Source organism: Elusimicrobiota bacterium (genome assembly GCA_016180815.1).
In the GTDB taxonomy this organism is placed as follows: Bacteria; Elusimicrobiota; Elusimicrobia; order JACQPE01; family JACQPE01; genus JACPAN01.
Genome location: JACPAN010000024.1, coordinates 1 through 40,915, shown reverse-complemented (window position 1 = coordinate 40,915; position 40,915 = coordinate 1). Strand labels below are relative to the sequence as shown.

The 40,915-nt window shown below is 54.2% G+C and carries 36 protein-coding genes, 2 tRNA genes and 1 pseudogene; 8 read left to right on the top strand and 31 right to left on the bottom strand.

What is annotated here, in order from left to right; translation table 11 throughout:
• The 7 genes from HYT79_11510 to HYT79_11480 form a co-directional block, all read right to left on the bottom strand.
• Nucleotides 1-787: aminotransferase class I/II-fold pyridoxal phosphate-dependent enzyme (locus tag HYT79_11510; GenBank protein MBI2071213.1), on the bottom strand; the 787-nt coding region annotated here is incomplete at its 3' end.
• Nucleotides 784-1,128, bottom strand: a complete 345-nt coding sequence (locus HYT79_11505; GenBank protein MBI2071212.1) for a cupin domain-containing protein — start codon at nt 1,126-1,128, stop codon at nt 784-786. The genes HYT79_11510 and HYT79_11505, both read right to left, overlap by 4 nt.
• A gap of 1 nt (nt 1,129) precedes the next feature.
• Nucleotides 1,130-2,593 carry an ABC transporter substrate-binding protein gene (locus HYT79_11500; GenBank protein MBI2071211.1) on the bottom strand — a complete coding sequence of 488 codons (1,464 nt, stop codon included), beginning with the start codon at nt 2,591-2,593 and terminating at the stop codon, nt 1,130-1,132.
• A 31-nt stretch (nt 2,594-2,624) separates the two neighbouring features.
• The gene (locus tag HYT79_11495) at nt 2,625-3,650 is read right to left on the bottom strand and encodes a methyltransferase domain-containing protein (protein MBI2071210.1); all 1,026 of its coding nucleotides are present in this window, start codon (nt 3,648-3,650) and stop codon (nt 2,625-2,627) included.
• Nucleotides 3,647-5,389 carry a thiamine pyrophosphate-binding protein gene (locus HYT79_11490; GenBank protein MBI2071209.1) on the bottom strand — a complete coding sequence of 581 codons (1,743 nt, stop codon included), beginning with the start codon at nt 5,387-5,389 and terminating at the stop codon, nt 3,647-3,649. Before HYT79_11490 ends, HYT79_11495 begins: the two co-directional genes overlap by 4 nt.
• Nucleotides 5,390-5,733: 344 nt before the next feature.
• Complete coding sequence (locus HYT79_11485) at nt 5,734-6,753, bottom strand: Fic family protein (GenBank protein MBI2071208.1); 1,020 nt, start codon at nt 6,751-6,753, stop codon at nt 5,734-5,736.
• A 96-nt stretch (nt 6,754-6,849) separates the two neighbouring features.
• A tRNA-Asp gene (locus HYT79_11480) sits at nt 6,850-6,928 on the bottom strand.
• 96 nt (nt 6,929-7,024) lie between these two features.
• Here HYT79_11480 and HYT79_11475 point away from each other — a divergent pair.
• Nucleotides 7,025-7,819, top strand: a complete 795-nt coding sequence (locus HYT79_11475) for a hypothetical protein (protein MBI2071207.1) — start codon at nt 7,025-7,027, stop codon at nt 7,817-7,819.
• 122 nt (nt 7,820-7,941) lie between these two features.
• On the top strand, nt 7,942-8,271 hold the full coding sequence (locus HYT79_11470) for a hypothetical protein (GenBank protein MBI2071206.1): 330 nt from the start codon (nt 7,942-7,944) through the stop codon (nt 8,269-8,271).
• A 5-nt stretch (nt 8,272-8,276) separates the two neighbouring features.
• On the opposite strand, the gene HYT79_11465 is transcribed toward HYT79_11470, so the two are convergent.
• Nucleotides 8,277-9,059 carry a hypothetical protein gene (locus HYT79_11465; protein MBI2071205.1) on the bottom strand — a complete coding sequence of 261 codons (783 nt, stop codon included), beginning with the start codon at nt 9,057-9,059 and terminating at the stop codon, nt 8,277-8,279.
• A gap of 185 nt (nt 9,060-9,244) precedes the next feature.
• Between HYT79_11465 and HYT79_11460 the strand changes: the two genes are divergently transcribed.
• From HYT79_11460 to HYT79_11440, 5 genes are read left to right on the top strand one after another with little or no spacing between them, the layout of a single operon-like run.
• Nucleotides 9,245-11,197, top strand: coding sequence for an FAD-binding protein (locus HYT79_11460; GenBank protein MBI2071204.1), 1,953 nt, complete (start codon nt 9,245-9,247; stop codon nt 11,195-11,197).
• 5 nt (nt 11,198-11,202) lie between these two features.
• Nucleotides 11,203-12,651 (top strand): 4Fe-4S dicluster domain-containing protein, encoded by a 1,449-nt coding sequence (locus HYT79_11455; protein ID MBI2071203.1) that lies wholly within the window; start codon nt 11,203-11,205, stop codon nt 12,649-12,651.
• Entirely contained in the window at nt 12,644-14,176 is a 1,533-nt protein-coding gene (locus HYT79_11450) for a 4Fe-4S binding protein (GenBank protein ID MBI2071202.1), read from the top strand. The genes HYT79_11455 and HYT79_11450 overlap by 8 nt, the downstream gene beginning before the upstream one ends.
• The gene (locus tag HYT79_11445; GenBank protein ID MBI2071201.1) at nt 14,169-16,724 is read left to right on the top strand and encodes a glutamate synthase; all 2,556 of its coding nucleotides are present in this window, start codon (nt 14,169-14,171) and stop codon (nt 16,722-16,724) included. The genes HYT79_11450 and HYT79_11445 overlap by 8 nt, the downstream gene beginning before the upstream one ends.
• Nucleotides 16,724-18,172 carry an MFS transporter gene (locus tag HYT79_11440; GenBank protein MBI2071200.1) on the top strand — a complete coding sequence of 483 codons (1,449 nt, stop codon included), beginning with the start codon at nt 16,724-16,726 and terminating at the stop codon, nt 18,170-18,172. The genes HYT79_11445 and HYT79_11440 overlap by 1 nt, the downstream gene beginning before the upstream one ends.
• On the opposite strand, the gene HYT79_11435 is transcribed toward HYT79_11440, so the two are convergent.
• The 14 genes from HYT79_11435 to HYT79_11370 form a co-directional block, all read right to left on the bottom strand.
• Complete coding sequence (locus HYT79_11435; GenBank protein ID MBI2071199.1) at nt 18,150-18,743, bottom strand: GNAT family N-acetyltransferase; 594 nt, start codon at nt 18,741-18,743, stop codon at nt 18,150-18,152. The genes HYT79_11440 and HYT79_11435 overlap by 23 nt on opposite strands.
• A complete protein-coding gene (locus HYT79_11430) occupies nt 18,743-20,029 on the bottom strand; it encodes a DUF3943 domain-containing protein (protein ID MBI2071198.1) in 1,287 nt (428 codons plus the stop codon). Before HYT79_11430 ends, HYT79_11435 begins: the two co-directional genes overlap by 1 nt.
• 65 nt (nt 20,030-20,094) lie before the next feature.
• Nucleotides 20,095-20,166 (bottom strand) — tRNA-Lys (locus tag HYT79_11425).
• Nucleotides 20,146-21,213, bottom strand: a complete 1,068-nt coding sequence (locus HYT79_11420; GenBank protein MBI2071197.1) for a tyrosine-type recombinase/integrase — start codon at nt 21,211-21,213, stop codon at nt 20,146-20,148. The genes HYT79_11425 and HYT79_11420 overlap by 21 nt, the downstream gene beginning before the upstream one ends.
• Nucleotides 21,214-21,219: 6 nt before the next feature.
• A complete protein-coding gene (locus tag HYT79_11415) occupies nt 21,220-21,468 on the bottom strand; it encodes a helix-turn-helix domain-containing protein (GenBank protein MBI2071196.1) in 249 nt (82 codons plus the stop codon).
• Nucleotides 21,469-21,578: 110 nt separating this feature from the next.
• Nucleotides 21,579-22,307, bottom strand: coding sequence for a hypothetical protein (locus tag HYT79_11410; protein ID MBI2071195.1), 729 nt, complete (start codon nt 22,305-22,307; stop codon nt 21,579-21,581).
• A complete protein-coding gene (locus HYT79_11405; protein ID MBI2071194.1) occupies nt 22,297-22,641 on the bottom strand; it encodes a hypothetical protein in 345 nt (114 codons plus the stop codon). Before HYT79_11405 ends, HYT79_11410 begins: the two co-directional genes overlap by 11 nt.
• A 163-nt stretch (nt 22,642-22,804) precedes the next feature.
• Nucleotides 22,805-23,218, bottom strand: coding sequence for a helix-turn-helix transcriptional regulator (locus HYT79_11400; protein MBI2071193.1), 414 nt, complete (start codon nt 23,216-23,218; stop codon nt 22,805-22,807).
• Complete coding sequence (locus HYT79_11395) at nt 23,215-25,056, bottom strand: type IV secretory system conjugative DNA transfer family protein (protein MBI2071192.1); 1,842 nt, start codon at nt 25,054-25,056, stop codon at nt 23,215-23,217. Before HYT79_11395 ends, HYT79_11400 begins: the two co-directional genes overlap by 4 nt.
• The gene (locus HYT79_11390; GenBank protein ID MBI2071191.1) at nt 25,016-25,696 is read right to left on the bottom strand and encodes a hypothetical protein; all 681 of its coding nucleotides are present in this window, start codon (nt 25,694-25,696) and stop codon (nt 25,016-25,018) included. The genes HYT79_11395 and HYT79_11390 overlap by 41 nt, the downstream gene beginning before the upstream one ends.
• Before the next feature lie 20 nt (nt 25,697-25,716).
• Complete coding sequence (locus HYT79_11385; protein MBI2071190.1) at nt 25,717-26,367, bottom strand: hypothetical protein; 651 nt, start codon at nt 26,365-26,367, stop codon at nt 25,717-25,719.
• Complete coding sequence (locus HYT79_11380; protein MBI2071189.1) at nt 26,355-27,062, bottom strand: hypothetical protein; 708 nt, start codon at nt 27,060-27,062, stop codon at nt 26,355-26,357. Before HYT79_11380 ends, HYT79_11385 begins: the two co-directional genes overlap by 13 nt.
• Nucleotides 27,034-27,624, bottom strand: a complete 591-nt coding sequence (locus HYT79_11375) for a hypothetical protein (GenBank protein MBI2071188.1) — start codon at nt 27,622-27,624, stop codon at nt 27,034-27,036. The genes HYT79_11380 and HYT79_11375 overlap by 29 nt, the downstream gene beginning before the upstream one ends.
• Nucleotides 27,621-29,225 (bottom strand): hypothetical protein, encoded by a 1,605-nt coding sequence (locus tag HYT79_11370; GenBank protein ID MBI2071187.1) that lies wholly within the window; start codon nt 29,223-29,225, stop codon nt 27,621-27,623. The genes HYT79_11375 and HYT79_11370 overlap by 4 nt, the downstream gene beginning before the upstream one ends.
• A 43-nt stretch (nt 29,226-29,268) precedes the next feature.
• Between HYT79_11370 and HYT79_11365 the strand changes: the two genes are divergently transcribed.
• Nucleotides 29,269-29,586 (top strand): hypothetical protein, encoded by a 318-nt coding sequence (locus HYT79_11365; GenBank protein MBI2071186.1) that lies wholly within the window; start codon nt 29,269-29,271, stop codon nt 29,584-29,586.
• Here the strand turns inward: HYT79_11365 and HYT79_11360 are convergent.
• The 9 genes and pseudogenes from HYT79_11360 to HYT79_11320 all read right to left on the bottom strand — a co-directional run.
• A complete protein-coding gene (locus HYT79_11360; protein ID MBI2071185.1) occupies nt 29,583-32,030 on the bottom strand; it encodes a DUF87 domain-containing protein in 2,448 nt (815 codons plus the stop codon). The genes HYT79_11365 and HYT79_11360 overlap by 4 nt on opposite strands.
• Nucleotides 32,023-32,322 carry a hypothetical protein gene (locus HYT79_11355; GenBank protein ID MBI2071184.1) on the bottom strand — a complete coding sequence of 100 codons (300 nt, stop codon included), beginning with the start codon at nt 32,320-32,322 and terminating at the stop codon, nt 32,023-32,025. The genes HYT79_11360 and HYT79_11355 overlap by 8 nt, the downstream gene beginning before the upstream one ends.
• Complete coding sequence (locus HYT79_11350) at nt 32,297-32,635, bottom strand: hypothetical protein (GenBank protein MBI2071183.1); 339 nt, start codon at nt 32,633-32,635, stop codon at nt 32,297-32,299. The genes HYT79_11355 and HYT79_11350 overlap by 26 nt, the downstream gene beginning before the upstream one ends.
• Entirely contained in the window at nt 32,622-32,996 is a 375-nt protein-coding gene (locus HYT79_11345; protein MBI2071182.1) for a septation protein SpoVG family protein, read from the bottom strand. The genes HYT79_11350 and HYT79_11345 overlap by 14 nt, the downstream gene beginning before the upstream one ends.
• Nucleotides 32,997-33,015: 19 nt before the next feature.
• A complete protein-coding gene (locus HYT79_11340; GenBank protein MBI2071181.1) occupies nt 33,016-34,314 on the bottom strand; it encodes a hypothetical protein in 1,299 nt (432 codons plus the stop codon).
• Nucleotides 34,311-38,327, bottom strand: coding sequence for a hypothetical protein (locus HYT79_11335; protein ID MBI2071180.1), 4,017 nt, complete (start codon nt 38,325-38,327; stop codon nt 34,311-34,313). The genes HYT79_11340 and HYT79_11335 overlap by 4 nt, the downstream gene beginning before the upstream one ends.
• A 719-nt stretch (nt 38,328-39,046) precedes the next feature.
• A complete protein-coding gene (locus HYT79_11330) occupies nt 39,047-39,508 on the bottom strand; it encodes a hypothetical protein (GenBank protein MBI2071179.1) in 462 nt (153 codons plus the stop codon).
• 12 nt (nt 39,509-39,520) lie between these two features.
• Nucleotides 39,521-39,601: pseudogene (locus tag HYT79_11325) on the bottom strand (SEC-C domain-containing protein).
• A gap of 44 nt (nt 39,602-39,645) precedes the next feature.
• Nucleotides 39,646-40,915, bottom strand: a 1,270-nt coding sequence (locus HYT79_11320) for a DUF1186 domain-containing protein (protein MBI2071178.1), incomplete at its 5' end; no start/stop codon positions are given.

Sequence of the window (40,915 nt, the reverse complement as noted above, 5' to 3'; positions counted from 1 at the left end):
GTATCGTGACGTTAAAAACCAACTTGATCTTGTTCATGCGGGCGATCAATTCTTTGTCCGCCGCGCAGTAACCGATGCGCATCCCGGCAAGCCCCATGATCTTGGATAAAGTTCTCAACACGATGAGCCTGGGGTAGAGCTTAAAATAAAAAAGCATGCTGCGAGGGTAAAGCTCCGGATACAAATCCCGGGCAAACTCTCCGTAAGCCTCATCCAGAACAACCGCGGGCCCATCGGGACCCAATCGTTCGAATAAAACCCTTAACTCTTGATCCGTATTGAACGTGCTGGTGGGGTTGTTGGGATTGGCGATAAAAAGAACCTTGGCCCGCCGATCCAAAGCCTCCTGCGCCATCTGTTTTAAATCAACGTGAAAATCTTGAACGGGAACCTCGATCACGTTGGCTCCCATGAGCTGCGCGTGCTGGCGATATCGAGAAAAGGCGTATTGGCTGAGCACGCAGCAATCATCGGGCCCCAACAGGGTCTCCGCAATCAAACGCAAGGCTTCATCGATGCCGGAGGTGACTAAAATTTCATCCGCCGAACTTCCCGAATGCGAGGCAAGAGCCTCCCTCAGCGACGGGCTGGTTGCCTCGGGATAACGGTGAATTTCTCGCGCTCCCCGGCGAATAGCCGCGACCGCCTTAGGGGAAGGCCCTAGGGGATTTTCATTGGAGGCGAGCTTGATGATCCTGCGCCCCGCAAGATCGCGGCGTTCGCTTTTTAATTGAGCGATCGATGTTCCCGGAGCATAGCTTTCCACGTTGCCGATGGCGAGTTTCATTGTTCGACCGTGCGGATGTCCGGGTTATCTAAATCTAATCGCGGGATGAAAATATCGAGCACTTCCACCCCGGCCGGCCCAGCCTCGAATTGATGACGTGTTTTGGCGGGCAGGAAGGCAAAATCCCCTTTCTTAAAGCGCACCGACCGGCCGTTAATCCTGGCTTTTGCGCTGCCTCGCAGAATGAAAAAAAATTCATTGGTTTTTCTGTGGTAAATGGAAGGCGTTTGAGCTCCGGGCTTCATGGTCAGGCGCAGCGCTGAAAAAGTTCGGACGGCGGCGGGGATCAACGGAAACACCGTCAACGCTCCAAAACGCCTTGGCGCCGGTTTTTTTTTCAAGCTACTCCTCGCGCGTTTCCCTAGGATGACTGAAGACGTAATAGGGTACGCCTGTAACCGGAGGAATAAAATGGATATCCCTCCTGATGCCGTAAATTTTGATCCTCTGGTAGGTAAACAGGCTTAAGGCCTGCTCATGGACATATTGATCCAGTTCCATCCCTATTTTGTGCTGCTCGTTTTCATCGAGAGCTCCCACCATCTTGGTTAAAAGCTCGTCATACTTGGCGTCCTTGTTGACGCTGAAAGGAGACAAAGAAGACAAAAAGATAAAGTGAATGAAGAACGAATGGCTCATCGGATCGGGGCAGCCGGCATACACCCAATCCCAAGATTCCTTTTGCATATCAGACACGGCCACGGCATCCGTGGTGGGATGGATATCAACATGAATATTGACTCGAGCCAGTTGCTTGGCGATGATTTGCATGGTTCTCATCGCATTGACCTTGACAAGGGCCTTGACGCGGAAACCGTCGGGATAACCCGCATCCGTCAACAACCGGCGAGCTTTTTTGGGATTGTAAGGATAGGGTTTTAAGCCGGGGTTGTGCCCGATCTCGCCGGGCATGGTCATGGTGGCGAGCGATTTGCCGTTTCCCAGTAAATCGTAGCGTATCAGGTCCTTCTTATCGACGGCATAGTTGAGCGCTTGGCGCACCCTGCGATCGGACAAAGGACCGGTTTTGGAGTTTAAACTTGAGGCAACCGTATAAAAACCCTCCTTCTTAACGATCCTGACGATGGGGCTTTTCATCACTTCAAGCGTTGCCGTGCCCGGCACTTCCGTAACCAAATCAATTTCGCCTTTTAATAATTGATTGATTTGTTCATCGCCGGGAATGAACTTAAAAACAAGCCCCGTAAATTTTGGATAACCTTTAAGCCAATAATCCGTATTGGCCGCCAGGACAATTTCTTTGTTTTTTTCCCACTGAACGAACTTAAAGGGGCCGGTTCCGACGGGATGCCCGGCAAAATATTGATCTCCGTGCTCTGCGATATATCGAGGAGGCATGATCGTAATTAAAGCGGCGAGACGGTGCGGAAGAATGCCGTCCACGAATTTCGTTTTCAGGACGACATGGCGGGCATCAAGAACGACGACTTTCTCGACGGAACCGAGGAAGCCGGCCCCCGGGTAACCGACCTTGGGATCAACAAACTGTTCGATGCTGAATTTGACGGCCTGCGCGTCGAAAATTTCCCCGTTGTGGAAACGCACGCCCTCCCGCAGCGTGAATTCCAGGCTTCGTTCATCGACCCAACGCCAACTTGTGGCCAACGCCGGTTCGATTTTTCCATCGGTATCCAGCCGCACCAAACCCTCGAACATCTGCTGGATGATGGTATGGTTCTTCTCGGAGAATTCTTTTCGCGGATCAAGCGTTATGGCGTCGTCGACGACGTCTTCGCAGACGCGCAATACTCTTGCCCAAAGCGGCAGGCCGGCCGACTGCGCCAATAATAAAAAGAAAATAAGGGCTCTGAGGGATCTATGATTTCTGTCCAACAATGGCAACCGATGGATGCAGACTGTTTTTGGCAATGGAAATATCGCTGATCCTATTAAATCCGGCGTTGTTCATCCAGGATCGGTACTCATCCAAGGTGTAAACCGAACCTTTGCCCGTAAAAAGAAGCAAATGAAGAGCAAGCAGCGCCGAAAACCTCGGCACTGTCCGGTCCGGGCCGATCACAAAGTCATGAATGACGAGCCTGCCTTGAGGCTTAAGCGCGCGGTAAGCCTTTTGAACCAACCGTCTATTATTAGCCTCGTTTTCCACGTGCGTGACGTTGGAGATCAGGATCAAATCAAACTCCTCGCAGCCGAAGCTGTCGGCGAGGAAATCGGCCTCCCGAAAGCTCAGGCGACCCAACTGCGGGTGTTCCTTAAGCAGCTCTTTGGTGACGCGCAAAGTCACGGGCAAATCAAGCAAAACGCCCCGCACGCGGGGATTCCGCTCGACAAAGGCCGCGGAAAATGTGCCGGCTCCGCAACCGACATCCAGCGTGCGGCCGACGCCGGCCCAATCAAGCCGCGCGGCCAATTCGCGCGCAGGCACGCGGGCGACGTCTCCCATGGCTCGAATATAGTCTTTGGTGAACGATCTCTTGCGAATCCAATCAAGAAGCATGCGCCGGGGCTGCCCTTTCTTTAAAACAAACCGCAGATCAGACCATGCGTCCCAAGTCAGCTCCTGATATTTGAGGATGTTGCCCATATAATTCGGACTGCCGGCGACAAGAAATTTTTTGGCTGATGTTGCGTTGACGTAGCGCCCGTTGCGCTTATGGAGGAATCCGAGCGTCGCCAGCGCATTGAGCAAAATCTCAAGCGCTCTTAAATCAAGGCCGAGCTTGCGGCTTAATCGCCGCGAGGAATCCAACCCTCCTGCGATCCGGGAAAAAAGATCGTAATGCAGCGCCACCAAGAGCGGCTTGGAGCTTCGATAGCCGATGGCAATCGCCTGAAGGCTGTTGAGGTCTGAAAAAAACTGAAGATCCGCCGGCATATTCAAGTAGCGGTTAATTCTTGGTTGATGGTTTTCGCCCGCCCGCCGAGCGCAGGGGGTTCCCAAAAATCCGTCAGCACATCAACAACGGCGGGTTTCCCTTGCCGTATGGCTTCATCGACGGCTTGAGCGAGTTCGCCCGGTTGCCGGACGCGCCAACCCACGGCGCCCATGGCCTCAGCCATGGCCGCCGCATCGATGGGACGGCTGAAAACCGGATTGCTGCAGCTCTCGCCGTAAAGCGTCTTCTCTCCGTGATAAATCATGGCGTGCCCGCCGTTATTGATCACCACCCAGATGACCGCAACGCCGTATTCCACCGCCGTGTGAACCTCCATGCCGTTCATGGCGAAAGCCGCATCCCCCACGATAGCGACAACGGCCCGGCCGGGATGCGCCAGCTTGCCTGCGATGCTGCCGGCCACGGCAAAACCCATGGACGCCATCCCCATATTCACGAAAAACGACTGATCCTGATACACGGGAAAATGCTGGGCGACCCATGTTCTGATGCTGCCGTTATCGACGAAAACAAGGCAATCCCTGGGGATCGCGCAACGCAATTCCCGCAATACCGCCTGAGGCTTCAACGGACCGCCGGGATCGAAAACGGGTTCCGCGGCCGGACGCGACGGCGTGTAAGCCGGCCGTCCTAATGAAGGGGGATTGAACTTGAGCTCGCGCTCGATCGCATAAAGAAGCTCGATGAGCACCGCGCCCGCATCGCCGATCATCGCGACGTCCACGGGGTAATTTCTCCCCACCTCGGCGTGGTCGATGTCGATCTGCAAAAAATTCAGCTTTTGAGAAAAACGACGATCCCAACCGCACGTTGAAACCTCCCCCAAGGACGTGCCGATGATTAAAACCGTGTCCGTTCCCTGGCTCAAGACATACTCCTGAGCCGATGGGTTGCCCGAGTACCCGAAAACCCCCAACGACAACGGGTGATCTTCCGGAAAAACGCCCTTGGCTTTAAACGTGGTGGCCACGGGGATTTGAAGCCGTTCGGCCAACCGTCTTAACGGCGCCGCGGCCTTGGCTAAATTGACCCCATGGCCCGCCACGATGACGGGACGCCGGGCGCCCAAGAGCAAACGCGCTCCTTGATTAACCGATTGACGGTCGAATAATTGCGGCTGAAACTTAAACTCATTCGCCGGGATCAACTCGCGCGCAACCGGCTGAGTCATGAAATTCAGCGGGATATTGAGATGAACCGGACCCGGACGGCCGCTTTGCATCACCCGAAGGGCGGTTCGGATCGCGGCCCCTATTCGTTCCGGATGATAAACCATGGAACTCCATTTCGTGACGGATTTGTAGAGCCCGACGATGTCGATGGTTTCCTGGCTGCTTTCCTGAAAAGCGCCTTTCCCGAATTGATGGGTGGGAACCTGGGCCGTCAATAAAAGCAGCGGGATATGATCGGCGTAAGCCACGGCAACGCCGGTCAGCGCGTTGGTGGCTCCCGGTCCTGTCGTTGTGCAGCAAACCCCGATCTTGCCGGAGGCGCGGGCATAGGCGTCGGCCATAAAGGCGGCGCCCTCTTCATGCTTGGTCAGGATCGGCTTGATGTTGCCGCGCTCGCTGAGCGCCTTATAAAGGGGCGCATTTGGGCCGCCCGGAATGCCGAAGATATACCGCACACCCTCTTGCTCCAAATATTCCAAAAGAAGATGGGCCCCGGTCGTCTTAACGGCTTCAGGCGCCGAGATCATTTCCAACAATGATGTTGTCCCCACTTTTAGTTATTGTAGGATTTCATTCTTTTAATGTTATCACTTTTTACTAAGTAATCATATCATAATAAGTCATTTATTATTTAATTGACAAGTGTTAATGGCCTCTGAACATTAGGGAAAAATTTCTTTCCCCGTCACGCCCGCGCAGGCGGAGGCCCAGGCCTGGTCCCGCCTATAAAAAATCAGCCCTCCCCAAGTCCTAAAATTCTTTGCCAAATTAAAGACCAGGGAGGGTTATGAAACTCAATCAAGCGCGATTGAGCAGGGAAATGGTAGCAGAGCTGGCGGCCCAGTCTACATGAAAGATAGAACTTTCCGGGCCGCCTTCGTTTGGGCGGGATAAGCTACTTTCGCTTTCCCGCGGCGAACTGATACTTGCCGGTCTTGTGCCCGCCTACCCGCTTCAGGAGGCCGGCCGCCAATAGAGGTTTGATAATGTGATGGGCGCCCGGCTTTGTCACACCGAGAGCTTTCTGGATTTCATGAATTCCCAAAGGGCTCTCCCTCAGCAGAGACAGCAGCTTTTCCTGCTTCGGGGTCAACGTGAGCTGTAGGCCGAGGGTCGAGATGTTGACCGACTCGATGCGCTTCCAAGCCCGCTCCAGGGCCTCATTGATGGCCTCGGCGATGTATTCCACCCAGCCTGTCAGATCATTGCCTTGTGTCTGGGCGCGGTTCAGGGCCCGGTAGTAACCCTGGCGGTCTTCCAGCAGAACCTCATCGACCGCGAAGATATGGCTGGTGTCGAGCTTCCGCCGGTAGAGCTGCCACGCGGCCAGGGCGCGGCCCACGCGTCCGTTGCCGTCCCCGAAAGGGTGAATGAACTCGAACTGATAGTGGAGGATGGCGGAACTGACGACCGCGGGCCAGGCCCGTCCGGCCCCATTGAGCCATTCCAGAAGCTGGCTCATAAGGCCGGGGACCTCGCCAGCTTTAGGAGGAAGATGATTACCGACTCGCACCTGATAAGGCCTGAACAGTCCTATAGGTTCGCGGTCCAAAACGCCCTTCTGCCCGATGATCGAATGAAGCTTCAGCACGTCTCTGACGCCGATTTCCTTGGTGTCGGCGTTCTTCTCGATGAAGCGCAGCGCGACGAAGTAGTTTAAGACCTCTTGGATTGCTTGTGGCTTGGCATTAGGAAGCGCTCCTCCTTCGGCCAGGATCTTGACCTCAGCCAGGGTCAGCGGATTGCCCTCGATAGCTGTGGACCCGTGGACCTGCCGGGCCGCCGCGTCTTTCTGGAGGGAAGGAACCCAAGTGATTCCCACGGTAGCGCTTTGAATCCGGACGTTGAGAGCGCTGATTTCCTCTAGAACCTTGAGCAGGTGGGGAGTCGTTTGGAAGGCTGGAACATAGGCCATATCGTAAGTAAAGTATAAGTAAAGTGATTCGTAAAGTCAATCGGGGCAAAGAAAAGCCCTCCAAGGGTGGAGGGCTTTTCTTGTTATCAGACAAACTGGCGGGGACGACGGGATTTGAACCCGCGGTCTCTGCCTTGACAGGGCAGCGTGTTAAACCAGGCTACACCACGTCCCCAGGAAAAACAGGTTCGAAGGCCACTATTATGATAAACCGCAGACCCAAAGAAAAGAGTAGAATGGCCGCAGCGTGAAATTCAAAAGGAGGCTTTTCATGAAGACCCCCGGAACATTCGCCGCAAAAATTTTTGCCGTGGCTTTGATCCCGGTGTTATTGCCGCTTCATCAACAGGCGGTTCTAGCCCAGGAAGACAATGAATTGGAAGAAGAGTTGATCGAGGAGGCCGAAGAAGTCCAAGAGGCGCCCAAGAAATCGGCTGAAGCGAAAGAAAAGGCTCCCGAATCCGCGCCTCAGCAGAAAGCGGCTCCGGCGCCTGAAGTCAAGGCGGAACCCGCGAAGGCTGAGGCCGCATCCGGCGAAGCCAAAGCGCCAACTCCTGCGGCATCCGAAACCGAGCCGAAACCGGCTCAAGCCGCGCCGGAACCTGTAAAGCCCGCTTCAGTGAAAGCTCCCGCCGCCGCGACCGGCCAAGGCTGCGTTGTTTATGCGGACGGCTTGGTCGCGCTTTACGCCAAAAAAACGGAAGCAATGAAAAAATACGTGGCCAAAGCCAACGGCCGCCTAAAAGCTTTGGTCGAACAGGAAACCTCCATTCAAAAAGAAATCAACGACACCAAAAAAGAAATCGATGCCGCGGAGGACGATCGCGCGAAGAAAAAAGAACTCGGCCGGCATAAAAAACAATTGGACCGCTTGAATAAACAGTTAAAAGAGGCTAAAAAGAATTCCCAGAAGCTTTGCAAAGAGCTGGCCGCTGAACTCGCCGACATCGGCAAAGAGCATCAGCAGGAAATTCGGGACGCGTTTAAAGACGCCCAGAGTAAAATGCTCTACGGAGAAAAAGCGGCCCGTTCAACGGACGCGGATTACGAAGAAGACGATTATTAAGGGTCCGCAATCCCTTGAAGGATGAAGGTAGCAGGTTGTAGCCGGAAAAAGATGGACCACTTTCTTCGGACTACATGGCACACCCTACAACCTACATCCTCGTATAAAGGGAGGAACGGACCATGGATCAAACGGGAAGGAAGAGTATCGCTTACGCGGCCGGGGCAATGGCCCTGGGCATTATCATCGGGAGCGCGCTAAAGAGCCCTGATCTTCGGGCGCAGGTGAATCAGTTGGAGCAGCGCGCCGTGCGCCTGAATCAGCAATTCGGGGACGCGGTCACATCAACTACGGGCGACACCCAGCCGGACCTGGAAACCAGAGTCGGCAGACTCGAACGCCTAACCAGAGAAATAGACCGCGATCTTTCCTGGCTGCAAATGGACGTGCGCAGCCTTCAGTCAAGAGTTTCACACCTGGAATCAAGAATCCGCAGAACGGACTCGGAATAAAGACTTCAGGGATTCGTTATTTCCGGCACCGGCAATAGCCGGGGCTGGTCTTCGCCGGGCTCTTCAACCGGGTTCGGATTCGGCTGCTCGGGCGCCGGTTCTGCCGCCGCGTTGCTTAAAGTTCTGAGCAGCTCAAGGGCCTCGATTTGTTCCGCAGGGGAAATGTATTCCGGATTTTGCGTCTCCTCCCTCATCCGGATATCGTAAAGCGTCGTCATCGCAGAACCATCGGCTTCGGTCAGGCGGGACCGGGCCTTCGTCGCCTCGACATGATGCCCGACAGCCACGCCTAAAGCGCCGGCGCCGATGCTGAAAAGAACCGGCATTAAAATCCAAGCCAATAAACCGCCGGTCAACGCCGCCGCCAAAATTCCACCTGCTAAACCCAAGCCGCCGCCGATGCCAAGGCCGGCCAACATGCCGCCCTTTGCTTTGGCGTCGATATAAGCGCCTCGATCCCGCACCGCGTAACGCCTGATTTCAAGCCACTCTTCGCGGGTGACGAGCCTGCGCCCGAAGTAAAGGCACATGCCCGCGTCCGGACAATTGGAACCCGGCCTTACCGATACGCCCGTTCGAATGCGATAAGTTCGCTCCAATTCCAAACCATTGTTGACTTGGGGCTTGACCGGGTGAACAACCTGAACCGGGAGCATGCGCCGGCCGTCGAATATCTCGGAGGTCATTTCCCAAATTTCCTGACCGTTGAGTTCACGGCGATCGACGGTGGGCTCCGCGGCCAACGGCGAGGCTGCAGCGAACAACAAGACGAATAAAATTTTCCTCATTTGAATCTCCTTTGTTGACATCCGAAATACCCGCCTTTATTATGGTATGTCGGTCCTAGACGCGCGTGGGTCCTTAGGCGCAAAAAATACGGTCCACAAGTCCTATGCCCACCTGAGCCTAAAGTTTTTTTAGGGAGGGCGAGCAATTGGATAGAATTATCCTATGCGCGCGGAGGGAGCCTAGCTTGTCTTCCATCGGAACGATTTCTTCGGATCCGGGTGATCTTTACTTGGCCGGCTTGGATCAAGGCCAAGTGCCCAAGGTATTGAAGGCGTCTTTTGTCCGGGAACCCTTGGCCAAAGCCTCGATCAAAAATATCGACGAGCTCGCCCGCGCATTATCCTGGGCCACCGAGCGCAATATCCCCGTCATTCCCAGAGGCTCCGGCTCTTCGGGCTTCGGGCAAACCCTCCCGCGAACCAAGGCTTTGGTTTTGGATCTGTCTTTTTTAAACCGCATTCTTGAAGTCAATGCCCGGGAACTCTGGGTGCGCGTGGAAACAGGGGTGCGCTGGTCGGACTTGGAGCACTATCTTAAAGAAGAGGGGCTGGCGATCGGCAGCTACCCCTCCAGTTACTACACCACGGTCGGAGGTTGGATCGCCACCGGCGGTTACGGGCTTTGCGCCTGGCGTTTCGGCCATATCAAGGACCAAATCCTGGAATTGGAAATTCTCGATGCTCAAGGTCGCAAACACACCGTTCATCCCGGGGACGACGCCTTTGAGGCCTTTATCGCCTGCGAAGGACAAATCGGCCTGCTTTACGCCGTCAAGCTCAACGTGCGGCCGAAGCCTCAAGGAGTTTTCCCGGTGCTGACGAATTTTCCCGGCACAGAAGAAGCCATGTCCTTTATCGACAAACTGGCCAAATCGGATTTCTCCATCGTCGACCTGACTTATCTCTCCAAAGAAAAAATGGAGCATTTGGAGCACGGGCTTTCCTCAAAAATGGCCGCCAAAGGAGCCCCTCTTCAAGAGCCTCATTTTGATCGCAAGGATTCCGTTTTTACGCTTTTCGAAAACGCCGATGAGGCGCGGCGTTACGAAAATTTTCTCGAGAAACTCGGGCTCAGAAGCCGGCCGGCGTCCCTCAAGGAACGCTCGGCCGCGAGTTTTATCTGGTTCGAACGTTTTTATCCGATGAAAGGCAAAGGCGCGGAAAATTTTTATCTGGGCAATGAGGTTGTCGTGGGTCTTGACGCCGCGGCCCTCTATGCTCAAGGATTAAGAGCCATCGCGTCCAGGCGAGCGTTGACGGGTTTGGCCATGGAAGCGCATATCATCAAAGGCAAGGTTCAACCGTCTTGCCTTTTTCTGGCCTACTACGGGGTGCCCCGAAACAGCGAACGTCCCTTTGGCAATATCGCCGCGGCGATCGAATTCGACCTGGAGGCGTTTCGCGCCGGCGGGCGCATGTACCCCATCGGCATTTACAAAACCCCTTTTCTGGCGAAAAAATTTTCCGCAGCCGAAATCGAACGCCTCAAAAGAGTGAAAGCCGAATTCGATCCCAAAGGGCTGTTCAATCCCGGCAAATTTTTTCATTGGGGAGCGGGCCTGCCCCTTGCCCGGCGATTATTCTGGGCCGCGTTGACCCGGCTGGCGCCTCTGGGCATGACATTGCTGGTAAAAACCGCCTCCCTTTTGGATCAAGTCGCCGGAACCCTTTTGCGCCGGCCCGAAGAAAAAACGCTTCAGGCCATTCGCCGGGACCCTGTGTTGCGCGCGGCCTTTGAATGCGTGCAATGCGGGTTCTGCCTGCCGGTTTGTCCGGCCTACTTGGCCACCAACGATGAAAAAACAACGGCCCGGGGCAAGCTCCTGCTTTATGCCGCTCAACAACTTCCGGGCTCGGCGCCGGAAGGTTTCCAATTTTCCCCCTTGGACGCGAAAAGCCTTCAAATGTGCATGCACTGCGCGGGCTGCACCAAGGTCTGCCAAAGCGAAATCGATTTGGTCCCGGCCTGGCACAAGCTGGAAGAATCCGTCGTCAAGCAATGGGGCCAGCCCAAAGAAGAGCTCAGGGATTTCGTCAAAAGCGTGGAGAAAAGCCCGCAATACCACCGCCTCTTAAGAGAAGGCGCCGTGGTCAAGGAAGCGCCTCGCCCGCTGCCGGCGGGAGCTTCGGGGCTGTAGCCGCCATGAAATACCACCGCTATCACATCAACACCAAAAACACCCCGCTCGAGGACCTCCTCATTTTTAAAACCGTGGTCAACCGTTCGGAAATCTGCATCAATTGCGGCATTTGCCAAACGGCCTGCCCTTATGATGTGCACGAACGCAACGCGAATTTCCGCGCCGTAGGCGTCCACGAGCAGGAAGCCGGTATCGCCACCAAGGGATGGAGCTGGTTCGACATGCCCAAAATGGCTTCTCCCAAAAACGCCAATTGCACCACCTGTTTTCATTGCGTCAACGAATGCCCGGTGGGCGCCTTGTCGCTGTCAAGCAATCCGGACTATAAAACCCACGGCGACGATTACTACACCCCGGGAACAATAGAAACCGTTCTTTTCGAATCGAAAACCGGGCGCGTCCCGGTTTCCGGAGCCGGTTATCGCGGGCCCTTCGCGGGCGAGGGCTTCGACGGGATTTGGACCGATATGTCGGAAATCGTGCGGCCGACCAGAGACGGCATCCACGGCCGGGAATCCATCTCAACCGCTGTTATGATCGGCCGCAAACCGAAAAAAATTCTTCCTGGAAGTTCTCAAAACGCCGCGGCCGCCGTTGAATTAGGGTTGCCGCTGGTTTTCAATGAGCCGCCGGCGTTCGCGGCCCGCGATAAAAATCTTTCCCAAAGCCTGCTGCGCGCGGCTGAGGATATCCAAACGCTGGCTCTTCTCGACGCAGATGATGCCCAGGAGAAATCGAGCCCGCATGCCGTCGCCTGCTTCAAGAATTCCTCGCTCTCCTGGAAAGGCCCCGAGGCTCCCAAAATTTGCCAAATCGATCTGAGCGCGCAAAAAATGAATGATTGGCCGGCTTGTTGGGAAAAAACGAAAGCAACTTGGCCCCAAACCATGGTGATGGTTAAAATCGCTCTTGAAAACGCAGCCATCCCCCAAATCGTGCGATTGGCGGAAATGGGCGCTGAAATCTTTCATTTATCCGCATCTCCCAGAGCCAAAACCACGGACGGCCTGCACCTCACTCAAGCCTTGCGCACCGCAGACGAGGCCCTAATCGAGGCCGGACTGCGCGACGAAGTCACGCTGGTCGCTTCAGGCGGCTTGACGGCCGCGGAACATCTTGCGAAAAGCATTCTCTGCGGCGCGGATGTCATCGCCATCGACGTCGCTTATTTAATCGCTTTGGGCGTCACTCGCTTTAAAACCGACGGCGCTGGTATTGAGATCGAAGGACCGGCGATTTTCCCGGCCCCGCATATCGCCGTTCAACGCCTCAAAAATCTGGCCGGTTCCTGGAGGGACCAGCTATTGGAAATTTTGGGCGCCATGGGCATGAGGGACGTCCAACGCATGACCGGAGACACCGGGCGCATGATGCTCAACGAAGAGCTTGAGAAGGAATTCAAGGCGCTGTTTAAGCCCATGCGCAAGCAGGATGATCCGAACTATGGTTGAGACCAAAACCGCGCCGCATCACGCCTGGCGAAAAATCGCCAAATGGAAAGTGGGCTACACTAATGCCTGCATCGACTGCGGCTTATGCGTACTGGCTTGCCCTTACGATGTGCACCGGAGAAACCCGGCCACCCTGCGCATGGCCGCTCCGCAAAGCTCGGCCTGCATCGGTCCCAAATGCGAACAGATTCATCCGGTCAATTACTGCGTCAAGCAATGCCCTTATGACGCGATTCAAATTATGCCCAATGAAGAATTCGATCTCTTGGGTGATCAACGCTACCCGGCGGATTTACTGGCTTCCCTCTGGCATATGGCCGAGCATGCAAAAGCGCCTCCTGAACATCTTTACGAACGGCGCATCGGCAACTCAGGCGGCGGCTTCGACCGTTTACGCTTTCGTTTTCAAAAGCCCAAGTCAAGCAAACCAAGCTCAACTGATTTGGATGCCGTTTCCATCGGCCTTGATTTAAACAAACGAAATTTCGGACCCAAAATCCGCATTAATGTTCCCTGGTACGGCGGCGGCATGTCCTACGGTTCGGTGAGTCTAAACGTGATGATGGCGCGCGCCATGGCTGCTAAAGCATGGAACACGTTCACGTCAACCGGGGAAGGCGGCTACCCTAAAGAACTCACCCCTTGGAAAGACCATATCATCACTCAGGTCGCCACCGGCATGTTCGGCGTGCGCGAGGAAACCGTGGGTTGGGCGCGCTTGGTGGAAATCAAATACGCCCAGGGCGCCAAACCCGGTTTGGGCGGGCATCTGCTGTCGGATAAAAATACCCCGGATGTGGCCCGCATGCGCGAAGCCGTGCCTTATACCAGCTTGTTTTCCCCCTTTCCTTTTCACAGCGTGTATTCGGTCGAGGATCATAAAAAACACGTAGATTGGATGCGCGCCATGGGGGATTCCGTGCGCTCGCTTTCTCAAGAAATCAAAACCAAAGACGGAGCCGAAGAAATTCTGGTCTCGGCAAAGGTCTCCACTCCTGTGGACGTGGACATGGTGGCCGTGGGCTGCTATTACGGCGGGGTCAATATCGTGCATTTAGACGGCAGCTACGGCGGCACCGGCGCCGCTCCCGACATCGCCAAAAAAAACATCGCCATGCCCATTGAATACGCCGTCCCCAAGGTCCACCGCTTCCTTCAAGAAGAAGGCATCCGCGATGAAATCACCTTGATCGCCTCCGGCGGAGCGCGCACGGCTTGGGACATCGCCAAGGCCGTGGCCTTGGGCGCGGACGGCTGCGTCATCGGCACCACCGATATCGTGGCCGTCAATTGCACGCGCTGCGGCAATTGCGAAAAAGGCCGGGGCTGCCAGCACGGCATCGCCTCCACCGACCCGGAATTCACCCAGCAGATCAGCCCTGAATGGGGCGCGCAGCGCATCGTCAATTTGTACCAGGCCATGTCCCTTGAATTGAAAGAAATCCTTTGGCGCTTGGGCCTAAAAAGCATTCAGGAACTGCGCGGCCGCTACGACCTGATGTATTACGTGGACGGCCATGTTTGATCCCGAACTATTGATCAATTCGCGGACCAAGCTCCAATCCGCGCCGCCGCCGTTAAGAAAAGCGGAAGATGAGGGCGGCTGCGGGGTTTTAGGCGCGATCGGCGCCGTGCCCATCGCCGGACGCCATATCCTCTGCTCCACGGAAAAAATGAAAAACCGGGGCAATGCCAAAGGCGGCGGCATTTGCGCCGGATGGATCGCAGAGCCGGAAAAATTCGGCGTGGACCAGGCGACTCTTGAAAACAATTATCTGCTGGCTCTGGCGTTCCTCGATCCTCAAGCCGAGGCCGAGGTGGAGCAGGCGTTCGTTACCCCGAATTATGAAATCCACGGCCGTGGGCGCTTGAAACATGCGGCCAATTTCCGCGACATTGCCGGATTGTCCGTGGAGCCCCCTGAGGTCAATTATTATTTCATCCGGGTTAAAAAAACGGTCCTGGATCGCTTCATCGAAGACAATAAATTGGAGGCTTTGGGCCGCGAGCATGCGGAAGACGAATTCGTTTATCAAACCAGCTATCGCTTGAATAAAACCTATTACCACAGCTTGGGCGATAAAAAAGCCTTCGTGCTTTCCCATGCCAAAAATCTTCTCGTCTTAAAACTGGTCGGCTACGCGGAAGACTGCATCCGCTACTATCAACTGGAAGATTTCCGCGCGCATATTTGGATCGGCCATCAACGCTACCCGACCAAGGGCCGGGTCTGGCATCCGGGCGGAGCGCATCCGTTCATCGGCATGCATGAGGCTCTGGTGCATAACGGCGATTTCGCCAATTACATTCGAGTCGCCAAGTATTTAAGGCAGCGGAAAATTTACCCCCTCTTTCTCACGGACACCGAGGTGTCCGTGCTTCTCTTCGATCTGTGGCGCCGGGTCTACCGCTACCCACTGGAATGGACCATCGAAGCCATGGCCCCGACCACGGAGCGCGATTTCATCATGCTGCCTCAGGATAAGCAAAAGCTTTATCGTGAACTTCAACTCGCCCATTTAAAAGGCTCCCCGGACGGCCCCTGGTTTTTCATCATCGCCCGCAACGACCCACATGAGCGCGCCGGGGAATTAATCGGCATCACGGACACATCCATGCTTCGCCCGCAGGTATTCGCCCTGTCCTTGGCCGATGATCGTCCGGCCATCGGCGCGATTGCGAGTGAAAAACAAGCCATTGATGCTTTTTTATCCAGCATGAATCAAGAAGATTCCCGGATCAGCCGTTATGCGGATTTATACTGGAACGCGCGAGGCGCGAGCTATTGCGACGGCGGAGCGTTCATCTATCGCCTGAAAAAAGCCGGCGGCCGCATCGAACTAACCTGCGCCAATAAATTCGGCGGGGCGGTTGAACCGCCGCCGCTAAAAGACTTTCCCTGCGTCATTGCAAACCCTTCCCCCGTCATTGCGAGCGAAGCGAAGCAATCTCATAAAAGCCCGTTGGGCGAGCGCCCGGAACAGATGGCCGCGAACCCGGACGCCCTGCCCGCTTCCATCGAAAATCTCAAGAATTCGCCGCCTGAACGCCGGGATCAGGCCATTGAAACGCTCACGTTTTTGATCGACCGCCGCTTCGATACCCAGGGCTTGCGCCGCGCGCGCATCCTGGAAATGGCGACCGGCGCTTTGGAATCCTTGCTGGACCGGATTCCCTCCAAGCCCAATGAAACACCTTATTGTCGCGTTAATGCTGAAAATTGGATCGCGCTTTCCGCTCCCGCATTGTCATCGGGCATTCTTGTTCTCGACGCTTCCGGTTTTGCCATGGAAGGCCCGCGTTCAACGGCCGGCGCTCTGGTCAAAGCCTATGGCTTGGGCTGGAAACGATTCATTGTTTACCGGACGCTCGGCCATCGCTTCCTTGGCTGCGGCCTGGGCGCCGGTTCCCAGGGCGTGCAAATGGACATTTACGGCAGCCCGGGCGATTACCTGGCCTCGGGCTTGGACGGCGCGCGCCTGATCGTTCATAACAATGCCCAGGATCAAACGGCGCAAATCATGAACAACGGCGAATTGATCGTGCATGGAGACGTCGGCCAGACATTCATGTACGGAGCTAAAGGCGGGCGAATTTTCATCTTAGGCAACACGGCCGGGCGGCCGTTGATTAATGCGGTCGGGCGCCCGCGCGTCATCATCAACGGAACCAGCCTGGATTATTTGGCCGAATCCTTCATGGCGGGCGATCCGCATCAAGACGGCGGTTTTGCCGTGGTCAACGGCGTGCGGATTGATGAAACCGGAGCTTTACAAGACCTGGAGTCGCCTTATCCCGGCGGCAACCTGTTCTCCCTGGCCGCCGGCGGCGCCATCTTTATGCGTGATCCGGAAAAAAAGCTGGACGACGATCAACTAAACGGCGGCCGCTTTGAAAAATTCGATGGCAAGGACTGGACTCTGATCAAACCCATGCTCGAAGAAAACGAGCGGCTCTTCGGGATTAAAATCGAACGGCTTTTAAGCCATAATGGCGAAAGTCGGACTCCCGATCAAATGTACCGCAAAATCGTCCCCGCAAAAACACGCGCGCTGGCCTTAGGTTACGATTAATGGAGTTAAGCCTGCGCGATAAAACCCTGGCCTCCGCCGGAGTCATCCTCGGCATTTTCCTGGCGGCCATCGAATCAACAGCGGTGGCGACCGCCATGCCGAGCGCGACCAGCGCTTTAGGCGGCATCGGATTGATTCACTACGTGTTCGCGGCTTATTCCTTGGCCACGGTCACCACCATCATGATTTGGGGTAAACTCGCCGACATCTGGGGCTTGAAACGAAGCTTCATGGTCGGCTGCTCCATTTTCCTCTTCGGCAGCGCCCTCTGCGGCATTTCAACGCACGTTTATGAATTGATTACATTTCGCTTCATTCAAGGCATCGGCGCCGGCGCCATTTTCCCGGTGGCCATGACCACCTTAGGCGCCATTCATACCGAAGTCAAACGCGCCAAAATGCAGATTTACCTTTCCATGGTCTGGGCCATCGCCTCGGTCATGGGTCCGCCCGTCGGCGCCCTGGTCACGCATCACCTGTCCTGGCATTGGGTGTTTTATCTCAATCTGCCGGCCGGGCTCGTTGCGCTCGGGTTGGTGTCCGCGGGTTTGAGAGGCTATATCGACGGCGACGCGCTGGAGAAAAGAACCTTCGACACCAAGGGTTCGATGATTCTATCGCTGGCCATTTTTTCGCTCTTGGCCGCCATCGCCGTGGACAGAAACGGGCGGCTCATCATGGGCTGGCCCGGCATGCTGATTCTTGCGGCGACGGCCTTCGGGTTTCTTGTTTTATTCGGCCGTCACATATTGACCACCCGGCATCCCTTCGTCGCCGAACATATCCTGAAAAACACGATTTTCATCCGGGCCGGCGCCAGCAATTTTTTCATGTGCATGGCCATGTTCGGCTCCTTCGCCTATGTGCCCTTGTTTTGCCAAGCGGGTTTGGGCGAAACCGTGGCCGGAGCCGGCCGCACGCTCACTGTTTCGATGTTCGGCTGGATCACGAGCTCCGCCTTCGCCACCCGCGCCTATCTGCGCTATTCCCTGCGCACGCTCAGCCGCATGGGCATCGCGGTCATGACGCTTGCCTTCGCCTACCTCGCCTCTCATCTCAACGGCATTTCAGTGACCGCGTTTCGAGTCAGCATGTTTGCCATGGGTTCGGGCATGGGCATTTGCTTTGCGCCCATGCTGCTGGGCCTTCAAAGCGCCTTGCCCAGGCGGGACTTGGGCGCAGGCACGGCCAGCCTTCAGCTGTTGAGAAATCTGGGCGGCTTAATGGGCGTGGCGGTGATGGGAACGCTATTGGCTCTTTATTGGGATAAAAGCAGATTTGTGGCCGGCGCAGCGCCTCTTTTAGAAACCCAGCTCATGGCCCGGCAAGCCATGTCCAAAGTTTTTCTGGTTGACACATTGATCGCCTTAGCCGGACTATTAAGCGCCTGGGGACTTCCCTCCTTAGTGCCCAAACGGGAAGCGGTCACGGCTCCGGTCGCTTTGTAAAGCTTAATCGCATGATCGGACGGGAGGCTGATCGCCGCAGCGCTTCATGAAAACCGGCCTTGCGGAAAGCCGCGGCCGTGCCGGTCCACATAAAAGCGTCGGGCGCCCGGTCCGTTTTAGTTTCAACCGGGTAACCCTCCAGAATACGGGCGCCTTTGGACCGTGCCCAGGAGCGGGCTTCCTTCAACAACGCCACGGCCACGCCCTTGCGCCGAAACTCTTTGGCCACGAAAAAGCAGGTCACGGACCAAACCGGCTGATCGTCGATTTTTTTAAGCGTTCGCGCGCGCTCCAGGCCCGGGTATTTTTCCCGGGGCTCCACCGCACACCAGCCCACGGGTTGGCCCTCGGCATAGGCCAAAATCCCAGGAACCCGGCCATCACCGACGATTTTTCGGAAAGCCTTTTTATTGCCCGCCCCCTTGTTTTTTGTCCATTCGGAACGCGGCCTCTTCCACCACATGCACCAGCAGCCTGCGCACGCCCCGCGCGGCCCGAACAATTGTTCGATATCCTCCCAGCGTTGGGGCGTGGCCGGAAAAAACTCAAGCGCCAAGGATGATTTGGGCATTAAAATTTTCCCTTCTTATGTAATTTATTTTTGGACCTGTAATTGCGGATGAATCGAGTGACGTCCAAAGAAACGCCCGCGCGCATATCCTCAAACGCATCCCCGGCAGAATCGATGTCGGACCAATGAACCGGATCATCGTTCATCACCGCTGTGGCGAATACTGTAATCCCTCTTTTTTCATCGGCCAAACCCAAGGAATAATCGTTCACAAACAAAGGGCGCTCCTCGGGCGGCAAATTATTCTCATCCCTCCAGCGAAACCACGCGCCTTTGGGCTCCACGCGGAAAAAATAACGCCGGTCTGAATGCTTCGGCCTCCAATAAAACTCCGTGTAATGGCCCCGGCTATCGGTGAAATTGATCGGGCTGGCGCCCCAGGCCATGCCTAAATCGTCATGAGCCCCGGTCAACGAGCCCAAAAAATTCATAAAGAATAAATCGTGCGCGGATTTAGGAATTTCCTGGTTTTCCCAAACATACTCCCACATCAGGCTGGCGGCCGTGGCTCCGGCCAAGGACTCCCAAAAACCGTACCCTCTCTTCTTGAAATATGTGGCGAAAGAGAAAAAAACCGCGGGATGCCCCAGATTATTCACCCAAGGATCGCCGTAATTAGGATCTTTCCAGGCAATGGGTCCGATCCCCACTGGTCCGTTGTCTTTGGTGAACTCCAAAAACCCTTTTGCCACATGCCCCATGCGTTCAATACCCGTTAATTCGGACAAACCATAGCCGGCGAAAATAGCGCCGCCCTCTATGGCGCCTGCAATCACAATATCGACCAAAAGAGAGCCATCGCCGTTTAAATGAGGCCATAAGTCAGGAGCCGCTTCCCTCAGGTGTCCCAAATCAACGCGCAGCTGTAAAAATCCTTCCATGCTTCTTGGACCCGCGCTAACGGAAAATTCAGCCGCCGCCGATTCTCTTAATGATTGCCAACGGCTGCGGGCTTGGACGCCATCTTCTCTTCTTATGCTTGGGGGATGTTCTAAAAAATGCTCGGACGCATTGTCGCTTTGAGCCTGTTGTTGCCTGCGAAGAATCGCATCCAGCCTTTCCTCAAGCCCAAAGGGGAGCGGCGCAGAGGACCTTGGCGAACATCGATGCCCAGGCGAACGCATGGACAAGGTTGAGATGCAGGAGGGAGAGGAGTCTTCACCAAAACGCCGGCCAAGCTTTTGAGCTTCGGCTACGTCGGCCTCTTGATCGGCGAAAACCAAAACAGGCAGGCCAACAAAAACGAAAAGCGCAAAAAGGCGTACTCTTAATATTGTCTGACTCACGACTCGCCCCTTTTCCCCGCCCGCCAATTTTACGTTTTGCCGGCCGTCCACACCGTCGCAAATCTTGGGCCCGGCGCGATTCGAACGCGCGGCCACCCGATTAAAAGTCGGATGCTCTACCACTGAGCTACGGGCCCAAACTCCTTGATACTAAGGTACTTTTGACTATTTTTTTCGTTAACGAAATCACGAGGTGTCCAATAGGTGTCCATACCAGAGTCGAAAGTTAGCATATTTACGGCCATGTGTCCTTTGGACAGGTGCGCGTATTTTTGAGTCATGACCGGCGTGCTATGGCCTAGAATTTTCTGCAAGGCCGGCAAATCGCTGGTCTTCATGATGAAATTGCTGGCAAATGTGTGCCGTAAATCATGGAACACAAAATTTTGAATATTCGCGTCCCGCAAAGCGCGCTCCCAGCAGCGCCTAAGCGTCATTCTTGTTACCGTGAATACCGGGCCCTCCGGCCTGGGCCCGATCTTCTCAAATATCTTGGCCAGCTTTGGCGATATCATGATCTCGCGAGATTTTCCGCTCTTTGATTCGAGAATATAAATAATCCCTGTATTTAAATCCACATTTTCCCATCTGAGGCCGAGCATCTCACCCCTTCTCATGCCGGTTAGTAAAGCGCAGGCAACGACCGGATAAATTCTTTTATCGCAGACCTCAAGCAACCGGGAAATTTCCTCGTGAGAGAGAAATCTTAAACGCGACGCGGCTTCCCTTTCCGTGCGAACCTTGGCGGCAGCGTTATCGCCATGATAATCTCCCCATTCAATGGCGCGATAAATCAGGCAACGAAGCAAAGCGTGATAGCGGTTAACCGTGCTTGTGGCGGCTTTTTGCTTTAAGGTCGCCCGCATCTCAAGAACACAAGGCGAATTGATATCCGTCAAACGCTTATTGCCCATGTACCCAACCAGCCAATTAAGCATTTGCTTGTAATTCTTGGCTGAACGCTTATGTCTGCCGTAAAGGTCCCAAAACTTTTGAGCAAACTCTCCGAATGTGATGCCTTGAGTCAATCGCTCCGGATAAAATTTCCCCTCGGCAATTTCCGCCTGGCGCTTTAAAAGAGCCTGCTTGGCGAACGCCCTTGACGGTCCAGCGGATTCCCGAATACGCCGGCCTTTATAATAATAATCAATGAGGTAGACGTTTCCCTTTCGATAAATACCCATAAGACGTCACATTATACCCTTCGTCCGATAAGCGCGCATCCGGAGGCTGCCAAATCGTGCGCTGCCGGGGTCCTTTTTTCCTTCGATCCACTGGTCAATCTCCGCTTTATCGAAACGTAGCGACTTGCCGAGCCGGACGCATGGAATGATTCCGCAAACCGCCCAGCGGTAAATTGTTTTCCTGGAAACATCCAAATACTCCGCTAGTTTTTCCGGCGAAAGCAAACGTTTTTCGTTAAGCACTGCGCTATCCATATTTTCGAACCTCCGATGGTTAAAAATCGATTCAAAAAACAAAGTTTCTCTGGCGGGCCCGCGGGGAGTGAGAGGGAAATTATTCGACGAAACTCGGGCCCGTGATTCGATTAGTTTTCCGGTTGTGCTGTTTGCTCTATCGTCGGTTCATGCTCGTTGATCACAGACCCACATCCTAAACAACTTCCATCCTTGCGAACCGGGGCGTAGTGTCTGCAACGTGGACATTCGACCATGGCCATCATTTTCGGATCGACCGGGATGACGCGCAGTCCGCACCTGTTGCATTCACCGTCATGGTCCGCCGAGGTCATGCCGTCGCATCGCTTACACCAGGGCCTATCGGAGTAGAGACATTTTGGGCAGTAGTTTATGCTGCCGTCGTTCGAAGCGCCGCATTGCTCGCACCACTCGCGATCCGCTGCGCGGCGCCAATCCGCAAGGCAGCCGTCGTCATCCATCCTAAACCCGCAGGTCTTGCAATGAACGACAACGCAACCATTGGATTGCTTCCAACGAAGCTCCGGTCTCGGACAACAGCCCAAAGGCAGTCCGTTGTGCTCCCAACGTCCGATAACAATGACATTGGGGTTGGCAACGACGAACACCCTCTCTCCGATCTGCCATCCCAGCTTGTCCATCCACAGCCCCTTAAGCCGCAGGCAGGGCATCTCAACGTGCCCCGGACGGCGCTCGCCGACAGCGTAACTGATCGTCAGGGTGGCAATCCGTTTATCGCACGTTTTTCCTTTTGCCAGACGCCTCACATCTGCGCCTATTGCCTTATGACCATTGGCGATGACCGCTCCGTTTAACGCGCTGCCCACTTCAGTATTCATCCGGCAACAGCAGCGTCACGACCTCGCCGTCATCGATCAACCACAGTTTGGCGGTTTTACCCTCCGCCGTCACCTCGAAGGTTTGGTGGTAGTCCAAAGGTCCCTTTGTTAGGACCTCGGTCTGCACGCCATGTACGATGATCGAGGCGATGGTTGGAGCCAAGTCGCCGAATGTTTCCCGGATGCCGGAAGTCATTACGGTCCTTTTTGAAGGATGGCCCTTGGCGCTGAAAGTTTCGAGCGCCACAGGCTCTTCCTCGGACCGGATTCTCTTGATCCGGATGATGGGGTCTAGGTACACCTCATCGTTTTCTTTCTCTCTCGTATCCTGCACAAGACACCTCCATGAGCCTCCTCCCCCCGGTTAGGCCCAGCGTCGCAAAATAAACGCAGGGCCCGGCAGGGGAGAGAAGGCCTGGGCGCCTTGGCAGGATTGCTCCGCCGCGGGACCGGCAGAGTTACTTTGTTCTAATTGTCAAAGACCGGCGAAAACCAAATCAAAAAACCGGCAACGGTCCGTTTGAAACGATTTCTCGTGACGCAGTTGTTTGCGATTGCTTTTGAAGTCTCGCTAAATCTTTTGCCAGCGGCATCAGCTCATGAGCGATAGAGACCGGGTTATGAGCGCCGGCGATAATTTTAAGAAGCATCGCCAACGCCGGAATCTGCTCGCAGCCTGCCTTCTCCCCTGCGTTGAGACGGACCTGTAGACTGTTTAATATCTCAATCGGTATGCCCAATTCGCGGGAAAAAGCCCTGATCGTTAAATCGCAGGCGTAGGCTTGATCTCCTTCAATTTCCATCAAATGCTCAACACTGATCCCCGTTCTATAGGCCAATTCTGTCAGGCCGATATTCTTTCGTTCCCTCGCTGATTGAATCTGCCGGCCCAAAGTTAATATTCGCATCACAGCACCTGAAGTTTTCCGTTCGACCTGGCGCCGCAAGCGGCTTCCCTCAAATTGAGCCCCTCGATTTTGTTTTCCGCGGCCTCAGGAGAAGCGACGGCATTAAGCCTCGCGCCCTGAAACGCCAAGTAAAGCTGAGGCGTGGCAATCAGCGCCGGTTTCTGTCCCGCGGTTATCACCGCGGCCCGGAAGGGCTTCATTTCCTTCAACAAATTGGGGTGAATGATGAATTCCTCGGTCAACCGCACATTTTCCAAGCCCGTGGAACGACCAAAAAGCCCGGATGTGGACTGCCACGTTTTGCGCTCGGTGGTTTCAGTGCCCATCATCTTGGCGAAAAGCTCGGCCTCGCCCGGATGGGGCGCGTCAAAGATGACTTTGGTTCTGGTGCAAGAAATAACGTCCGCGATGAAGGCATCCGGGTCCGCATCCGGAACGTTTTTAAGTTGATAAAGATTCTGACAGGCGACCGTAATCCAGACATCAGCTTCCCTGGCTGTTGTCAACAGCGCGGTGAGATCCTCGTTCGGATATTTTCCGATTTCATCCAAATAGACGCTCGCGGGGTTTCCTCCACCCTGCGATTGCCGCTGCTGGGCATAAAGCAAAATCTGGGCCAGGATCATGCGGCCGAAACGCTGGGCCTGGATGCGGTATTTGCCGAATGGGAACGAAATTAACGCCAGCTTGTTCTCTTTAAAAATCCCTTCAATCGTGATTTCCGGATTGTTCGCATTAATGGCTCGCGCAATTTCTCCCTTAACCCAGGGTCTCAGATGGCTGGTCAGCGCCGAGTTATCCGTCTTGTTTTCTTCCAACCTGGCTCGAACCTCCTCCTCAAGACGGCCGTCGCCCGCCAACGTAAAGACTTTGTTACGGGCCGGTTCGCTGGAAAAGTAATGGTAAAAGTCTTCCAGCGTAAAGGCTTTCCCCGTCATGAGGAAAAGCGCGGCGGCGTCTTCCACCTTGGCCAAGTCAAGCGCTTGGTAGTGTTCGCTGTCTTTGCCCAGGATGGGCTCCCTTCCGATGGCCCGCACGACTAAGTTACCCAGCGTCACCGAATCCCGGTCGCATTTGGCAAGATGAATCGGGTTAAATTTCATTGATTGCGGATCGGCGACGTTAAAATAGAGCAGGTCCTTTTCCCTGCCGGCTTCTCTTGCCAACAAACGGAACATCTCGTAGTCCTTTTTGTTTCCTTTAAACTCCACAAAAACGACCGGTATGCCGCGCTTCATGTCCTGGATAGCCTGGGAAAAAAGAAACTGGGTTTTGCCGCTGCCGGTTGAGCCTAAAGTCAAAACATGCCCGGGCCGAACCGCGGGCGAAATCGTCAATACTTTCCATTCCAATAGCAGGCGCCGCCAACCCTTGTCGCGCAAGCAACGCCCCAGGATAAAGTCGCCCTCGGCTTTAATGTTTTTGATGAACCGGCGGCCGTGATAATAAACTCTTTGCCCCTTGCCGAGGGAGTAAAAAAACATCGCCGTCATTCCCAGTCCAAGAGGAATCAACCCCTCCTGCCATAAGGAAAGCCGTTGAGGAGGCAGGTCGAATGGCAAATGCTCAAAAAATTCCAGAAAAAGGCGCCTGAAAAAAAGATTGTCCAGCACAAAACGCGCCCCAAGGCTCAAGGCTAAAGCGAAACAGATTTCCCCGACCGGCCATTTGCTCATGCCCAGAGCCGCTAACGCCGCGATGACGGCAAGCTCTTGGTTTGCCTTAGGCTGCCAGAGAAAGTTCGCCAAAACCGCGATAAAAAAGAGCGTACCGAGGATGAGCCCCCGGCGCAAAACGCGTTCAATCGTTTCCAAAAACGCCACGCGGACAGGCCTCCACATAAAATTTCGCCATCATGTTCCTTTTTTTGCCCCCCTTCTCTCCAAGAATAAGCTCGACCTCAAAGGCGCGTTGGCAGGTTTCCAGGCGGCAATAAACCCAACTTTCGCCTTGCGGGCTCACGGACTTGCGGCCGTAATGGCGGCTGGGAACTCCGTCCCATCGCGTGGAAACATTGAGCCCTGCGATATTGAACTCATGCGTCATCCAATTAACGATGTGGATGGCGACAAGCGGGGCCCCGGACACCATGCTCACTCCGTCAAGCTCAATGGCCAGGCCCTCCCGCAGAAAACGCTGGCCGATTTTTCTCTTGCCCGGATCAAGCCTGTAAACCATGCCAAGCGCCTCCTCCGAAGCCATCTCCGCGGCAAGGACAAACTCAAGCGCGCGCTTGCCCAGCTCAGGGAGGGAGAGCCCGCGGGGGACCACCAAAGCATTGCCGAGGCCGCCGCCAAAAGACTCAAGCAGAGTCCTGGCCCTGCGGAAAACCGAAGCCTCATCAACGCCGCACTCTTGATCGGTCCCCTTAAAATCATCCCTGCCGGGCCCATCGTACGAATCGTGGTTGAACCCGTCGCCGTTTTGAACATGAGCGGCGTCCCCTTGAAAAATTTCCGCATCGAGTGCCACCAGTTTCATCAAAAAATTTTTGGATTGCATCAACGTTTCCCTCCCTCTTGTTTATCACGGCGCTCCGGCGGCGCCTCGGCCGGGATTTCTATTCGCTGGAGAAGATAGATCAGGGCGCGGGCGAATGGCGGCGTTTCGATGGATGTGTCCACTTTTTCCCGAGCGAGATCGACTTCCTTGGCCGCTTCAAGAGCCAGGGAATCCGCCGCGCCTGCCGCAACAGGGTTTTCTCCGGCGCTGGCCGCTGCCGCGCCTGTCAACGCTCCTTTGAGGGCAGCGGACGCGACCATGGAATCCTTGTGCCGCCTCACTTTGCCGATCAGCCCTGCGGAGCCATCCGGCGACAGGGCTAATCCGGAGATGATTATCTCGCGTCCATCCGGCAAAACAGCCCCATAAAACTCGACATTGACCCTATTGTGTGATTTAAGAATCAAGGCCCTGCCTAAAATCTTTGTTTTTCTGGGCAAAACCACGCCGTAACACTCCTGGTTTTCCAGGGGTTGGCAGTATTGCGCGTCGCTTTCCAACTCGGCGATGACCGGGACGTCCAGGTTGTACGAATAAATGGAATGGTTCACCACGACTCGAAGCAATGAGCCGGTCGGAAGAAATGGCGCGGGCGCCGCGGCATGCGCGCATAACGCGCCGACTAAAGTCATCCAGGTTAAAACACCCACCGGGGCACCTCCAAGCGCAGCTTTGCCGCCTTGCAATTAGCGGCTTTGACCACAAGATCAAGCCGCTTAAGTTCGGCGATGTTCGCGACTTTCATAATCCCGACCGACCGGGTTCCGGGCTCAAGGACGCGCCTCTCCATATAAACGCCGGCCGGCCCGGGGCAATTGCCGCATAAAATTTCCGGAAGATAAGCGTCTTTCCCGGTTTCGTTGACCAACTCAAAAGAAACCAATCCGCCGGGACTCATCTCATAAAAAACGATTCTGCCCATGCGCCAAGAAAATTCGCTCATCAACAGCTCTCGCTTGGGATCGCGCCTTAGCACATCGAGCCATTCCCATAAGCCGTCCGTGGCAACACGGTAAACGCGGGTTGCGGATTGGACCGTATTTTGTCCGAAACTCGCGCTTTCGGGCAAAGCCTCTGCTCTCAAACCGGCGAATGAACCTTTTTTCGCGCCGCCTGCTTTTGGAAACGCATTCCCACTCAATGGCCCTCGATGCAAATCCAACGTCTTGGCGACCAATGGCGCCAAAGACTCCTTGGTTAATTCATAAACATGGTGCCGCAGCGGACTCCTTGAAGCTTGGTCCCGCTTCTTGATCAAGTTCATCGCGAAAACGCCCAAGACAACGGCCGCCAAAGCGATGCCATAAAAAATTGTTTTAGCGAATGTCTTCCAAGAGTAAGCCATGTGGATTTTCCGCAGTACGCTCTATTTGTTTAATGACCAAGGTCACTGCCGCCTCCTGCTTCGATTCCGAATTGCCCATCAGGCTTCCGGCAACGCTCATTCCCTCAAAAGCCGCCTCAAAAAGGCGGGGTCCAGTTTCTTTAATGGTTAATTTTCTGACGATAAATCGCCGGAACGAGTCTTCGGTCAAAACTTCAGCCCGGATTTTAAGAAGCAGGCCCGCCGCACAAAGGCTTTCGCAATGCGTTAATCGCTCCTGCCTGCTTAGGGGCTCATGTTCATAAATGAGGGCCAGGGCGCCTCTCGCGAACCGGGCCAATTCCTGGGAGGCAGCCTCATTCTGGCCCATTCTTTTAGCGTCTCCCGCCGGACTGATGAAATAAACTTCCGGCGTCTTAAAAATAAGCGCCCAAGCCAAAGCCCCGGCGGCAATACCCATCGCCAAAGTTCCCGTAAAAACAGTCCGCCGGAAAAAAACGTTAAGTTCGATCAAGTCCAGAAAACTCTCCTGCCGACCCCGGCTTTTTGATGATTTCGCGAAGGCGGGGATAATCCTAATCATTTTTTAAAACCCCGGCGAATCCAATTGTCCGCGTTCTTATAGATTTGCCTGACCGGCGACCCCGCCAAGCCTGCGGCCGCGGCCGCAGGGCTCAATGCCGCGCCGGCGATCGCGCCCACCGGCTTCATTTGGCTTATGCCGCCCGATAAAATGGAATGAATAAAGAACGGCGAGCATACGCTAAAGGCCAAAAAAATGAGATTGACAATCAATACGCCGGCCACAACCCCGACGCTTCCCTTGGCGGGGTCCAACAGCGTCTCCACACTTGAAAACGTCGTGATTGCCATCAGTATTTTCATGCCGATGCCCCACAACCCGACCTCAAGCGTGCTGAGCAGCCATCCAAACGTCAACCTTCTTAAAGGCTCATAAAGCGACAACGCGATCATAAGCGGTCCCATGACGTAAAGCAAAGCGAAAAACGCGTAGCGGACCCAAAAGAAAAGCTGAAGCACGACGACCGAACAAAGAGCGAAGCCGCCGGACAAAAACCCGCCCAAGCCTTCGACTCCGAAAGAAAAAATGTCTTTGGCCGAACCCAAATGCCAGGCAACCATGGATTTGACCAGCACGGAAGCCAAGCCTTTTTGCACCGGCCGCTCCCCGAAAGCTGCCACAACCTGGCCCAAAGGCGTGATGGTCTCCTCGGCCGCGTTGATGATGATGGCGAAAGAGGCCATCAGTTCCTGATACGCGGCAAAACCAAACAAGACAAGCGCCAGGGGAAGGCCCAGAACAGGAGGCGGCAGCCTGAACATCCCGGTCTGGGCAAACTCCCATATCAAGCCCGCGGTTAAAACCAAACCCAAAAACGCGAGCGCGAGGCTTGTCACTGAACGCCTGGTCTCCAGAAAAGCGGCGGGCGCGTTCAACAGCCGGGTCGCCTCGAGGCTCGCCCGCATTTGGCGCGATAACCCGTTACTGTCTTCAAAAAAAGAAACGATTTCCGCCAACGCCTTTTCTCTGTTGACTCGGGCGTTCTTATCGTCTGCCTGGCGGGCTAGTTCAAAAAGAACAAGCTGGTTCAAGGCCTCAACCGCGTCCGAATTTCCCTGAAGCCCCAGACCCAGGGCCTGATCCGTGGCTGTTTTCGCGCCGGCAGCGATTTTGACTCCTTCTTCCCGGCCTAATTTCCCTCGGCCAGCCCTTGCCGCCAAAAGAGCGGCCTGCGTTTTAATCGCGCCCGCGTATTCAGCCGATTTTTGATTGACATTGTCCATGAAGCCGAAAGCGGCCATGCCTTTGACCGCCACGAAATTCCTGGTTTTCTCATCCATATTCCAGAGCAGGCGGTCCAGTCCCGAGTCATGCCGGTAGGCAAATTCCCCTGCCATCGTCGATTTTTCATCCTGGGCCATGGCTTTAGCCTTGGCCCCAAGGTCCGAGGCCACGTTTTTAACGATGCCCTTCCCTTCGTTCAACCGCTTCATTTCTTTATAAATTCGAACCGAGGCGTCGTAATTTTTCTTGGCCGCGACGATAAGCTGAAAGAGATGATTCTCCACGACGCGTTGATGAACAAAATCCTTCGACGCCCGGGCCCCGGAAACAACGCCGTCCAATAGCGCCCAGGAAGACGGCGATGCCAGAGCTAACAAAGCGCCGATGCAAACGCCGGTGGTATAATAGCGGCGTACGCCGATGAAAAAGAAAAAAGAAAAGAATCCTCCCCGCCAGGCATTAAATCTCAAAGCCTTCCAGGAAATTCTTGAACGGACCACGGAGAGCCTTGAAAATAGACTCGTCGGCCGCCTAAAGGCTGAGTTGGCTACCAAAGAAGAACTCAAAGAAGCGAAAGAAGAACTCAAAGCGGAGTTAGCCAAACGTCCATCGACAGAAGAAGTGCGACGGATCGTTAATACGGAGCTTAATAAGGTTTGGACAGTGGAGGAAGCCAAACACGAAGAGCATAAAGAGCGGCTCCAAAAACTCGAAGTAACGGTTTTCCCTTCCACCTAAACCTCCACAGGCTCCATCAGGGCCAGCTCGCTCAAAAAATCAAGCCTATTCATCGCGCCTTTTTGGCTTTTCAATCGTTCCTCCACGGCGCAGTCTTCGGCATTGGTCGTCGCAATCCAATATTCGAGCGAACTGGGATTAAGCCTGAGCGTGCGCGAGTGTTCTCCGAACACCACAAACAGCTCGGCAAAGGACCGCCTTCTTGTTTCAAGGCGCCGCACAGCTTCGATTTGCCTTGAATTGAGACCGAAAGCGCCCAGCGTGTCATGACCCATGTCCAGACGCAAAAACATCTTCCAGAAAGAATTGGCGATCATGGCCGTGGACGCCTTGCTTTTGATGAAGTCCTTGGGGCTCTGGGATACGGAGATAATGAGCCCGTTGAATTTTCTAGCCGTTCGATAAAGCCTCGAAACCAGTTCCGAAGAAGCGTCATCGTCAAAAAACTCCCAGCCCTCGTCGATAATCACGACTTTTTTCTGGCCGGGGTCCTTGAGAGTTTTGGATAGTCCGAGAGAAATCATGAAGATCAGCGGCGCCTGAAGCTCAGGGTGCTGCTTAAGCCTGGCCAAATCAAAAACCGTCAGACGCTTCTCGAAGGGCCGAATTGTCGAGGGAGCGTTTAGAATATTGCCGTAACCGCCCTTGGTGTAGAGCCTGAGCTCATTGGCGATATGGCGCGCTGGGCCGCAATCCGCGTCCTCCAATCCCAAAGCCGCCATGGTATCCACGAAATCTCCCAATAGCGGGGCATGCACGTTCGCGCTCTGATAAAGCCTCGTTATGCCGGTCTCAATCAAGTGCTTTTCAATTTGATCAACCGGCCGGATCAACATTTTCTGGATTAACAGACGCAAGCAGCCCAGCAAATCGGCGTCCGGGGCGCCGTCCACCCCGATCATGGCTTCCTTGGGAGGAAACGGGCTGATCGCGCAGTTTCCGGAAGGCTCAATCTCGAAATAATCCCCTCCTAAAATTCCGGTCAATCGTTTATAACTGCCCCCCATGTCGATCACCACAAAGTTTGTCTTTGGATCCTGGACCAGGAGGCTCGATACCACATAATTCATGGTGAAGCTTTTGCCGCTTCCGGTTGAGCCGATCACCATGCCATGCCTGGGCGAGCCTTCCCAAAAAGGGTCAAGGTTCACCATGTTCTGCTCTTTCGAGTAAAAAAGGACTCCCGGCCCCTCTGCTCCCTTCCACGGCGCTGACAGGGGAAGCAGGCAAGCGGCCGCATTGGCGGTCAACGTATGCCGTCGCATGGGCAGAATCGCTCCATTAGGCAACTGCGCGAGAAAATAACGCAAATGAAGAAAATCCTCGGTCACGAGTTCCCCGCCCAAGGTTTCTCTCGCCGCCATCATGATTTCCAAGGCTTTGTTTGCCAAAACGCCCTGGTCATGGTCGCGCAGCAATACAAACAAGCTCGCGATATAAAACTTTGTTCCGGAACCGTGGCCCAAGCCTGCAAGCTCATCAAGGTCCCGAATTTTGTGGTTTAACTGATGATTGCCCGCGCCTACGCTCATAAGGCTGGAATAACCCCGGATATCGCTATCTAACCTGGCGAGAAAATCCTGATGATCCGGGGATAAAACCGTTATGACAATCGTCGAGCCTTCGGGCAGATGAGCGATCATGCGGTCGATGCCTCCGGCCGGCACTGTTTCATCAAGCATGAAGAGCGAAAACGCCTGATGGAAAACGCCGTCAACAGCGAACGCTGTTTTTCCATGACTGCCGGCCGACGCGGCCAACTGGCAGCGATGAGAAAAGCGTAAATTGTATTTTGGAGGCCGCAAGCCGGCTCCGGCTTTATCCGGGTTTAGGCGTTGCCAGTAAAAATCAGCCAACTCATGCTCATCGAGCCGCCGATGCGAAGCCTTAAGGCCGGAGAGCCGCCCTAAAACCACGGACTCCATCCCCACGAACCTATCCCTAAATTCCGCCAATTTTCTGCCGGCGTCTCTTGATGCTTGGCCAGGGTCCATCACCAAGCGTGGAAATAGAGGCAGTTTGAGAAAATTTCCGTTATAAAGCCCAAGCAGAAGATGGGTTTTTCTTTCTTTGCGCGCAGACCGCGAAAACAATTCATGCTTCGATTTAACGATTGCGGCCTGTTCCTTGGGCAATTCGTGAGCCAATCGTTCCAAGCGCTTAATCTCCGTTATTGACCCAGGCCGAACGTCAACAACAAAAACAGCCGCGGCCCCGGCCGGCAAGGATTCAAGCGCAAGCGCCGCTTCATCGATGAACCGGGCCTGACCCGCGTCATTCATCAATAAAATGTCTTGATGCGGCGAAAGCTCATACGCCGCGCTGATTTCCCCGCCCATGCCCAAAGCCAAGCCATCCGGCGTTATGTCCAACAGATTCAGATGCCTGTGCAGCAGGCATTGATCCGAAGGCGCAGGGGAAAGAAGCTCGGCGAGCTTAGACATATTGAACTGCCCCCGCAGGCCTGGGCTCCAAATCTACCAGCAGATTTTTTGACGAGACCAAATAGAGGGCAACGGCCTGCGTCCAGCCTTGGGGCTTGCGGCCTTTGACAAAGTAAAGCCAGGACCATAGCCCGGCGGATACCAGCGCGGTCCATATCAGGCTCGGGAAAAGCCGCGAGCAAAGCGCCACAACAGCGCCCATGCCCGCCCAATCCCCAGCCTCAAGGCCGAAGAATTTGACTTTGGCCGCGGTGTTGCGGAAAGTTCTATACGCCCCGCAATAGATTGCCATAACCCACCGCCGCCAAAATAATTTTGACGATGGGAAACACCATCAAAATCAAAATCCCGCCAATAAAGGCGTTTCTGGCTGTTTTCATTTTGTCTTCGTCGCCGGTTCCGTACGCGGCGAACCCGTAAATGAGGCCGATAAAAAGTACGACCACTCCCACGACCATGGAAACCTTCTGAAGAATGGCGGTCATGGGCTGGATCACCTGGGCTTCCTCGCCTGCGGCCATGGCGGCGGGAACGCCCAAAGCCCCCGCCGCCAGCAAAGTTCCCAACCGGATGAAGGCGAGCTTCATCGCGTTAGACAATCGCATAGCCGGATTCCTCATTCTTGGGCCCCGTCTCGCCTTGTCCTTCCTGGTTTTTCCTTTTTTCCTCATACTCGCGCACGACAGCCTCATGCAAGGCCGATTTGGCCGCGTCTCCGATGACATACACAACGTCCTCATAAGGCGATCCCCCTTTTTCCTCCGCGCGTTTTGCCCTTTTTTTGGCCGGATAACCCACGAATAACCCGTTCTTTCCGTTCATCAGGCTTGCCCCCCTAATCATCACCGGGCCGATTTTGACGTCGAACATGGCCAAAAGATTTTTATTCTTCGGATTCTTGGCCGGATTTAAATGCCTAATTTCGATTTCAACTCCTCCCGCTCCGTCCGCCGCAATTTCGCTCATGATTTTTCCCTCCTGATTTTCAACGGCTCTCCGCAGGTCTGGTGGTTTTAAAGATTCCGCTCTCAACGCCCACCAGCCTGCGGATAAGCTCAGACCGTTCGTCATCCGGCCACTTGTCCACGAAATCCCTGGCCAAGATGACAAAATCCATGCGCGCATCCTGCGCGAAACTGACGGCAAAGCGAAGGTAATGACGCCGTTGTTCCTTTTGGGTCCGGCCAAAAAGCCAAACTCTGCGCCGCACAACCGGAAACTCGCTTCCCATTGAAACCAAAGTCTTTCTGATCTCTTGGTCATGCGGCCTTAAAGCCAGAAGTCTTTTGAGAATGATTTCCGACTCCTTGGATTTCCCCTCCTCGATCAAGCGTTTGGCTTCTTCAGACAAAAACGCCTCTATGGTTTTGGCCCGGAGTTTAAGCTCGGTGTATGGGTTCATGTTTTCCGGCGGTCCCGCCTCATCTTCACGAAAAAAATAGCTCAGGCCCACGCGCCCGGTGGGACTGATAGCGCGAACTTGCCATGAAAAATCAACGGCAAATTGCCTGTTTTTGGTAGTTAGACCGAATCCGAATCTCGGAACGCCGTTTAAGCCCGCCCGCAAAGAGAAGCCCGGCGCCGGAGAAAATCCGAACCCTGCGGCTAATCTGGGCGTGGAACCATCCAATAATTTCTCCGCCTGGCCCATCATTACGACGCCGCCGATAGAAAGCGATGCTCCAAGACGCAGTTCCGGGGGATAAACCTCTTTGCTGCCAGCAAAATTCAGGCCTGAAAAATAGGCATTTTTAAGCACCGCGCCCAAGGACCATCGCTCCCCCAGACGAACAGCCCCGCCGATATCCGCGAATACGGCCTTGGATTCATACCCCGCCAAAACAAAATCAAGCAGGCCTAAAGTTGTGCCCAGCCGCGCGCTCCCTCCCGCTCCCGCAGACGCCCCCAATAGATAGGCCCGTTGGTAGCTTTTAGCCGGACTGCCCGCATCCATCACGCTTTCCCTGCGCGTGATCTCGCCCAAATCAAGCCCGATGATTCCCAAACCGAAACTGTTATTACCCAAAGAAAACGCGCTTCCCAGCCAGGAATAGCTCACCTGCGGCATGAGCTTCGCGTACTCCCCTGTAATCCCCGATGCCCTGGCTGAAAGCCCGGCCGGATTGTAATAGAGGGCATTGGGCCCCATGGAATAAGCGGCCGCGGCCCCACCTAAAGCCTCTTCCAAGGAGCCCGGCCCATGCGTCAAAAAATGAGTCCTGCCAGCGAACTCTCCATGAACCACAGCGATCGGCAGGATCAACAGCAATGCCGCCGCTCTCATCGAATCGCCACCGTCCTGACCACTGTTTTAGAGCCGGGCGTTTCAACAACGGCCAAATACATACCGGAGAACACCGGCTTTCCCGAGGCATCCCGTCCGTCCCAGCGCAATCGGTGAACCCCGGCCGACAAGGGCCCGAAATGGCCCTCCCAGATAAGGTCCTGATACACCGAATAAACCGCGATCCGCGCCTTATCCACAGGTTCCAATGCCGTCAGCACAAAATCAGTCCCGTCATTAACCCGAAACGGATTGGGCGCGTTATACGCTTGGCTTTGTGCGGACCGAGGAACCAAAGAAAAAGAGCCGGCCGGGCCGTTAATCACCGCGCCTTGTGAGTCGCGGATTTCAACCTGATAAACGTAATTCGTATGGAAAAACAAATCATCAAGCGCGGCCAAGTTTAAAGCGCCTTGATAAACGAGTTGCAGGGGAACGCCGCCGACCAAAGGCGGCGCCGCTGATGCGCCATCATTTTGACGGCCAAGGTAAAGCGCGTAGATAACGGCATCACCGTCCGGATCAATATATTGAGGCCAGCTTATACTGATTGAATTTTTGTCCGAGACCACAATTCCGTCCGGAAGGGCGGCCTCATGGCCGGACTCCGGCTGAGGATTATTATTGAGATAGGAAAGAAAAACGGAGATAGCCGGACCCGATGATGAACCGCCGAAGGAATCGCTCGCTTCAACGGCAAAATAGTATGTCGAGTGAAATTCCAGGGAATCAAATGTCATCGTAGTCGCCTGCCCCGCCTCGCGCGCGGGCATGGATTGGCCGCTTTTAGACCAAAAAACGCGATAGGAAAACGCATCTGCGTCGCTGTCTTGGCTTGCCGCCCAAGTAAGTTCGTATGCCAGGGATCGTGTCGAAATAAACCCGGCCGGACTGTGAATTACGGGAGCCGAAGGCAAATTGTTGGTCAGTTCACATCGCCAGACAAACATATCGCTCTGGCTAACCGCCCCAAAAACATCCGAGGCCATTACCGCCGCGTAATAAGACGTACCAAATCGCAAATCCGTCAGCGCCATAGACGTACCCGTGCTAAACCCAATCGAAACGAGTAAATGAGGGGCGGTTCCCGTCCAAAGGGCATAATTGACGGCATCGCCTTCGGCATCCAAGGAACTTTGCCAAGTCAAAACATCGGAAAACGGCTCGTGGCCATGGCGGGCCCGCAGCGTGTCACCTGCAAACACAGGAGAGCTGGGAGCGGTGTTTAGGAACAAGTGCGTCAATGACGCACTGGAACTCAAAACAGACGCTCCGAATGAATCGTTGGCTCTAATCCGCCAATAATAAGTAACACCAAACATCAGGTCTTCAAAAGTAAACTCCTCGGAAACTAAATTTTGAGCTGCCACGGTTAAAGCTTCGGGCCTTGTCCCGGCAAATACCGCATAAGTGATCGCATCCCCGTCTGGATCAAGAGACCCTGTCCATCTCAAAAGATGGGATGTCGATCGAGTTGTCGTTGCTCCAATGCCATGACTTGCAATCGGCGCTGATGGCGGATTGTTTTGCAAAAGGATTTGAAATTGATTCACAGGCCCTACTGTGACGCTATACGGGTCTTTGGCGATGATCTGCCAGTAATAAGTCGTGGCATAATGCAGCCCCTCAAAAAAGTAGGAATTGATCCCGCTGCCCTCAAAAATCTTGGCCAAAGAGCCGGTGCCGAAATAAACGCTGTAGGTGACGGGGTCGCCATCAGCATCCGGAGCATCAGCCCAGGAAACGGTTTCCCCAAAGGGCTCATTTTTATGCCGCCAAAGGACGCCGTTTCCGCTTGAAGCTGAAGGAACGAGCGGAGATGAATTCTTAAATTGAAGCCAGAAGGATTTGACATCGCCCTGTCTCGCCGCGCCGAACGCATCCACGGCGCTTACCCGCCAGTAATACGTCGTGTTCAAACTGAGACCGGAAAGCGGATAGTCCGCCATACTCCCCTCGCCCAAAATAGACAAGGCAGCAGGATTGGTTCCGGCCCAAATCTGCATAAACACCGGATCGCCGTCCGGGTCATCGGGAATCTGCCAGGAAAGCCAAACTTCGGTGGAACGAGTAACGATGGTTCCCCAGGTTGAGGTATAGACAATAGGTTGCGGCGGCTGGTTGGACAGGTGGTAGCTGATTGCCGCGGGCGTCCCATCCGTCCGCGCCCCATAGCTATCAACGGCGCTGACCATGAAATAATTGGTGCTCCATTGAGCCAGACCGTTGGCAGTAAAAAAATTGCCGGAGACGCTGCCAGCAGCCAAAGTAAAGCTTGAGGGATGGGAACCTTGATAAACCTGGTAAGTAACGGGGTCGCCGTCCGGGTCGTTGGAAACCAGCCAACTGATGGCATCCGAGAATGTCCCCGTTGAGTGAATTCCCCTTGAGAAAGGTCCGTTAAGGATAGGGGCCGTGGGCGCCGAGTTTTGGAAATTGACCGTAACCGAGGCAACAGGCCCTTCGCTGACGCCCCCATAGGCATCCTCAGCCCGCACCTTCCAATAATAAGCCTGGCCCCAATTAAACCCGGAAAAGGAATAAGAGTTGCCGCTGCCTGAAGCCACCTCTGCCAGCGATCCAGGGGTATCGCCTAAGTAAAACCGGTAGGTAATAGGGTCCCCGTCCGCATCTGTGGAGGGATTCCAGTTAATCAGGACAGAAGTATCCCGCGTCGTAAAGACTTTATTGGAGTAAGAAGGAACTGTTGGCGCTGAGTTGACGAAGGTATAGTTTGTCTGCTGGGTTATGCTGTCAGCTTGGCGGTAAGCGTCCTTGGCTCTTATCATCCAGTAATAATTGCCTGGGCTCGGCGTTAGCGTGACGCTTGTGTTGCTGGTTGTTGAGGTTAGGGAAAGGCTGGTAGGGCTGCCATTGGTTTGGGAAAGATAAAGCTCATAGGCGATAGGGTCGTTGTCGGCATCATAGGAGGGATTCCAGCTCAAGGCGACCTCCCTGCTGTGAAGAGAGGCGCTGCCGGCTGGGGCAAGGCTGGTGGCCGCGTTCGGTGTGTTGTTATAGGCCATGCGTATTATCTTGTCCCCAGCCGTGTTTCCATTGCCGTCAGCGTCTAAAGCATAGACGTAACGGCGTCCGTCTATAGCTGCCATACCGATATAGGGACCTGGGTAGCCTCCTGGAACGGCAAAATGGGTTACGGCATTGCCGCTGGAATCGAACTTTTTGACCCCTGTTCCTTCGCTGTAATAGCTGCTTCCCAGATAAAAGTAACCATCAGAATCGGAAAAAACAAAATCCGGGGTAAAGCAGTTTTGATAATTGCCCCCAGGAATAAAGGAAGAAGATACACTACCATCAGAAGCGTTTAATATCCAAACCCGCTGCGTGCCGCAGTAAAGGTCTGTGCGGCCGGCTACAAAAAGTTTGCCGTTTAAATAAACCATGTGGGTTCCATTACGCCACGGCATGGAAACGCTGGATAAAAGGCTCCCATTGGCCGCGCTATAGGCTTCCAGCTTGCCATGGCCGCCCCAACCGCAGTTGCCGGGACCGCTGCAAACCCAGGGGGCGTCATGGGACACCCAGACCTTGGTTCCATCTGAGGCGATTCCCCCTGCCAGGCTCAATGCCGATGAATTGCCAAAGGATAAAACCACGTTGCCCGATGAATCGATTTTTTTGATTTCCCTGGCGCCGCTATTGTCGTCTAAGGCCCAAATCCATAAATTAGGGTCAACGGACAGGCGCGCATAGCCGCCTAAATGCCCGCCCACGGTGATGATTTCATTAGCCGGGGTTAGCTTTTTAATAATCCAATGGGTAACCTCCTGGTTATAGGTGAGGAAATAGGCGTTTCCCAAATGATCACCGGCAAGACCCCTGGCATAAGGATAGGGCGATCCTGTGACGGCTATGGAGTCATAGATGAGGTATTCCCCGGCCTGCGTAGATAGAGGAAAAGAGAAACCTAATAAAACCAAAGCGCCCGCCAACGCCGGCAGAATCCCCCTTGCTAAATTCAATTTTTGGAGAAAGACTTGAAACAGCCGCAAGATAGGTTGCGGCCCTTCCTCTAAGAGGTTACTTAACCCCCGATAGAGAAGGACAATGTGGAGGGAGAGCCCCCTGGCTCTCCCCTGCTTTTTCCGCCTCCCCAACAACCGAACCACCAAATCCGTCATGGCAGCAAATGTTCCAAATGATGGGCGCGGGCACAGCGCCTCAGATAAAAATGGAAGCAGGCCGGAGCATTTTCTTTCGCAACAATTCCCCGCTCAATAGCTTGATTTGTTGCGGCGAACACCCGATCGATCGAATCCTGGGGAATGCGTTGGGCCAGCCCTTGATAAAGGGAAAAATTTAACGGATCAACAACGAAATTCAGCGGCCTAAACCGGCATCGAGAATCAACTTGAGAGAGCTTGCCGGCTTTAGGACCTGCCAACCGCCGTAAAACGCCATGGATCATTGCCGGATCATTACAGCGCAGATCGGCGTTTAAATTAGATCGGCGGCAACGCCTTGTTTACGGTTGTTTATGAATGTTTACGAATGGAAGGTTTTTTACCGTCGAGCAGGTCGCGCTTGAAAAGGTTTACGATTGTTTACGAATTTATTTTAGGCTGCGGAAAATCGATAGGCAAAACCAGATTATTTAAGTCAAAAAAAATTGAACAATAAATTATGCGTTCGCAGAATGTATATTTTGCGAACAAGTGAGCACAGCAAACTCTTTCTTGGGGTAATTCAAAATTTGAACTTTCTATGTACGCTAAGCGTGTTTCGATTGTGCGGGCAAGGTTGTCAAAACCAACCAATTGATGCCGTACTGATCCTGAAAATCCATCTGAAGTTCGTGGGCAGAGGTGCCAAGGCCAAAAAATATACCGCTTATACTATGAGTCATGGTTGTTTTCGAGGGTAACCTGAGCGGCAACTGAGAATTAAAATTTATCAACATGGGATCATTTCCACCGGGATCGTTTAACGGTCTTAAACAGGGGCTCACTTTAACCAGAGCATTTTGAGAGGCGCTAAGGTTGACGATGGTTAAATTAACGACAAAAGACCACTGCATAAGTTTTCCAGTGGAATTTACCTGGAGCGGGTTTGCTTCAATTTTTATATTGGGTTTACTGTCTCTCGAAGACTGGAACATGGCCCAACCCGCATAGGCCGTTGCAATCGCAGTGATGATAGTCCCACCAACCTCAACGATCCTGACTGTATCCATGTATTGCGCGGATTATCCGCAACACTTTTTGAATTTCTTGCCCGAACCACAAGGGCAAAGCTCGTTGCGACCGGCTTTGGGTCCTTTGACTATGCCGGCCTCTTTGGCCAGCCATTCCAAGGCGCCCGGGGCCTTCTTCAATGGTCAGGCAGCTCTTCGGGCAAGGTTTTGTTGCCTAAAAAATAATCGGCGAAATAGGAGTTCCGGGAAAGGACATCTTGAAGCCGCCTTCGCGCTTGCCGTGATTCCCCCTCCAAAACATAGGTAGACAAGGCTTTCATGGACAGCCACTCCAAGCCTATGTCGTCTTGGTAGTCTTTTGATTCAAAAAGCTGCTTTAGGTCGTCCCAATTGCCCACGGCGCCCAGGCAAGAGGCTAAGGTATAGCGGATGCCTTGATTGTCATTGGGATTAAAGGTCAGCATTTCTCTATAGTGATCGAGCGCCTGATCAATCTCCCCCATCATCCAAAGGCAGCCGGCCAAGCCGGCTTTAGCGCGCATAAAGGGGCGAGTTTCGATCATGCCCCAGAAGTTCCCGGTATTCTCTACGAAAAACTCCTTCCCCAAGGCGCGCCGGGCGGCCTCCAAGGCTTGCTTGTACAGCCGGTACTCTTCATCCACGCTTTGGGCTGTTTCTTCGGCCAGAATGACATAGCCGTCCGCGCAATCAGGCCAGATTTTGATGGCCTTACGGGCCATCTCGACCTTTTTCCTGGGATCGTTTTCGCCGAAGGCGTCATAAGCCAGGCTTTGGGCGAATTCGGGAGCGTTTTCCGGAGCGATGGGGTCATTGAGCTTGCCGGAGGCTTGAAGCTCTTTAAGATAGGCATTGGCGTCATCTGGGCTTTTAAATTCGTGGCTTCGCAAATGTTTGGTCAATTCCCATGTGGATTTTTCTATGGCCCGGCGGTCTCTGGGCAGGCAAAAGGGTGCGTTTAGCTCGCCGTCTTCTTCCTTATTTTCTTCGCTTCCAGCCTCTTCTCCGGCGTCCTCGTCTTCACTGTTGATTTCCTTAAGGTGGGTAAGATTCTCTTTGGAGAAATGAACCAGGGGGTTTTTGTTGTCCTGCTTGACGGCAGAATATTTGTTTTGGCCGGCATATTCTTTTTCAATAGAACCCCACTGAACAATTTGTTCGTCAATGAAACCGGCCTCAAAGACGCGGCGCAGATCCTCCTTGACGCCGGGGTCTCTAAATTCGGCCAAATCGCCGGCCAGGAAGGAAATAAACGTTGTGTCGTCCTTCTCAGCGACGCCTTGGGCCAAAAAGCTTCGCAAAAAGGCAATTACCTCATCGCGCAAGACAGGGTTCTTGTGGACCAAGAGGTAAAGCGCGCGGCAGGCCACATGCCTGTTAAAGGGATCAAGACTTTTTAGACGGGCCAGCCTCTTGATGCCGGAAATG

Bases quoted from the DNA above. Each gene is read 5' to 3' on its own strand.
- HYT79_11330 (MBI2071179.1), bottom strand. From the start codon at position 39,508: ATGGATACAGTCAGGATCGTTGAGGTTGGTGGGACTATCATCACTGCG.
- HYT79_11465 (MBI2071205.1), bottom strand. From the start codon at position 9,059: ATGAGGAAAATTTTATTCGTCTTGTTGTTCGCTGCAGCCTCGCCGTTG.
- HYT79_11345 (MBI2071182.1), bottom strand. From the start codon at position 32,996: ATGAGCGAAATTGCGGCGGACGGAGCGGGAGGAGTTGAAATCGAAATT.
- HYT79_11470 (MBI2071206.1), top strand. From the start codon at position 7,942: ATGGATCAAACGGGAAGGAAGAGTATCGCTTACGCGGCCGGGGCAATG.
- HYT79_11415 (MBI2071196.1), bottom strand. From the start codon at position 21,468: ATGGATAGCGCAGTGCTTAACGAAAAACGTTTGCTTTCGCCGGAAAAA.
- HYT79_11350 (MBI2071183.1), bottom strand. From the start codon at position 32,635: ATGCGATTGTCTAACGCGATGAAGCTCGCCTTCATCCGGTTGGGAACT.
- HYT79_11445 (MBI2071201.1), top strand. From the start codon at position 14,169: ATGTTTGATCCCGAACTATTGATCAATTCGCGGACCAAGCTCCAATCC.
- HYT79_11395 (MBI2071192.1), bottom strand. From the start codon at position 25,056: ATGTGGAGGCCTGTCCGCGTGGCGTTTTTGGAAACGATTGAACGCGTT.
- HYT79_11360 (MBI2071185.1), bottom strand. From the start codon at position 32,030: ATGTCTAAGCTCGCCGAGCTTCTTTCCCCTGCGCCTTCGGATCAATGC.
- HYT79_11450 (MBI2071202.1), top strand. From the start codon at position 12,644: ATGGTTGAGACCAAAACCGCGCCGCATCACGCCTGGCGAAAAATCGCC.
- HYT79_11475 (MBI2071207.1), top strand. From the start codon at position 7,025: ATGAAGACCCCCGGAACATTCGCCGCAAAAATTTTTGCCGTGGCTTTG.
- HYT79_11355 (MBI2071184.1), bottom strand. From the start codon at position 32,322: ATGGCAATCTATTGCGGGGCGTATAGAACTTTCCGCAACACCGCGGCC.
- HYT79_11365 (MBI2071186.1), top strand. From the start codon at position 29,269: ATGAAAAAGAAAAAAGAAAAGAATCCTCCCCGCCAGGCATTAAATCTC.
- HYT79_11485 (MBI2071208.1), bottom strand. From the start codon at position 6,753: ATGGCCTATGTTCCAGCCTTCCAAACGACTCCCCACCTGCTCAAGGTT.
- HYT79_11390 (MBI2071191.1), bottom strand. From the start codon at position 25,696: ATGAAACTGGTGGCACTCGATGCGGAAATTTTTCAAGGGGACGCCGCT.
- HYT79_11435 (MBI2071199.1), bottom strand. From the start codon at position 18,743: ATGCCCAAATCATCCTTGGCGCTTGAGTTTTTTCCGGCCACGCCCCAA.
- HYT79_11340 (MBI2071181.1), bottom strand. From the start codon at position 34,314: ATGAGAGCGGCGGCATTGCTGTTGATCCTGCCGATCGCTGTGGTTCAT.
- HYT79_11380 (MBI2071189.1), bottom strand. From the start codon at position 27,062: ATGGCTTACTCTTGGAAGACATTCGCTAAAACAATTTTTTATGGCATC.
- HYT79_11375 (MBI2071188.1), bottom strand. From the start codon at position 27,624: ATGATTAGGATTATCCCCGCCTTCGCGAAATCATCAAAAAGCCGGGGT.
- HYT79_11440 (MBI2071200.1), top strand. From the start codon at position 16,724: ATGGAGTTAAGCCTGCGCGATAAAACCCTGGCCTCCGCCGGAGTCATC.
- HYT79_11455 (MBI2071203.1), top strand. From the start codon at position 11,203: ATGAAATACCACCGCTATCACATCAACACCAAAAACACCCCGCTCGAG.
- HYT79_11410 (MBI2071195.1), bottom strand. From the start codon at position 22,307: ATGAATACTGAAGTGGGCAGCGCGTTAAACGGAGCGGTCATCGCCAAT.
- HYT79_11420 (MBI2071197.1), bottom strand. From the start codon at position 21,213: ATGGGTATTTATCGAAAGGGAAACGTCTACCTCATTGATTATTATTAT.